The 55,985-nt window shown below is 37.1% G+C and carries 65 protein-coding genes and 1 tRNA gene (2 of these 66 running past the window's edge); 46 read left to right on the top strand and 20 right to left on the bottom strand.

Going from position 1 to position 55,985, the window contains the following annotated elements; all coding sequences use genetic code 11:
- On the top strand, positions 1–185 hold the 3' end of the coding sequence (locus tag ABFG93_RS03510; protein WP_347550690.1) for a hypothetical protein. The gene continues 583 nt to the left of window position 1, outside the view; 185 of the gene's 768 nt are visible here — the last part of the coding sequence; its start codon lies off the left edge, out of view; the stop codon is at positions 183–185.
- A gap of 52 nt (positions 186–237) precedes the next feature.
- A complete protein-coding gene (locus ABFG93_RS03505) occupies positions 238–426 on the top strand; it encodes a hypothetical protein (RefSeq protein ID WP_347550689.1) in 189 nt (62 codons plus the stop codon).
- Between the two features lie 36 nt (positions 427–462).
- Here ABFG93_RS03505 and ABFG93_RS03500 read toward each other — a convergent pair whose 3' ends face one another.
- The 3 genes from ABFG93_RS03500 to ABFG93_RS03490 are packed head-to-tail and all read right to left on the bottom strand — an operon-like array spanning position 463 to position 4,015.
- On the bottom strand, positions 463–1,785 hold the full coding sequence (locus ABFG93_RS03500; RefSeq protein WP_347550687.1) for a glycosyltransferase family 4 protein: 1,323 nt from the start codon (positions 1,783–1,785) through the stop codon (positions 463–465).
- Entirely contained in the window at positions 1,782–2,738 is a 957-nt protein-coding gene (locus tag ABFG93_RS03495) for an NAD-dependent epimerase/dehydratase family protein (protein WP_347550686.1), read from the bottom strand. Before ABFG93_RS03495 ends, ABFG93_RS03500 begins: the two co-directional genes overlap by 4 nt.
- Positions 2,735–4,015, bottom strand: coding sequence for a UDP-glucose dehydrogenase family protein (locus ABFG93_RS03490; protein WP_347550684.1), 1,281 nt, complete (start codon positions 4,013–4,015; stop codon positions 2,735–2,737). Before ABFG93_RS03490 ends, ABFG93_RS03495 begins: the two co-directional genes overlap by 4 nt.
- Before the next feature lie 234 nt (positions 4,016–4,249).
- Between ABFG93_RS03490 and ABFG93_RS03485 the strand changes: the two genes are divergently transcribed.
- From ABFG93_RS03485 to glf, 8 genes are all read left to right on the top strand, one after another.
- Complete coding sequence (locus ABFG93_RS03485; protein ID WP_347550683.1) at positions 4,250–5,035, top strand: UTP--glucose-1-phosphate uridylyltransferase; 786 nt, start codon at positions 4,250–4,252, stop codon at positions 5,033–5,035.
- A gap of 85 nt (positions 5,036–5,120) precedes the next feature.
- Complete coding sequence (locus tag ABFG93_RS03480; protein ID WP_347550681.1) at positions 5,121–5,819, top strand: FkbM family methyltransferase; 699 nt, start codon at positions 5,121–5,123, stop codon at positions 5,817–5,819.
- 52 nt (positions 5,820–5,871) lie between these two features.
- A complete protein-coding gene (locus ABFG93_RS03475; protein WP_347550679.1) occupies positions 5,872–6,558 on the top strand; it encodes a PIG-L deacetylase family protein in 687 nt (228 codons plus the stop codon).
- A 22-nt stretch (positions 6,559–6,580) separates the two neighbouring features.
- Positions 6,581–7,516, top strand: a complete 936-nt coding sequence (locus ABFG93_RS03470) for an NAD-dependent epimerase/dehydratase family protein (RefSeq protein ID WP_347550677.1) — start codon at positions 6,581–6,583, stop codon at positions 7,514–7,516.
- Positions 7,509–8,132 carry a methyltransferase domain-containing protein gene (locus ABFG93_RS03465; protein ID WP_347550676.1) on the top strand — a complete coding sequence of 208 codons (624 nt, stop codon included), beginning with the start codon at positions 7,509–7,511 and terminating at the stop codon, positions 8,130–8,132. Before ABFG93_RS03470 ends, ABFG93_RS03465 begins: the two co-directional genes overlap by 8 nt.
- Positions 8,133–8,143: 11 nt before the next feature.
- Entirely contained in the window at positions 8,144–8,938 is a 795-nt protein-coding gene (locus ABFG93_RS03460; RefSeq protein WP_347550675.1) for a glycosyltransferase family 2 protein, read from the top strand.
- Between the two features lie 82 nt (positions 8,939–9,020).
- Positions 9,021–9,812, top strand: coding sequence for a glycosyltransferase family 2 protein (locus tag ABFG93_RS03455; protein WP_347550674.1), 792 nt, complete (start codon positions 9,021–9,023; stop codon positions 9,810–9,812).
- Between the two features lie 74 nt (positions 9,813–9,886).
- Entirely contained in the window at positions 9,887–11,044 is a 1,158-nt protein-coding gene (gene glf / locus ABFG93_RS03450; RefSeq protein ID WP_347550672.1) for a UDP-galactopyranose mutase, read from the top strand.
- A gap of 5 nt (positions 11,045–11,049) precedes the next feature.
- On the opposite strand, the gene ABFG93_RS03445 is transcribed toward glf, so the two are convergent.
- Positions 11,050–12,012, bottom strand: a complete 963-nt coding sequence (locus tag ABFG93_RS03445; RefSeq protein ID WP_347550671.1) for an NAD-dependent epimerase/dehydratase family protein — start codon at positions 12,010–12,012, stop codon at positions 11,050–11,052.
- Between the two features lie 115 nt (positions 12,013–12,127).
- Between ABFG93_RS03445 and galE the strand changes: the two genes are divergently transcribed.
- The 4 genes from galE (at position 12,128) to ABFG93_RS03425 (ending at position 15,715) form a co-directional block, all read left to right on the top strand.
- A complete protein-coding gene (galE, locus tag ABFG93_RS03440; protein ID WP_347550669.1) occupies positions 12,128–13,117 on the top strand; it encodes a UDP-glucose 4-epimerase GalE in 990 nt (329 codons plus the stop codon).
- Positions 13,118–13,140: 23 nt separating this feature from the next.
- Complete coding sequence (locus ABFG93_RS03435) at positions 13,141–13,842, top strand: glycosyltransferase family 2 protein (RefSeq protein WP_347550667.1); 702 nt, start codon at positions 13,141–13,143, stop codon at positions 13,840–13,842.
- A gap of 51 nt (positions 13,843–13,893) precedes the next feature.
- Entirely contained in the window at positions 13,894–14,895 is a 1,002-nt protein-coding gene (locus tag ABFG93_RS03430) for a glycosyltransferase family 2 protein (RefSeq protein ID WP_347550665.1), read from the top strand.
- A 112-nt stretch (positions 14,896–15,007) separates the two neighbouring features.
- On the top strand, positions 15,008–15,715 hold the full coding sequence (locus ABFG93_RS03425) for a glycosyltransferase (protein WP_347550663.1): 708 nt from the start codon (positions 15,008–15,010) through the stop codon (positions 15,713–15,715).
- A 139-nt stretch (positions 15,716–15,854) separates the two neighbouring features.
- On the opposite strand, the gene ABFG93_RS03420 is transcribed toward ABFG93_RS03425, so the two are convergent.
- Complete coding sequence (locus tag ABFG93_RS03420; RefSeq protein ID WP_347550661.1) at positions 15,855–16,118, bottom strand: hypothetical protein; 264 nt, start codon at positions 16,116–16,118, stop codon at positions 15,855–15,857.
- A gap of 344 nt (positions 16,119–16,462) precedes the next feature.
- Between ABFG93_RS03420 and ABFG93_RS03415 the strand changes: the two genes are divergently transcribed.
- Together ABFG93_RS03415 and ABFG93_RS03410 are read left to right on the top strand one after the other, a co-directional pair.
- Positions 16,463–16,681 carry a hypothetical protein gene (locus ABFG93_RS03415; protein WP_347550659.1) on the top strand — a complete coding sequence of 73 codons (219 nt, stop codon included), beginning with the start codon at positions 16,463–16,465 and terminating at the stop codon, positions 16,679–16,681.
- A gap of 431 nt (positions 16,682–17,112) precedes the next feature.
- Positions 17,113–18,045 carry a glycosyltransferase gene (locus ABFG93_RS03410; RefSeq protein ID WP_347550657.1) on the top strand — a complete coding sequence of 311 codons (933 nt, stop codon included), beginning with the start codon at positions 17,113–17,115 and terminating at the stop codon, positions 18,043–18,045.
- A gap of 78 nt (positions 18,046–18,123) precedes the next feature.
- On the opposite strand, the gene istB is transcribed toward ABFG93_RS03410, so the two are convergent.
- The 3 genes from istB to ABFG93_RS03395 form a co-directional block, all read right to left on the bottom strand.
- Positions 18,124–18,897: an IS21-like element helper ATPase IstB gene (gene istB, locus ABFG93_RS03405; RefSeq protein ID WP_347548682.1), complete on the bottom strand. Its 774-nt coding sequence runs from the start codon at positions 18,895–18,897 to the stop codon at positions 18,124–18,126.
- Between the two features lie 2 nt (positions 18,898–18,899).
- Positions 18,900–20,438, bottom strand: a complete 1,539-nt coding sequence (gene istA, locus ABFG93_RS03400; RefSeq protein WP_347548681.1) for an IS21 family transposase — start codon at positions 20,436–20,438, stop codon at positions 18,900–18,902.
- A gap of 338 nt (positions 20,439–20,776) precedes the next feature.
- Complete coding sequence (locus tag ABFG93_RS03395; RefSeq protein ID WP_347550656.1) at positions 20,777–21,196, bottom strand: hypothetical protein; 420 nt, start codon at positions 21,194–21,196, stop codon at positions 20,777–20,779.
- A gap of 181 nt (positions 21,197–21,377) precedes the next feature.
- Between ABFG93_RS03395 and ABFG93_RS03390 the strand changes: the two genes are divergently transcribed.
- Both ABFG93_RS03390 and ABFG93_RS03385 read left to right on the top strand, forming a co-directional pair.
- On the top strand, positions 21,378–22,001 hold the full coding sequence (locus ABFG93_RS03390) for a sulfotransferase domain-containing protein (RefSeq protein WP_347550654.1): 624 nt from the start codon (positions 21,378–21,380) through the stop codon (positions 21,999–22,001).
- 17 nt (positions 22,002–22,018) lie between these two features.
- Positions 22,019–22,186: a hypothetical protein gene (locus tag ABFG93_RS03385; RefSeq protein WP_347550652.1), complete on the top strand. Its 168-nt coding sequence runs from the start codon at positions 22,019–22,021 to the stop codon at positions 22,184–22,186.
- Positions 22,187–22,209: 23 nt separating this feature from the next.
- Here ABFG93_RS03385 and ABFG93_RS03380 read toward each other — a convergent pair whose 3' ends face one another.
- Positions 22,210–23,283 carry a glycosyltransferase family 4 protein gene (locus ABFG93_RS03380; protein ID WP_347550651.1) on the bottom strand — a complete coding sequence of 358 codons (1,074 nt, stop codon included), beginning with the start codon at positions 23,281–23,283 and terminating at the stop codon, positions 22,210–22,212.
- A gap of 177 nt (positions 23,284–23,460) precedes the next feature.
- Here ABFG93_RS03380 and ABFG93_RS03375 point away from each other — a divergent pair, with 177 nt between their 5' ends.
- The 10 genes from ABFG93_RS03375 (at position 23,461) to cysC (ending at position 33,310) form a co-directional block, all read left to right on the top strand.
- Positions 23,461–24,240 (top strand): sulfotransferase domain-containing protein, encoded by a 780-nt coding sequence (locus tag ABFG93_RS03375; protein ID WP_347550649.1) that lies wholly within the window; start codon positions 23,461–23,463, stop codon positions 24,238–24,240.
- A gap of 329 nt (positions 24,241–24,569) precedes the next feature.
- The gene (gene wecB, locus ABFG93_RS03370; RefSeq protein ID WP_347550648.1) at positions 24,570–25,667 is read left to right on the top strand and encodes a non-hydrolyzing UDP-N-acetylglucosamine 2-epimerase; all 1,098 of its coding nucleotides are present in this window, start codon (positions 24,570–24,572) and stop codon (positions 25,665–25,667) included.
- Positions 25,654–26,643, top strand: a complete 990-nt coding sequence (locus ABFG93_RS03365; RefSeq protein WP_347552741.1) for a polysaccharide biosynthesis protein — start codon at positions 25,654–25,656, stop codon at positions 26,641–26,643. The genes wecB and ABFG93_RS03365 overlap by 14 nt, the downstream gene beginning before the upstream one ends.
- On the top strand, positions 26,640–27,467 hold the full coding sequence (locus ABFG93_RS03360) for a dTDP-4-dehydrorhamnose reductase family protein (protein ID WP_347550646.1): 828 nt from the start codon (positions 26,640–26,642) through the stop codon (positions 27,465–27,467). Before ABFG93_RS03365 ends, ABFG93_RS03360 begins: the two co-directional genes overlap by 4 nt.
- Entirely contained in the window at positions 27,464–28,366 is a 903-nt protein-coding gene (locus tag ABFG93_RS03355) for an NAD-dependent epimerase/dehydratase family protein (RefSeq protein ID WP_347550644.1), read from the top strand. Before ABFG93_RS03360 ends, ABFG93_RS03355 begins: the two co-directional genes overlap by 4 nt.
- 19 nt (positions 28,367–28,385) lie before the next feature.
- Positions 28,386–29,102, top strand: coding sequence for a glycosyltransferase (locus ABFG93_RS03350; RefSeq protein WP_347550642.1), 717 nt, complete (start codon positions 28,386–28,388; stop codon positions 29,100–29,102).
- 47 nt (positions 29,103–29,149) lie between these two features.
- Positions 29,150–30,130 (top strand): glycosyltransferase family 4 protein, encoded by a 981-nt coding sequence (locus tag ABFG93_RS03345; protein WP_347550641.1) that lies wholly within the window; start codon positions 29,150–29,152, stop codon positions 30,128–30,130.
- Between the two features lie 144 nt (positions 30,131–30,274).
- Positions 30,275–31,408 (top strand): sulfate adenylyltransferase, encoded by a 1,134-nt coding sequence (sat, locus tag ABFG93_RS03340; protein ID WP_431522038.1) that lies wholly within the window; start codon positions 30,275–30,277, stop codon positions 31,406–31,408.
- Between the two features lie 66 nt (positions 31,409–31,474).
- Positions 31,475–32,695, top strand: coding sequence for an SLC13 family permease (locus ABFG93_RS03335; protein ID WP_347550639.1), 1,221 nt, complete (start codon positions 31,475–31,477; stop codon positions 32,693–32,695).
- Positions 32,696–32,716: 21 nt separating this feature from the next.
- Entirely contained in the window at positions 32,717–33,310 is a 594-nt protein-coding gene (gene cysC, locus ABFG93_RS03330; RefSeq protein WP_347550637.1) for an adenylyl-sulfate kinase, read from the top strand.
- 57 nt (positions 33,311–33,367) lie between these two features.
- On the opposite strand, the gene ABFG93_RS03325 is transcribed toward cysC, so the two are convergent.
- The gene (locus ABFG93_RS03325) at positions 33,368–33,511 is read right to left on the bottom strand and encodes a hypothetical protein (RefSeq protein ID WP_347550635.1); all 144 of its coding nucleotides are present in this window, start codon (positions 33,509–33,511) and stop codon (positions 33,368–33,370) included.
- Positions 33,512–33,572: 61 nt separating this feature from the next.
- Complete coding sequence (locus tag ABFG93_RS03320; protein WP_347550633.1) at positions 33,573–34,385, bottom strand: hypothetical protein; 813 nt, start codon at positions 34,383–34,385, stop codon at positions 33,573–33,575.
- A gap of 165 nt (positions 34,386–34,550) precedes the next feature.
- Here ABFG93_RS03320 and ABFG93_RS03315 point away from each other — a divergent pair, with 165 nt between their 5' ends.
- From ABFG93_RS03315 to ABFG93_RS03305, 3 genes are all read left to right on the top strand, one after another.
- Positions 34,551–35,723 (top strand): hypothetical protein, encoded by a 1,173-nt coding sequence (locus tag ABFG93_RS03315; protein ID WP_347550631.1) that lies wholly within the window; start codon positions 34,551–34,553, stop codon positions 35,721–35,723.
- A 106-nt stretch (positions 35,724–35,829) separates the two neighbouring features.
- Entirely contained in the window at positions 35,830–36,741 is a 912-nt protein-coding gene (locus ABFG93_RS03310) for a hypothetical protein (RefSeq protein WP_347550629.1), read from the top strand.
- 86 nt (positions 36,742–36,827) lie between these two features.
- Entirely contained in the window at positions 36,828–37,265 is a 438-nt protein-coding gene (locus ABFG93_RS03305; RefSeq protein WP_347550628.1) for a hypothetical protein, read from the top strand.
- A 9-nt stretch (positions 37,266–37,274) separates the two neighbouring features.
- Here ABFG93_RS03305 and ABFG93_RS03300 read toward each other — a convergent pair whose 3' ends face one another.
- From ABFG93_RS03300 to ABFG93_RS03285, 4 genes are all read right to left on the bottom strand, one after another.
- On the bottom strand, positions 37,275–37,925 hold the full coding sequence (locus tag ABFG93_RS03300) for a DUF421 domain-containing protein (protein WP_347552739.1): 651 nt from the start codon (positions 37,923–37,925) through the stop codon (positions 37,275–37,277).
- Positions 37,926–38,077: 152 nt separating this feature from the next.
- The gene (locus ABFG93_RS03295) at positions 38,078–38,500 is read right to left on the bottom strand and encodes a GNAT family N-acetyltransferase (RefSeq protein WP_347550626.1); all 423 of its coding nucleotides are present in this window, start codon (positions 38,498–38,500) and stop codon (positions 38,078–38,080) included.
- A complete protein-coding gene (locus ABFG93_RS03290; protein ID WP_347550624.1) occupies positions 38,500–39,015 on the bottom strand; it encodes a YjcG family protein in 516 nt (171 codons plus the stop codon). Before ABFG93_RS03290 ends, ABFG93_RS03295 begins: the two co-directional genes overlap by 1 nt.
- Positions 39,016–39,124: 109 nt before the next feature.
- Positions 39,125–39,847, bottom strand: coding sequence for an alpha/beta hydrolase (locus tag ABFG93_RS03285; protein WP_347550622.1), 723 nt, complete (start codon positions 39,845–39,847; stop codon positions 39,125–39,127).
- A gap of 120 nt (positions 39,848–39,967) precedes the next feature.
- Between ABFG93_RS03285 and ABFG93_RS03280 the strand changes: the two genes are divergently transcribed.
- Positions 39,968–40,522, top strand: a complete 555-nt coding sequence (locus ABFG93_RS03280; protein WP_347550620.1) for a phosphatidylglycerophosphatase A family protein — start codon at positions 39,968–39,970, stop codon at positions 40,520–40,522.
- Positions 40,523–40,623: 101 nt separating this feature from the next.
- Positions 40,624–40,699 (top strand) — tRNA-Val (locus ABFG93_RS03275).
- Positions 40,700–40,820: 121 nt separating this feature from the next.
- Here ABFG93_RS03275 and ABFG93_RS03270 read toward each other — a convergent pair.
- Together ABFG93_RS03270 and ABFG93_RS03265 are read right to left on the bottom strand one after the other, a co-directional pair.
- Complete coding sequence (locus ABFG93_RS03270) at positions 40,821–41,117, bottom strand: DUF3892 domain-containing protein (protein WP_347550619.1); 297 nt, start codon at positions 41,115–41,117, stop codon at positions 40,821–40,823.
- Positions 41,118–41,132: 15 nt separating this feature from the next.
- The gene (locus ABFG93_RS03265; RefSeq protein ID WP_347550617.1) at positions 41,133–41,960 is read right to left on the bottom strand and encodes a hypothetical protein; all 828 of its coding nucleotides are present in this window, start codon (positions 41,958–41,960) and stop codon (positions 41,133–41,135) included.
- Between the two features lie 120 nt (positions 41,961–42,080).
- Between ABFG93_RS03265 and ABFG93_RS03260 the strand changes: the two genes are divergently transcribed.
- From ABFG93_RS03260 to ABFG93_RS03240, 5 genes are all read left to right on the top strand, one after another.
- Positions 42,081–42,926: a VanW family protein gene (locus ABFG93_RS03260; protein ID WP_347550615.1), complete on the top strand. Its 846-nt coding sequence runs from the start codon at positions 42,081–42,083 to the stop codon at positions 42,924–42,926.
- A 109-nt stretch (positions 42,927–43,035) separates the two neighbouring features.
- Positions 43,036–44,460, top strand: coding sequence for an MBOAT family O-acyltransferase (locus ABFG93_RS03255; RefSeq protein WP_347550613.1), 1,425 nt, complete (start codon positions 43,036–43,038; stop codon positions 44,458–44,460).
- Between the two features lie 21 nt (positions 44,461–44,481).
- Positions 44,482–45,681: a DHHW family protein gene (locus ABFG93_RS03250; RefSeq protein WP_347550611.1), complete on the top strand. Its 1,200-nt coding sequence runs from the start codon at positions 44,482–44,484 to the stop codon at positions 45,679–45,681.
- A 115-nt stretch (positions 45,682–45,796) separates the two neighbouring features.
- Positions 45,797–47,632 (top strand): PAS domain-containing protein, encoded by a 1,836-nt coding sequence (locus tag ABFG93_RS03245; RefSeq protein ID WP_347550609.1) that lies wholly within the window; start codon positions 45,797–45,799, stop codon positions 47,630–47,632.
- 77 nt (positions 47,633–47,709) lie between these two features.
- Positions 47,710–48,090, top strand: coding sequence for a VOC family protein (locus ABFG93_RS03240; protein ID WP_347550607.1), 381 nt, complete (start codon positions 47,710–47,712; stop codon positions 48,088–48,090).
- Positions 48,091–48,126: 36 nt separating this feature from the next.
- On the opposite strand, the gene ABFG93_RS03235 is transcribed toward ABFG93_RS03240, so the two are convergent.
- Entirely contained in the window at positions 48,127–48,276 is a 150-nt protein-coding gene (locus tag ABFG93_RS03235; RefSeq protein ID WP_347550606.1) for a hypothetical protein, read from the bottom strand.
- Between the two features lie 292 nt (positions 48,277–48,568).
- On the opposite strand from ABFG93_RS03235, the gene ABFG93_RS03230 reads away from it, so the two are divergent.
- The 5 genes from ABFG93_RS03230 (at position 48,569) to ABFG93_RS03210 (ending at position 52,832) form a co-directional block, all read left to right on the top strand.
- Positions 48,569–48,727, top strand: coding sequence for a hypothetical protein (locus ABFG93_RS03230; RefSeq protein ID WP_347550604.1), 159 nt, complete (start codon positions 48,569–48,571; stop codon positions 48,725–48,727).
- Between the two features lie 154 nt (positions 48,728–48,881).
- On the top strand, positions 48,882–49,955 hold the full coding sequence (gene corA, locus ABFG93_RS03225) for a magnesium/cobalt transporter CorA (RefSeq protein WP_347550603.1): 1,074 nt from the start codon (positions 48,882–48,884) through the stop codon (positions 49,953–49,955).
- 12 nt (positions 49,956–49,967) lie between these two features.
- Positions 49,968–50,699 (top strand): SDR family NAD(P)-dependent oxidoreductase, encoded by a 732-nt coding sequence (locus tag ABFG93_RS03220; RefSeq protein ID WP_347550601.1) that lies wholly within the window; start codon positions 49,968–49,970, stop codon positions 50,697–50,699.
- Positions 50,700–50,802: 103 nt separating this feature from the next.
- On the top strand, positions 50,803–51,258 hold the full coding sequence (cbpB, locus tag ABFG93_RS03215) for a cyclic-di-AMP-binding protein CbpB (protein ID WP_347550599.1): 456 nt from the start codon (positions 50,803–50,805) through the stop codon (positions 51,256–51,258).
- A gap of 53 nt (positions 51,259–51,311) precedes the next feature.
- Complete coding sequence (locus ABFG93_RS03210) at positions 51,312–52,832, top strand: MDR family MFS transporter (RefSeq protein WP_347550597.1); 1,521 nt, start codon at positions 51,312–51,314, stop codon at positions 52,830–52,832.
- A 3-nt stretch (positions 52,833–52,835) separates the two neighbouring features.
- Here the strand turns inward: ABFG93_RS03210 and ABFG93_RS03205 are convergent, their stop codons facing one another.
- The gene (locus ABFG93_RS03205; RefSeq protein ID WP_347550595.1) at positions 52,836–53,204 is read right to left on the bottom strand and encodes a VOC family protein; all 369 of its coding nucleotides are present in this window, start codon (positions 53,202–53,204) and stop codon (positions 52,836–52,838) included.
- Between the two features lie 17 nt (positions 53,205–53,221).
- Positions 53,222–53,962 (bottom strand): sulfite exporter TauE/SafE family protein, encoded by a 741-nt coding sequence (locus ABFG93_RS03200; RefSeq protein WP_347550593.1) that lies wholly within the window; start codon positions 53,960–53,962, stop codon positions 53,222–53,224.
- A 207-nt stretch (positions 53,963–54,169) separates the two neighbouring features.
- Between ABFG93_RS03200 and ABFG93_RS03195 the strand changes: the two genes are divergently transcribed.
- The 3 genes from ABFG93_RS03195 to ABFG93_RS03185 all read left to right on the top strand — a co-directional run.
- Complete coding sequence (locus ABFG93_RS03195) at positions 54,170–54,979, top strand: LysR family transcriptional regulator (RefSeq protein WP_431522075.1); 810 nt, start codon at positions 54,170–54,172, stop codon at positions 54,977–54,979.
- A gap of 99 nt (positions 54,980–55,078) precedes the next feature.
- Entirely contained in the window at positions 55,079–55,798 is a 720-nt protein-coding gene (gene dapD / locus ABFG93_RS03190) for a 2,3,4,5-tetrahydropyridine-2,6-dicarboxylate N-acetyltransferase (protein ID WP_347550589.1), read from the top strand.
- A 5-nt stretch (positions 55,799–55,803) separates the two neighbouring features.
- Positions 55,804–55,985, top strand: the 5' end (the start) of a protein-coding gene (locus ABFG93_RS03185) for an N-acetyldiaminopimelate deacetylase (RefSeq protein ID WP_347550587.1). 934 nt of this gene lie beyond the right edge of the window; 182 of the gene's 1,116 nt are visible here — the first part of the coding sequence; it begins with the start codon at positions 55,804–55,806; its stop codon lies beyond the right edge, outside the window.

Genomic DNA, 55,985 nt, shown 5'->3' with positions numbered 1-55,985 from the left:
CAAAAACTGAAGATGACGCTTTAGATGAAATAATTAAAGAGGATAAAGAATTAAAATTTAATGTTTATCACATGAAATCAGAAGGTTCTTCCTCTCCTCCGTGGCTGGCAATGGATGTTAGAAATAAAAATACAAGTAAAAAATTTGTATCAAGTGCCCTATACAATTTTCAATCTAAATCATAACCTATAGAGAATTCGTTTCAAAGATAACTAAATCAAATGGAGGAGAATTATCATGTCTGAAAATGCAAAACATCAAGAGGTAATGTCAAAGCTACAGGAACTACTCGCATCAAATGAGGTGGAAGAAGTTGGTCTTAAACTTGAAATGGCCAATGGTGAGACACATAAATTTGAGTTTGATCTAACTGAAGAAGAAGCGGAAGAAGAAGAAGAAGAGGAAGTGGAAGAAGAAGAGGAATAAAGCAAAAGAAAGAGATAGAACCTACTCTTAAAGGTTCTATCTCTTTCTTTTGCTATAGCCTCTGTCAAAAATCCATTGTTCATGATTGGTTGCTTTTATATTATAAGATTGATCTAAAGGTAGATCATTTGAAGATTGTAAAATTCTATTCTCTTCATTTGAAGTTATTTCATTGTCGTTCTCGTTTGTTTTCGTTTCATTATCTTGTTCAAAAGATTTCTCATTAAATGCTTTTACATAAATTGTTTCAAGTCGCTCTGCAACATGACAGAACTGATGATTGGATTCCACAAACGCTCTTCCGTTTAAACTGAATTCCATGGCTTTATCAGGATGATCAAACATATCGCAAATCGCAGCTGCGAAATTGGCAGGATTGGCATAATTCTTTAATACTATGCCATTATGCATGTGTGTGATAACCTCTGCGTTTCCACCACGTTTTGTTGTAATAAGCGGAATTCCAGCTGCCATAGCTTCGTAATGCACCCTGGCGAGCGGTTCCTGCCACTGCGAGCTACATACGAAGACATCTCCAAGTAAATAGGAATATGGAATTTTATCATGAGGAACATATTGTGTAAAACGCACATGTTCTCCTAAAGGTTTAGCCATATTGTGTAACTTCCTAACATAATCATTAGGGCGGTTATCACTAAACCATTTCCCACCACAAATGACAAGAACCGTGTTAGGAAACCGCTCTAACACGTTGGGTAACGCTTGAATTAATAGGTGTGGTCCTTTTGTTCGACTGAGTCTACCGATGAATAAAATGACTTTTTGACCAGAAAGGCCGTTCTTGTTCTTAAGCTGAGAATTAATTTCTTGCCCTCGTTCAGTCCACTTAGGTTCAAACTTCGCCAAATCCACCCCGGAATACACAACATGCGTTTTTGCTGCGGCATCTGGGAATCGCTGAATGACCGTACCTCTAATATACTCACTTACCGTCATGATCGAACAAACTGCCTGGACGGCAAGATGACCCTCTTCATCTGAGAGCTTCTTTTCAGCGAACATTTCATTATGAAGACTCAAAACGAACTGACTTTCTGGACTTGCATCTCTGTAAACTGGAATCGCTTTTGGCCGATTAAAAACATGAATGACATCAAATGGTGGGAGCTTCGCGAGTTTCGCTGCGACATTCTGAATATAATTCAATCTTGAAACTCTGATGTAAGTTACATTTTCTTGTTCTTCCACATTCTGCAGCAAGGGGTCGCTAACCGAAAAAATCGTTAGTTTATGATTTGTTTTTAGAAAGGGTACAACGCCATCGATCATCATTTGAATGGCTCCGCCTTTTATGGCGGGAGAAGGAAGCTTTTCTGTGCAAACCAACGCTAAATTCAATTACTTTCCCTCCCGGATTTAAAGAGTTGTGATAAGTCTTCAACCTCATATTTTAATCCTTCTTTTAAGAAGACCTCTGGTTGATAATTTAATAGTCTTTCAGCCTTCGTAATATCAGCCCAGGTATGACGTGGTTCTCCTTTTGCTTTTTCCGCAAAAGTAAGTGTTGCTTTAGTGTTTAATAAGTTCTCAAGAATGGAGATTACGTCTAATACCGTAGCACGTTCTTTTCCGCCAATATTGATCGTTTCCCCTATGACATTTTTAGCTTCTAAAACAGCCGCAGTGGCTTTCACACAGTCTTTCACATAAGTGAAATCCCGTGACTGCTGACCATCACCAAAGATTGTTAGAGGCTTACCGAGGATTAGTTGCTTGATAAACCTATGAAAAGCCATATCAGGTCTCTGGCGTGGCCCATACACAGTAAAATAACGAAGAATGACGACAGGGATGTCAAAATATTGATGGTAAACATTACAGAGCTGTTCTCCGGTTAGCTTTGTAATGCCATAGGGAGAGAGAGGGATGGGGATAAGGTTTTCCGTCACTCTTCCTTCCTTTTCACCATAAACAGAAGATGTTGAAATATAAACAAATTTATCAAGAGAAGTTCCTTTGCAAGCTTCAAGGAGCTTCTGCGTAACAAGTCCGTTATGGAGCAAATAGGTCTCGAATTCGCTTCCCCAGCTCGAACGTACACCGGGTATACCAGCGAGGTGATAGAGAACGTTAAGATCTTTTAGTAATGTGGAAATATCATCTGTAAGGAGATCTCGGTCAAACAATTTAAATCGTGGATGTTTTAATAGATAACGTATATTTCTTAACTTTAGTGGCTCTGATTCAATTCCCTGGTCAATCCCTAATACTTCAACGTTTGGATTAGTGAGAAGCTGTTCACTTAGATGAGACCCAATGAAACCTGCGACACCTGTGACAAGAATTCTCATGGTCTTCCAACTCCTAAATAGCTTAAGCCTGCGGCTCTAATTTCCTCGGGATCTAAGTAATTCCGTCCATCCAGGATTGTTCGTCCCTTCATATACTCTTTCACTTGAGACCAATCTGCAGAAAGAAACAAATCCCAATCAGTTGCCACTATCAGCGCATCGGAATGTTTCGCCGCTTGATACATGTTAGCAGCTACTTCAATAAAAAGAGGCTTCTTTTTGGCTTTTGGGTCAAAGGCGATGACTGTACAACCTTTTTGAATCAACTTCTCACAGAGTTTAATCGAGCGGGATTCTCGAACATCATCCGTATTAGGTTTAAAAGCCAGACCCCAGATTGTAATTTGTTTACCTTTAAGTCCATTGATTTCAAGTTCAAGTTTATTAACATAATAATCGACTTGATGATCATTCACTTTCTTGACTGCATCCAGTAAGTTCGTTTTGATTTTCTTTTTCCGAGCGGCATAGCTAAGAGCATCCAGGTCTTTTGGAAAGCAAGACCCTCCATATCCAAGACCTGATTGAAGAAAGTGGGGTCCAATTCTAGGGTCGAATCCAATAGAAGTAGCCACTTCAGTAATGTCTACATCGTATTGATCGCAAATTCTTGCAAATTCATTTATGAATGAAATTTTCGTGGCGAGAAAAGCATTTGATGCATACTTCATCATTTCTGCACCAGTCAAACTGGTTTCAACAAACGGAGCATTTAATTTCTCGTAAATCGCCTTTAGCACCTGTATAGCCTTGACTGATTTTGAACCTATTACGATCTTATCAGGGTGAAACGAGTCATGAACTGCGGAACCTTCACGCAAGAATTCTGGATTTGAAACAATATCGAACAATTTTTCATCTACACCACAGTCAAGCAAGTATTGGTGGAACCACTCATTAGAACCAGGTGGGACCGTACTTTTGGTAATAATTAATTTATAAGAAGTGATTTTACTGGCAATATGCTCAAAGACTTTTTTTATTGCGAATAGGTCAGCCTCACCACTAGTTCTGGATGGTGTACCGACCGCGATTAATAGAATAGGAGCGTTTAGAAAACAGGCTTCACGATCATCGGAAAAAATTAGTCGCCCATTTTGATGATTTTTATTTAATAGTTCTTCTAATCCAGGTTCATGGATCGGAGACTTTCCTTTATTTAAGTTTTCAATCTTTTTAACATCTTTGTCAATGCAGTGAATATTGTGACCAAGGTCCGCTAGCAAGCCCGCTGTGGTTAATCCTACATAGCCTGCGCCAACAATACATATGTCCATCTCTGTCTTTCCTCCAATGTCCACTAAATTAAATTTCAACATTCTTAACTCTATATTGTATTTGGCGATAGGTAGTTGGTGTGATTAAAACGAATGGCGGTCGTAAAATGGGTAATGGTCTAATATATTGTTAAAGGAAAAAATGAACTAAACTGCCTGATTTATGTTTGACAAGTTACTGTGTTATTTAAACCGAATAGGCTATAAGTAAATAAACGTGGAAGGTGAAGGCATATGATTAAGAAAGCGGTAATTCCCGCAGCAGGGTACGGTACCAGGAGCTTGCCAATTACAAAAGTGATACCAAAAGAGATGTTTCCAATTGGTGGGAAACCAGCTATCCATTATGTAGTCGAAGAAGCTGTCGCCTCTGGAATAGAAGAAATTCTTATCGTGATTTCAAGAACGAAAAATCTAATAATGGATTATTTTGACCATTCTCTTGAATTAGAAGCATTTCTGGAAAGGGTAAATAAGACGCATTTACTTGAGAAGACTACTGTTCCCGACGTTCATATACAATATGTGCGTCAATCGCATGCAAAAGGGCTTGGTGATGCGCTCAAAATTGCAGAACCATTTACTGGGTGTGATCCATTTGCTGTGTTGTTACCAGATGATATTTATGTTGGTAAACCAGCGTTAGCAGAGTTAATAGAGATATTTGAATCGTACAATGAAAATGTAATTTCTGTAAAACAATTGCAAAATGAAATGTTGAAAGATTATGGAATTATTAAGGGCGAGTTAGTTTCGGAAGGTCTTTATCGTTTAAAAGAGATTGTAGAAAAACCCAAGATTTTCCCTCCTTCAAACTATGCGGTAACTGGAAGATATGTATTTAACTCCGGGATTTATCAGTATTTGAGTGAGGTTTTGCCAGATTTTGGTGGAGAAATTCAATTAACAGATGCAATTCAGCTAATGTTGAAAGAAGAAGTATTTTTTGCTAAAGAATGTACTGGAGATCGGTATGACATTGGTAAGGAGCAGGATTATATAAGGTTACTAAACAGATAAATGATTTGTACTCATCAATGGTCATTCTTAGCAACTAATGACTTTCTATGTTTGACTAAAAATATTATCCGAATTGGAGTGCTGAATGGTGAAGTATTATAAGAAGGCATACAAAAAAGTAAGTGGTTTTAATGAGCCAATTTGTTACAGAAAGAACTCAACTGATTTAAGTTCTTTAAAGTATGTTTTTTATGATAAAGAGTATTTGCTAAAACCACTATCATTTGAACCTAAATGGATTATAGATGGAGGTGCTAACGCTGGTTATACTAGTATTTATTTTGCTAATAATTATCCTAATGCACAAATCGTTGCAATTGAACCTGATCAATCAAATTACGAAGTACTTGCAGAAAATACAAAAAATTATAAAAACATTGTTCCAATCCATTCGGGACTATGGAGTAAAAATACTTATTTAGAAGTAGTTGACGTGGGCCTTGGTGAATGGGGATTAGTTGTAAGGGAGTCAGAGCAATCAAAACCACAATCTATAAAGGCAGTGACAATTGAATCATTAATGGATAAATATAAAATGCAAAGAATAGATTTATTAAAGTTGAACGTTGAAGGTGCAGAAAAAGAATTATTTACTAATGAAGGACACAAAAACTGGTTAAACAAGATCAATATACTCATTATCGAATTACACGACCGAATAATACCGGGGTGCACGGAAGCTTTTAATAAAGCAGTGAAACCCTATAACTTTAACTCATTTAAAAGAGGCAGTAATCTCATCTTATATAAAGAAGGCAGTTTTAAAAGAGGTTCAAACATATAATAAATGTAAAAATTATCAGAATGAAATTTCTTTTTGAATGTGGGGGTTTATAGTGATTGAAACAGGAAAACAACGAATTCTTATTATCGCTCCTCATTCGGATGATGAAATTCTCGGGTGTGGAGGACTGATTGAAAAAGCATGTAGATTCAAGAATCAAGTAAAAGTCGTAATTGGTGCAATCGGTGATATTCGCTTTGAACATAAAATCAAAGAAATAGTCACCGCTAGAACGCGAGAAAATGAGTTGAAAAATGCACTAAGTTTATTAGGATGCACAGAATACGACATATTGTATCGATCGCATGAGAGCTTTCTAGATACTATACCCATGAATGAAATAGTGACAAAGCTAGATACCATAATAAATGGTTTTTTACCAACTATGGTGTTTATACCATATCCCAGCTTTCATCAGGATCATCAAGTGTTATTTAGAGCATGTATGTCTGCTTTAAGGCCAGCACCTAATAAATCATATCAACTAATCGCGATGTTTGAATATCCCTTGATGGTATGGCAATATCCAAAGATTAATGAAGCAGGGGAATTGTATTTAGATATATCAAAATCGATAGATATGAAAATTCATGCACTTAATAAGCATACTTCTCAGATTAGGGAACCAAGCCACTTGATTTCTCCAGAAAGTGTGAAAAAATGGGCAGAAAAACGAGGTATGGAGATGGGATGCAATTATGCTGAAAAATATTATATTTTAAAAATGTTTCTACTATAATGATTGGCTCAGGGGGTATGATGTGAATATTTTGGTTACAGGAGGAGCCGGGTTTATTGGGTCCCATGTCGTCGATCTTTTAATTGAAAGAGGTTATCGTGTTATTGTAGTTGATGATTTGTGTAGAGGTCAAAAAAATAATGTGAATAGTTCTGCAATATTTTATGAAATATCGCTTAATTCAACTAATTTAGGAAAGATATTTGAAAAAGAAAGACCGGAATACGTTATTCATTTGGCATCACAAGTTAGCGTATCTGATTCTGTCAAATCACCTTTAGAAGATGCATCGATAAATATATTAGGAACAATCCATCTCCTGGATTTATGTATTACACACAAAGTGAAAAAAATAATCTATACATCAACTGCAGCTGTATATAAGGAAAATCTTAGCGATATACCATTATTAGAAACGTCAGATCTCAAGCCGTCTTCTTTCTACGGAGTATCAAAGTTAGTCGCCGAAGAATATATCAGGTTTTATGAGAAGTTTTACGATCTTCCATATACGATACTTCGTTTATCAAATGTATACGGTCCACGTCAAAATCCCACAGGTGAAAGTGGGGTAGTTTCAGTATTTGTTGATAACCTGATTAACTCCAAAACACCTAATGTATATGGAGATGGAACTCAAAGAAGAGACTTCATTTTTGTTAAAGACGTGGCTGAAGCAATTTTTAAATCACTTAATCTAGGAAAAAACCAAGTATTTAACATTTCTACTAATACTGATACAAGTATAAACGAACTGTATTCTATTTTAAAAGCTAAATTCAACCATTTTTATGAACCAGATTATATGCCAGCAAAACAAGGAGATATACTATTTAGCAGATTAGACAATGGGAAAGCTCTGTCTAAATTAAAATGGAGTTTAATTCGTGATTTAGACAATGGATTAACAGATACAGTCTATTACTTTAAAAAAAGAAGGGGAAATGAATATGGATAGGAACTACTCATTAGCACCATTGAGCAAAGAATTTGGTTTTGATCTAGGTACACCAGTTGATCGGTATTATATAGAGAATTTTTTAGAATTAAATAAGAAATATATTTATGGATCAGTATTAGAAGTCGGTGATGCAGAATATACAAAGCGTTATGGAACAAATGTAAAAAAAAGTGAAGTACTGAATTTAATTGACTCGCCAGCTGCTACAATTGTAGGGAATTTAGAGACGGGAGAAAATATACCAGTTGGAGTATTCGATTGTATTATTTTAACCCAGGTACTTCATGTTATCTATGATATCAGATCTGCGCTTTCTAACACTTATAATGCTTTAAAGCCTGGTGGAACCTTACTGTTAACAACAACAGGATTAAGTCAAAGTTGTGAATCGAGTTTTCATGGGGATTATTGGAGGTTTACGAACTTATCTTTAAACAAATTATTAAAAGAAGTTATCCCTTCTACGCATATACTCTCCGTAAAAAATTATGGGAATTTAGCCCTGGCAAAAGCCTTATTAGATGGATGTCCTAAAGAACAACTTCCTCCGACGTTATTTAATTATGTAGACCCTAATTATCAACTTGTTTTAACAGCATTAGCTAAAAAGTAGGAGGGATAATTGTGAAGAATGATGAAAATATGGTCACTATCTTAACAGCTTCCTATAATCCTGGTGTTTTTTTGGAAAAAGCTGTTGAAAGTGTCTCTTCTCAATCTTTCAGAAATTGGAAGCATGTTATCGTAGATGACGCTTCTACTGACGACAGTTTATTAAATATTGAAGACTATTTAAATGATTCAAGAGTTACTTTACTAAAAAACGAAGAAAATATAGGACAGTCAAAATCCCAGAATAAAGGACTAGGGGTAATTGATACACCATATATACTAATGTTAGATAGTGATGATTGGTTGTATCCAAATACGATAGAACTTTTACTACGTATTGCAACAACCATGTCCGATGATGTTGCGTTAGTATGTGGAAATAAAACCGTTCATTACCAGACTAAAGAAGGTAAAACATTTGGAAAATATAATAGAACAGGTGGGAGGTTGTTCGATAACAAATATGATTTCCTACTTGAAAACTATGTACCATATCCTCGTTTTTACAAAACCTCAGCATTAAAAGAAATAGGAGGGTGGCCAACAGATGATCCTTATGAAGGAAGATATGTTGAAGATAGAAGGATTGACGTTCGATTAATTGAAAAATACAAAATACTTTGGATTGATGAACTTTTATATAATTATAGAAAACATGAGAGTAATTTAACTACAAACTTATATGTGATGAATGAAATGATCGAATGGAATATTAGAGATGCGCTAAAGAGATGGGGAGATAACTATGATCCAATCTTCACAGTTGTGAATGGATGGAAAACTTTAGCAGAGTTAAAACCTAAATAATTGTCGATGATCCTTAAGTAGTTTTTAACTTCTTATTATTAGTGTTTAATATTTTGCTTGAATTCGGAAGGTGGAGGATGATATGAAACAGGATGTAACAGTATTAATTCCATCTTTTAATCCAGGTTCCTACTTAGCGCAGGCTATAGAAAGTGTATTTCAACAAACATATCAATCCTGGAAGGTTGTTATTGTAGATGATGGTTCAAATGATAACAGCCTTTTTACAATAAAGCATTATTTAATGGATCCAAGAGTAATTTTAATAAAGATGAAGAAGAATTACGGTCAATCAAAAGCACAAAATGCTGGTTTGAAAATGATTAATACACCATATACTTTAAAGCTTGATGCTGATGATTGGCTATTTCCAAACTCCTTAGAGGTGCTTTTGCAAGAAGTCCAGAATGTTTCAAATAAAGTAGCGTTAATATGTGGAAATAAAACCGATGTGTATTGTGATGAAAATGGAAACAAATTAATTGAAGTTCCAAGGAGAGAGGGCATTACCTTTGAAAATCCTTACCAATTCTTACTATCGAATTTTGTCCCATTCCCTCGTCTTTATCGGACGAAAGTCCTAAAGGAGTTAGGGGGATGGCCAACAGATGATCCATGGCAAGGAAGGCATATGGAAGATAGAAGGATGGATTTTCTGATCGTAGAGAAATACGAAATAAAATGGATAGATAAAATGCTTTATAACTATAGACAACATCCAAACAATGCAACAAAGAACATTGAGTTGTACAATCAAGTTTTTGAATGGTTAATCTATTATACTTTGAAAAAGTGGGGAGATGAGTATGAGCCGCAATTTAAAACTCATTGTGGATGGAGACAGCTTTCTGAATTGAGATTAAAGAAGTCTTAGAACTGGTATATTAAACTAATATATCTGTATGTATAACTTAATGAGAAAAGGCATAGATGATAAATAAGGGGTTTATGAAGAAGATATGGGGTGCTTTCAAAATGAAGTGGGATTGGGTAATTGTAGGGGCAGGTTTAGCGGGCTGTACACTTGCTGAAAGAATCTCTAACGAATTAGATCAATCCGTGCTAATAGTGGAAAAAAGGGATCATATTGGAGGGAATTTATTTGATCATTATGATGAACATGGTTTGTTGATCCATAAATATGGTCCTCATATTTTTCACACTAATTCCAGGAAGGTTTGGGACTATTTATCTCAATTCACAACATGGTTACCTTACTTTCACAAAGTGCTTGGATGTATTGAAGGTACAAGAGTACCAATCCCTTTCAACTTTAATTCGATTCAAGCATTATTTCCACACGAATATGCTCGTAAATTAGAAAATTCACTTTTAAAAGAGTACTCATTAGGAGATAAAATACCTATTTTCCAACTCCTTGACTCTGATGTAAAGGAAATTCAAACTTTAGCTCAATACATTTACAATAAGGTTTATGAAGGGTATACAAAAAAACAATGGAATCTAAATCCAGAACAACTTGATAAATCGGTGACAGGAAGAGTACCTTTCTTTGTTAGTAGAAATAACTGTTATTTTCAAGATACTTATCAGGGAGTTCCACTAAACGGTTATACGAATATGATTAAGAAAATGGTTGAAAATCCCAAGGTGAAAATTTTATTGAAAGCAGATTATAAAGAAGTAATAAAATCAATTAAATATACTAGAATGGTTTATACAGGCACAATTGATTACTTTTTTGATTATAAATTTGGTCATCTTCCTTATCGAAGTTTGAACTTTGAGTATAAACATTATTCTAGTGAGAGTTATCAGGAAGCAGCTCAGGTAAATTTCCCAAACGAATATAATTTCACGAGAATTACAGAATACAAAAAGATAACTGGTCAACATTCAAAAGGCACTACTATTTCTTTAGAGTATCCGATTGAATATTTAAAGGAAATAAATGAACCTTATTATCCTATACCAAAAACGGAGAACAAAGATCTTTATAGAAAATATAATCTTGAAGCAGAGAAGCTAAAAGAAAAAGTGATTTTCTTGGGGAGATTAGCTGAGTATAAATACTTCAATATGGATCAAATAGTTGGAAGAGCACTCTCGGTTTTTGAAAGAGATATCTTTAATAAAAAACAATAACGGCACTACTTGACAATACCTATATTATTCCTACTGTAGTCTTGAATTGTCCTAATTAATCCATTTTCTAAGTCAATTACTGGTTCCCATCCTATTAAAGACCTTGCTTTTTGAATACAGGGAAGCCTTCTTATTGGATCATCAATAGGAAGTGGCTTAAATATAATTTCACTTGAACTTTTAGCTAGTTCTCTAACCAATTCAGCGACTTCTATTATAGTGTGCTCTTTGGGATGCCCTATATTTATTATCTCGCCATTTGTTTTGGGATCTTCCATAATCATTTTTAAACCTCGTATAGTATCATCTATATAACAAAAGGCACGGGTTTGTTTTCCGTCACCATAAACGGTAATATCCAAATTATTTATTGCCTGGTTAACAAAGTTTGAAATTACTCTTCCATCATCAGATGAAAGTCCAGCTGAATAAGTATTAAATAGTCGAACTACCTTTACCTCTAAGTTGTATAAACTATGGAATAAATAGCAATATACTTCGCCCAAACGTTTTGCTTCATCATAACATGCTCTTGGACCCCAGGTGTTTACATTCCCGGTATAATCCTCCTTTTGCGGGTGTGTTTCGGGATTTCCATAAACCTCGCTCGTGCTCGCAAACAAGAATTTTGCTTTGCATTTTCTGGCAAGATTCAATAAGTTCCGTGTGCCATTAGTGTTTACATTAATTGTATCTATGGGATGTAACTGATATTGCTTAGGAGATGCAGGGGAGGCTAAATGATAAATTTCATCTATTTTGTTCTCTATTATCTTTTCAATACCTTCAATGGTAATATCATAATTCAGAAAAGAGAAATTTTCGTACTGTTTAAGCTTAATTATGTTTTCTATATTTCCCGAAGATAGATTATCGATGCAAATTATCTTATGCTTTTTCTGTAACAAATCCAATGCTAAATGCGATCCAATAAATCCCGCCCCGCCACTAATAATAATTGTATTCACAATATCCCTCCTACACTCAGATCTTGAAATTTCATTTGTTGTTGCAATACCTATCAATATAGTATGTATAGCGTTGTTATCATGTTTAGGCAAATAACCAAGCAGGAGGCTCAAATTGATATTAATAATAGGTGGAGCTGGTTATATAGGGAGTCATGTTGTAAAGCAAGTGTCTGAGAAGGGGTTTGAAGTTATTGTATTTGATAACCTTTCTACAGGTCATATTGATGCCGTTAATTCAAGGGCTACATTTATCGATGGAGATCTATTAAATAAAGAGGATCTAACAAATGTTTTTATTAAATATCCAATCACAACTGTTATTCAATTAGCAGCTTGTTGTTATGTAGGTGAATCAGTTACCAATCCCTCACATTACTACTTGAACAATGTTGCAGGTATGGCAATTTTACTTGATACGATGAAGAAACATAATATCAAAACTTTAGTATTCTCATCATCCTGTGCAGTTTATGGTAAAGCGTCTGATGCACTCATTACAGAAATAGCAGAAAAAAAACCTATAAATCCATATGGATGGTCAAAATTAATGGGTGAACAAATGATTCGGGATTGTTCAAAAGCTTTTGATTTGGAATATATCATATTGCGCTTCTTTAATGTTGCAGGTGCAGATTCATCGGGAGACCTCGGCGAAGATCACATACCTGAAACACACTTAATCCCTAATGTAATTAAAAGTATAATTGACAACGATGAAAAGGGTGTAAATGTCCTGGGAGCTGATTATCAAACAAGGGATGGTACATGTATTAGAGATTTCATACATGTAGAGGATCTTGCTAATGCTCATTTTCTGGCGTTATTGTCTTTAATTAATAAGGAGAATCTAAATCAAATTTATAATGTTGGAATTGGAAAGGGATACACCGTTAAAGAAGTCATTCAATTTTGTGAAACAATATTAACTAAAAAAGCAAATGTTTCTTATAAAAAGAGAAGGGAAGGAGATCCACCTATTTTAATTGCTTCAAATGAAAAAATAAAAGCGGAGTTAGGTTGGTATCCTAAATATGGAATAAATGAAATGATCCAATCAGCTTCGAATTGGTTTCAAAAAAACCCTATCGGTTATCAGAAATAAGGCTTTAGAAGGAGGAATGGTAAATGGTAAGTGTAATTACATGTACAATAAGAGACCAATGCTTAGAAAACGTATTCAATAATTTCTTAAGTCAAACATTCCCAGAAAAGGAGTTGATTATTGTACTAAATGACGAATCTATGGATTTGACCTCGTGGAACGATAAAGCTAGTCAATACAGCAATGTTAAGGTTTATATGTTGTCTAAAAAATATACATTAGGGGAGTGCTTAAACTTTGCAGGAGAGAAAGCAAACTATGAGTTTATTGCTAACTTTGAAGATGATGACTATTACTCACCAGATTATATAAAAGAGTCATATTCAAAATTAACAAAACTTAAATTAGATGTTCTAGGTAAAACAACGGTCTATATCTATTTTAAATCCAGGCAGACATTATCCTTATTTAATCCGGGAAACGAAAATCAATACATCAAACATAATACTAGCTTCGGCAAACAATATCTTCAAGGAAGTACACTCTTTTTCAAAAAGACTGTTCTCAATGAAGTTAAATTTCCTACTCAGATAAGAGAGGTTGATCGAATATTTACGGTAAATTGTATAAAGAAAAACCTAAATGTTTATTCAGGAAGCAGAGATCACTTTGTGTATGTAAGAGAGAGTGATCATAATAAACACACATGGAGAATACCGGAAGAACTGTTATTGAAAGTTAGTAAATTTATTGCGCAGACAACTGACTATACAAAACATATTTAAATTTTGCCTAATTAGTCTTGAGGAATAAGGAAAAGAAATGGAGGGGCATTTATGCTCGTCTCTGTAGTAATGGCGGTGTATAATGAAGAATCATATTTAATAGATGCCATTAACAGCATCCTTCATCAGACATATACCAATTTTGAATTTATTATAGTGAACGACGGCTCCACAGATAACACAAAACGAGTTTTAGATCAGATAATAGACGAAAGAGTACGTGTCATTCATCTTGATAAAAATCAAGGAGCTGCTAATGCTTTAAATAAAGGGATTAATGAAGCTAACGGTAATTGGATTGCCATACAAGACGCGGATGACCTTAGCCTCCCAACAAGATTAGAAGAACAAACAAGATATATCCACCAACAACAAGAAATCGTTGCTGTTGGTGCACTGAAGGAATGTATTAGTGGATCTGAGTCTTTGTGGAATGATCGGTTGAAAACTGAAGAACATGGAAATTTCTTAGTAGATAGTGAACATCTAAGAATGTACCGCTTTTACATTAACCCTCTATGCCATGGTTCTGTTTTGTTTTCTAAAGATGTGTTCAATCAAGTTGGCGGTTATAATACGTCTTATAAAATTTGCTATGATTACGACTTGTGGATGAGGATGTTTGAAATAGGTCAGATACATAAACTTCCAAAAGTTTTGTATCAATACAGAGTACACTCGGGCTCCTTAAGTAAAGGAAATAATGAATTCATTAATGAAGATTGGGTTGTTGCTGCCAAGTACATTAAAAAAATAATTATGAACAAGGCGAGAGCATGTGAACCAACTTGTGTTGTACTTGGGAATAAGCAGGCTTGCAAAGAATTCAAGCAAATTTCCAATATTTGCAATTTAACCATAGCTCGTTATGTTAATACTGTTGAATCTAGAACTACAAAAGATATTTTCCAGCAATTTATAAATAAAAAAATTGATGGCGTTATCATACTTGAAGGAATTCAATTTTTAAGTACATTTCAAAGGCTGCAAGATATGGGCATGGAAATGAATAAAAGTCTTTATAAAATTTGGGCTGGCTACTTGAATGATTGAACATTTTCCCTATCTTTCACTTGTCAGCGAAGTTCATCAAATAAATATTGTAGACGACTAAATAACAGTTTGAATTGCTTAAGTATTAAATGTTATGCAAGGAGGGAATGTGGTGATTTCGGTTATTACTTGTACAAATAGAGAAAAGAGTTTAACAAATATTTTATCGAATTACGATAAACAACACTACAAGCATAAAGAATTAGTAATCATAATAAATAATAATTCAATCGATTTAAATGAATGGAAAAGCAAAAGCCAAAAGTATAAAAACGTAACAATTTTAAGGGAGGATGAAAATCAATCTCTCGGTAAATGTTTAAATAAAGGGATTCAGCATGCAAGCGGATATTTTATTGCAAAGTTTGATGATGACGATTATTATAGCTCTCACTATTTATCTGAATCACTTAAAGCTTTACAAAATGCAAAGGTTAATGTAGTTGGGAAAACAAGCATATATATGTTTTTTGAAAGTGAAAAGTTATTGACGATTTTTAATCCTTATAAGTTTGCTGGCTCTATGTCAAATAGTGAAGAAGTTTATAATAACGCAATTTTAATGGGAGGGACGTTATTTGTTAAGAAAAGTGTTTTTCATAACATAGGTTTTCGTGACACTTCTGTTGGAGAGGATGCCGCCTTCTGTGAAGATTGTAAGCTAAATGGAATTAAAATTTTTTCTTCTACAATCAAGGGATATGTTTATATTCGAAAAGAAGAAAATAGCCATTCATGGAAAATGAAAAACGATAAACTTAAAAAGTTTTGTACTGTTGTTGAATATACGGAAGATTATAAATCAAAAATCGATTACTGATATTGAGCAGGGGCAAAGTAGACTGCTCTTTTGTTATGGAAAGAGAAAAAAAGGCTCAAATATTAGATTTCTTGGTCCGAGAAATAGTTCCAAGAAATAATATAAGTGCCTAATTACTAAGGAATATGAACAGGTTTTTTTATAGCAGTCTAATAGCTTGGATTTTTCTACAATCCACAATAAATGGATAATCTTCATCGAGAAAAGTAACACAGCAAGATTTAGGATCGAAGCAAGCAAAAGTTAGATCTGTAAACTCGTCTTCTCCATTGAGTACTAGGTCAACTAATTGTCCTGGCCTTAGTTTTCTAAGTTCATCGCAGACGCAGCCATCACATTTACTAGTAGGAGAGGTTTTTCTTTTACCACAGCCGCAATCATTATCATCAAATAAACTCATCATTTTTCCTCCTTTGATTTGTTTAACCCCTTTTAATTTTCAGGATTAATACACTATATTTTAACAATGCGGGTTATGCATGGTTCAAAGCCTATCAATATATAAAATGGTTGTTTGTCTCATACTTATTAAAATCTTATATGTGCTGGAAAAGGAAGGTGATTTAGAGGTACACATAGATATTCTTTATCTAAAAAATCGATTCTTATTATGTATGATATAAGTTTATATTTATCATTAATTTTTAAAATTTGGTTTTATTGTCCATGCAATCGATTGTTAATTACATATGAATGTAAAGAGTAGGAATGACTTACTCACATTAACAGATTGAAAGGAGAAGCTTTATGGCGAGTAAACTGTTTGTTAAGCTACGTGCGTATATTGGTGTACCTTTAGCTGAAATTTATTTAAGAGATTCCGGTAATTCAGGAGACCCAATATTAATGAACGTAACAATCATTGAAGTAGGTAGTGACTATGTGGTTGTGAATCAACCAGGTTCAGGCGGTCTTGGCGAAGTAATTATTCCTTTGCAAAGCATAGTTGCATGTATAGAGTTTTAGAGTATTTAATTCAGAAAGACTCCAATTATAAATTTATTGGAGTCTTTTTTTATGGCCACAGTCACCATATGGCTGGTTAATATTACACAGTCTGGCCACTTCCCAAGAAGCTTTTGAAACTATTTTGGATTCGGGAATATTATATAGAAATTCAGTGGCTAATTAAGGGGATTGTGGAAGAGATTCATTGTAGGCATACCTATTCAAGACTCATAAAGTTTGATAATATAAAATCCGAAATTTTTTCACAATTTGTTGTTTCCTTCTCAACAAATATTCATTATTTCTTAGTGAAACACACAAGACCCTATTCCAGAAATAGAAATTAACAAAAAGTAAGGCAGGTTTAGGAAATCTGCGCTCGGTTTGATTAGATAGCAAGTAACGAATGCTCAGAACTTACTCTCACAAACAAATAGAAGGGGTTTTATATGTCGAAACTAAAGTTGTTGTTTATTACAAAAGACCATACCCGGCATATCGAAAAAAGCAGCCTTTATCTAACTAAGGAATTGACTAAACATTGCAACTTAAATCTTTGGTCAATTGACGGAGACATTCAGGATATTATTAATCATATTGGAGTAACACCCGATTTCATCCTACTTAATGATTATAAACCTGATTACTGCCCAGAAATTTCTGGGATGCGATCGATTAATATCCCTTTTGGGATAATAATGCATGACTTACAATACAAAATGTACAAGAGAAGGCAATTTATTGAACGGGAAAACGTTCGTTATATTTTCGCGAACTATCGCGAAGCCTTTAAAAAATGGTATCCGGAATATGTAGACAGAATGATTTGGTTCCCTCATCATGTTCCAACGTTAATATTTAAAGATTATAAATTAAATAGAGAAAATGATTATTTAATGATGGGGGCAATTTATAAAGAACTATATCCTTTAAGACAGGTTATAAAAGATAGATTTCAAAGGGATGCTAATTTCACTTACCATTCTCATCCAGGTTATAAAGAATTGCCTCAAGACGTTCAGGGATATAAAGTAGGTAAGGATTATGCACTGGAATTAAATAAGGCAAAAATCTTTTTCACTTGCGATTCAAATTATCACTTTCCTATATTGAAATACTTTGAAACTCTTGCCTGTGAAACACTTCTTCTTGCTTCGGGTTCCAATGAATTAAGAGATCTTGGATTTATAGATGGTAAAACATTTGTTGAGATTGATGATACAAATTTTTATGAAAAGGCGGAATATTATTTGGAAAATGTGGAGGAGAGAATGAAAATCGTTCAGCTAGGAGCAGAATTAATTCGAAATAGACACTCTACAGAAATAAGGGTTAAAGAGTTACTTGACCATATTAAAAGAATAATTAATAACCGGGTATGAAGTTTATTGTTGTTATTGTGTAACCGTCAAGTAGAAACAAACAATTTTCCACAAATAATATTAAACAGTTTTCCACAATTAAGATTCAACAGGTGATGCATCAAAAATTGCTTTCCGATATTTCATCCTTATACTATCTGCCTCCTTATCAAATGTAAGAATCTCACTCCGGTGTAATAACCTATCTAGAATGGCCGTGGTGAGAGTGGGATCACCAAGGAATTTCCCCCACTCTCCAGGACCTTTATTAGAAGTCAGTATAAAAGCTGCTTTATCATATAAGTCGTATATAAACTGAAAAAATAGATGAGCTTCCTGAGCTTCATATGTCATATACATCACATCATCTATAATAATGAGATCCGAAGATACAATGCGTTTATATCTAGTTTTGGATTTGCTGATATAGTCTCTTGTCTTCAGAATGTACATCAGCTGGCTCATTGAAGTGAAGGATACTTGATATCCATTCTCCACGGCATGTATTCCTAATGCGACAGATAAGTGTGTCTTACCAGCTCCAGTTGGACCCATCATAATTAAAGTGAAGTGTTCATCTATCCAATGAAGTTCCTGTAACACATGGAGTTGCTTTTCTCCGATGGCATTCTGTTCCTTCAGGTCATATGTTTCGAAGGATAAATTCTCCGGGAAATCCGCCCACTTCATCATCTTTTCCATGTTTTTTTGTTCCCTGCAACGAATTTCATAACTTAATACTTCATGAATGAGTTCGTGGTACGTCCAATTTTTAGCTTCTGCTTTTCTCAGAATTTCCGGTAGCTTCTTTCCCGTCTCTGCGAGACGGAGGGTTCGACACTTTTCCTGTAGATGGTCATATACCTGGTTCATTTTCACTTACCTCCTGACAACACTTCGAGATAGATATCCGCTGATCGTTCTGGTGCAACGATCGCTTGATACTTTTCATTTGTCTGCACATCTTGTGGGGAGGTCAGAACCAATCTCTCTTTTTCTATCGCTAACGATTTGACTACATCACGAAAGTCATTTGCGCTTGTCATATTCATTTGTTTTATCTTTACAAGAGCCTCTTCCACCTCATTTGGATAGTTCTTGATGGAAGATTGGATCACTTTCAGTTGATCAACTAGGTGACGAGGATAACGTTCTTTTAATACTCCCATAAACCACTTGATAGAAGTCTTGTCCGTAAAGAAATCCTCGATTTCATATATAAGTAAATCTCTTTTTGAAGTATTCTTATTTCGATGTTCAGGGGCGGTTATGGTTTCTCCTTTTTTGTCTGTTATTTCATGCTTCGCGATAACTTTTCCAGCTTCTTTTAATCGAATATATAGGAATCCTTCTTTTTCCATGACGTAAGCCGTGTTTGCTGCTCCGTACCGATAGGTACCTTTCGGTACACTATAACGGTTACCGCCATATCGAATGATATTGTCCTTTTGAATGCTTCTTGTTATACTTGGGCTATGAACATTATCGAAAAGATAATAGGTATTTGAGACTTGGCGTAAGTGCGGCTTTTCCAGGGCGTGCACCTCGACTGGTCTCTTTTTTATATTGTGATGAATTTTATAGTTCCCGGTGCGTTTCAGCCAGGCTAGGCAGGAAGCATTCCAATCCTCAATATTGTTATAAGTTCGATGGTTGCTGAAATTGTTCTTCACGAATTTCACAACTTGTTCGACTTTCCCTTTTGATTCTGGATCACTCTTTCTGCACAAATAAATTCTGAATTGTCTTGCCTGGTAGTACTTCGTGAATTCTGCAGTCATAATTAAGTCACCGGCATTTTCGTTAATTGCCAAAAGGGCATCCTGGTCATAAACCATCTCCTGGGGCATCCCACCGAAATACTGGAACGCTTTCTCGTGTGTGTGGATGACATCGGTGGTTCGGAACGGCCGATCTAGCCATTCTACATATTTGTATCTCGAATGCGATAAAATGAATGCGATGAAGTATAAGCGATGCTTTTTCCTTTCAGCATCTTCCACAATTGTTTGACCGAAATCAACCTGAGCTTGTAGACCCCTCGGCACTTCTGGTATCGCACTGTAAGTGCGATGAGCCTTTACTTTTGGAATGTAATACTTGTCACGCAATTCATTTACATAATTTCTTACTGTATTCTCACTCACATCCTTTACTTTTAGTTTTTCCTCCAGCCAGTCATAAATCTGAGCTGATGTTAAATCAGGATGCTCTTTCAACCATTCCATGATATGTATTTGATATGGATCTAATTTCTTCCCCCTCATCTTTAACGAAGTTATAAACTCCTCAAAATCATCTGGACTCATTTTCAAATAATCAATCACCCTATTTCTAGATATTCCTAACTTCCTAGCTATTTTACTTTTTGAAAAACCTTGCGAGTATAATTGGTGAATTTCAACATAAGACATATAACGTTCCACTCCTGGATCCTCACTTTCAATAAACTAACTCTAGTATATTGAAGGGAGGGGCTAATTTGGAATAACTGTTTAATCTTATTTGTGAAATTCTGTTTAGTTTTAATTGTGAAAAACTGTTGAATCTAGTTTATCGTTTACATATTGTCTCTTCATTTAATAAATGTCCCAACTTAGTTTGTGTTATTCAAAGTGCATATAAAAAGAATAGTAATGTTGAATTTAATTAGAGAAAGAAGGTTAGGAGATACATTTTCGGTTTGAAAATACCTTAGAGATAATAAGGAACCGAGTGAGTCAATCCACTCGGTTCCTCATTATAAGAATATCTAGGTTTGACCAATTGAAAATCCACTAAATGTTACAGGACCCACTACTTGTGCTGAATCTAGAAAAATGGAGGGAACGAGCTCAGCAGTTACTGAATAAGAATGGAATCCAGTTGGAGCATTTGTGTCAATTGCTTGAAATGAAACGGTCTGGAAGTCCCCAGTATCTGCGTCTACAGTGATACGAGTAGAGAAGATAACTCCTGTGTTTCTGAACACTTTAAATAAAATGGTTGGAGTTAAGGCGGTTGCCTCTAGACCAACTGTAGCATCGAGTTTTACGTTATTTGATTGATCTGGTACAAATAGACCAAAAGCTGCTAATTTAATTGTTGAAGGAGAAGTAGGAATCGAGCGGTTTAATGATTGACTTCCAGACGATGGAACACTTGAGCTGAAGTCAAAAATCTGTTGTGTCAATTTGATCATCCTTTCATTTGGGGATAAATTAGTATATGGATATTAAATTTAGTTGCATAGACAAGCTACCTGATCAATTTGCTCATTTTTTTATTTTGGGAGAGGATTAGTCAGATAAATAGTCCACAGTGATCGGGTTTTTCATACAATAACATATTTTATTTCTTATGGAGGTTAATAAATGATAGATCAAAACCATGCCATACGTTTACCTGCTTTTTTTATGTCATCCGTCCCTAAAAGCGGAACACATTTACTTCATCAACTTTTAAATGGGATACCGGGGGTGAAAATGGATATTAATGATTCGTCGAAAAAATTCTTTTTGGATGCAGTAGTCGCTCGTGCTTCCTATTTTGAAGAAGTCTTTCATGATCATTCTTCAAGATTGAAGATGTTGTCTGATGATGAGTTTGGACTTGCTCATGTTCGATATTCAGTGAGGTATGCTGACATGTTTGACCAGTTGAATTTAAAACATATTTTTCTTTACCGCGACTCGAGAGATGTTCTGGTATCAATGGCTTACTTTATCCGGGAAAAATGGATTAGGCATCCTCTCCATGAGGATTTTCAATCAAAATATGTGACCTTGAAGGATCAATTAGTCGTTCTCATTCAAGGTGTTCCTGAGAAATGGCCAGATTTCCATACGTATATTTCGGGCTTCTACAGGTGGATTCAAGAGGATAATGTTCTTAAAGTCACTTTCGAACAACTCACAGAATCAGAAAGTTCAAGGGAAGCAGAATTAGTGAAGATAGTCGGTTTTCTTTACGATGCAGACTATCAACATGTTCAATAAAAATTATTGTTGAGAACATGCTTGCAAACATTGACACTGGCAAATCGTTCACATTCCGTTCAGGACAAATTGGCAGTTGGAAGAAGGAATTTGATGAAGAAGTTATACAGCTTTTCAAGAAAAACGCGAATGAATTTCTTATTGAAATGGGATATGAATCAGATGAGTGCTGGTCAAACAAATAAACACCCTCCAATTTGGAGGGTGTTTATTTGTTAACTCCAAGAACATTCATCATTTGAAGGAAGTTCTGACAATAGATATTTGGACTCAAATGAGTTTGTATATGATGCAATCCATTGGATCTTATTTTCTCTCGTAATTCAACGTTTGTTATAAGTTCAAGTGCTTCAATGACTGCATTGTTGTGTTGACTATTATCAAAAAATTTCCCTGTTTGATTATGGATAATAAAACTACGGACCCCGTCTGAATCGGTTGTCAAAACCGGACACCGACAACTCATCGCTTCAACAATTGCATAACCAAACCCCTCAACTTTTGAGGTTGAACACAAAAACCCCCCTGAATCTCCGATTTTAGAATAATAATCTGCCATTTGTCGATTTGGTATATTTGAACGAATGGTTAAATGATTAGCTAAACCGTAACGGCCAATAAGAAGCTGGAATTCCGCACGTTCTTCAGGGGAAGCAAGCGTTGCATCCTCAAACATCCATAGTTGAATTGAAGGAATTTGAAGAATGAGTTTTCGAGCGAGGTTAACAAAACCACGCCAGTTTTTATTTTCTTCCAAACGGCCGACCCAACCTACTATAGGCTTTGCTTCTTTTGGTAAGACGTGATAAGAAAATGTTTCTGTATCAAAGCTATTATGAAAGCTGAATTTGGGTTTATGAGGAAAGTAGGTTGTGCAGAGCTCCTTAATATGAGCTGTTTTCGGAAATAAAATTGCATCAGCGCTGGAATTAATTATTTTCTGGGCACCTCTTAGCCAAGCATTCGCATCACTTTTGCTGCCAAGTCCTTGGACCTCATAGATTATTTTTCCTTTATAGCCCAATTTTTTTAGACGAAGAAGAAAGTGGTGGTCTGAACAAACGATGATGGCATCGTAGTTTCCTTTCAATAATAGGTTTTGGATTTCAGAATCATTATTTGTTACATGGACTGGGATCGAAATAATATTTTTTATTCCTTCACCGTTCTGAAGGTAGAGTAATTCACTATGAACTCCAATTTTTTGAAGTGCTGAACACCGTTGCCGATTTAATGTTTCAACTCCACCGCTAGGAAGATAATAGACAAACAATAGTTTCATTTTAGGTCTCCTTTATATTCGATAGTTATAGTTTATGTAGTCCTATATTCAAGCGGATAGGTTTTTTACACTACAATTTTATATTTGAAAAACTACATGAAATTGGTGTTTTCAACCAGACATGAACTTGGTAATTGCATACACTATTTTTATATGGAATAGAAAGGAGATTTTGAGTTGGTTCTCTATAATAATAAGGCTGGTAAGTTGCCAGGATTCTTATTAAATTCTGTTCCGAAGAGTGGAACACACCTATTGAAGCAAATACTTCTAGGAATACCTGAGACTTTTCATATTCCTGGTAAGGTTATTTACGAAGGGCTAGCGAAAGATCACCTAAAACATGTCGAAATAATGAGTAACCTACAAGAAAATGAATTCATTATGGGGCATATCTACTATTCAAAAAGATGGGCAGACATGCTTGATGAACGGAACATCAAGCAAGTGTTTATTACTCGAGATTTAAGGGATGTTATTGTGTCGATGACGTATTTTATACACGAAAAGCTTCCAAATCATCCTCTTTATGAAACATTCACACAGAAAGATAAAACTCAAAAAGACCGTTATTTGCACCTTATAAGAGGAGTAGATACTGACGATGTGCGTTACGGCAATATCGCTAGCTGGTTTAATGATTTTAGCGACTGGCTTACAGATTCCAATACGTTATCACTTACGTACGAAGAGCTTATGCAATCTGAAAACTCACGACGGGATGCGATTAAACGGACGGCGGAGTATTTATTTGAAGATCTCAAACCTTCCGTTTCCTTAAATGAACTGGTAAATCAAATGGAAGGTAATATTCGTCCAGCTCAATCACCTACGTTCCGAAAAGGGAATATAGGTAGTTGGAAGAACGAATTCGATGATGAAGTAATTGAGGCATTTAAAGAAGTAGCTGGGAATCTTATCATTCAGCTTGGCTATGAAAATGATAGTAATTGGTGATAAATGAAAATTCACTCTCGAGTAATAAGGACAAAGATATACTTTTCAGGATATTATGCTAACGAGATGTATCCATTTACTGCAGCAAGAGAGTGAATGGCTGATACAAAAAGAAGGAAGCTTCGGACCCTATGACCGTAGTTGAGAGATCCAACTCTTTTAGTTGTTCGCGTTACTAAATAAAGTTTACTTATTTTAAAAAGTGGCATTCCTACCGGGTGGATGACACTTTTTTACATATTTGGGGAGTTAACCATATCCTAATGGAGATCTTATCATAATCTATCAGTACAGTGTCCAAGATGTCGGGTGAAGGGAGAGAAAGTTATATGAAAATTATTACGGTATTAGGTACTAGACCAGAAATTATCCGACTGAGCTTAATTATTAAAAAGCTTGACTGCCTTGCAGATAAACACGTGCTAGTTCATACTGGTCAAAACTTTACGAAAGAGCTTAGCAATGTATTCTTTGAAGAACTTGGAGTTAGAAGCCCTGATTATATTCTACACAATAAACAGCAATCACTCGGGGAACAATTGGCTACGATGTATATTGAACTTGAAAAAATATTCATTAAAGAAATGCCGGATAAAGTTCTTATTCTTGGTGATACCAATAGTGCTCTGAGTGCGATTTTAGCTGAGAGGATGGGAATACCTGTTATTCACATGGAAGCTGGTAATCGTTGTTATGACTGGTCAGTACCAGAAGAAAAAAATCGTCGGGTTATTGATGCCATTTCAACATTTAATCTTCCATACACACCTCAAAGTAAAGAAAATTTATTGCGAGAAGGAATCTCAAGTAACCGAGTTTATGTTTCTGGGAATCCGATATATGAAGTAATTAAACATTATCAAAAGAAAATTTCATCAAGTAATATTTTGGAGAAGTTAAAAGTAACAGAGAAGAGGTACTTTCTTGTTACCGCCCATCGTGCAGAAAATGTTGATAATGACCGACATCTAACTGAAATACTCAAAGGTCTAAAACTTGTTGCAGAAACGTTTTCAATGCGGGTAATTTGTAGTGTTCATCCGCGAACAAGATCGAAGATAGATCAAAAAGGTATTACGTCCATACATCCTCTCGTTGAACTTCATGAACCTTTTAGTTTTTTTGATTTCGTTAAGCTAGAACAAAATGCGCGATGTGTGGTAACTGATAGTGGAACCGTACAAGAAGAGTGCTGCTTGTTCCATGTTCCTACTGTAACGATTCGAAGAACGACAGAGAGACCCGAAACGGTCGCATGTGGAAGCAATATCGTGTCTGGACTAGATTCAAACAACATTCTCCAATCGGTAAAGGTTATGGTTAAACAACCAACACAATGGAAGTTTCCAGAAGGATATACCGATGTGGACGTTTCAGAAAAAGTCGTTAAATTTCTAATGGGAGGGTTAAATGTTGTTCCACAATAAAACAATACTAGTTACTGGAGGAACAGGTTCATGGGGTCATGAACTGGTAAAGCAACTTCTGGATAAACAACCCAATGAAATTCGGGTGTTTTCGAGAAATGAATCAAGCCAGGTGGCAATGAAAAGAGAATTTGATCAAAACGATAAGCTTAAATTTATTATTGGCGACATAAAGGAAAAAGATGGGTTGATTGAGGCAACAAGAGATGTTGATTTTGTATTTCACCTTGCTGCATTAAAGCATGTTCCTGTTTGTGAAGATCAGCCACTTGAAGCAATGAAAACAAATGTGATTGGTACCCAGAACGTTATCGAGGCTTCTATGATCAACAACGTTGAAAAAGTAGTCTACATTTCGACTGACAAAGCTGCTAATCCGTCTAATTTTTATGGATTTACGAAGGCGATGGGCGAGCGACTTATTATTCATGCTAATGTTTTAAAGTCAAATACAAAGTTCGTATGTGTCCGAGGTGGAAATGTTCTTGGAACAAATGGAAGTGTTATACATGTGTTTAAGAATCATATTCAAGAAAGAGGGAAAATAGGCATAACTGATATGCGAATGACTCGTTTCTTTTTAACAATAGAAGATGCGATCAAATTATTGTTTAAAGCCACCTATGAAAGCAAAGGAGGCGAGATATTCGTTATGAAAATGCCAACCTGTAAAATTGTTGACCTGGCAGAAGTTCTAATCGAAGCTTCTGATAAGAAAAAAGTTGATCTCGAGGTCCTTGGTATTCGTCCAGGAGAAAAATTACATGAGCTTCTCTTTTCAGAATACGAGAGTCAAAGCACCGTTTACTATGATCGCGAATATTTCGTCATTCTACCTTCTATTACTGTTGATGGTCTTCAGGAACATTATGCTGACTTTCAACCTGTCGAGCTAGAAAACTATAATTCTAGTGAAAATTTAATGACCCGTGAGGAACTGAAAATATTACTTCAAAAAGGCGGGTTTATTTCATGAAAATACTTGTCCTCGGAGGAAAGGGAATGGCCGGTCATGCGATTGTAAAGTATTTTAAGGAGGAAACCTCTTGGGATATCTTCTATACAACTAGAGATGCTCAAGATAAGAATGGATTTTATTTAAACGTCTTCATGCAAAGTCGTTTAGAGGAGGTAATCGACAGTCTTCAGCCTGATGTCGTCATTAATGCCATTGGGCTATTAAATGAAAGAGCGAGCGAAAATAAATCCGCTGCCTTTCAGGTGAACAGTCTCCTTCCGCATCAAATTGCAAAATTAACAGAGCGATACGGGGGGAAGTTGATTCATATAAGCACGGATTGTGTTTTTTCTGGAGAAAAGGGTGATTACATTGAAACTGATACGAGAGATGGCAATTCAGTGTACGCGAAAACAAAAGCTTTAGGTGAAGTTATTAGCGAGCGTCATCTAACAATTCGAACCTCGATCATTGGACCCGAAGTAAAAGAAACCGGGATAGGATTGTTTCAATGGTTCATGAACCAAACTGGTGAAATCAAAGGTTATAAAAATATGATGTGGAATGGGGTAACCACACTTGAGCTTGCAAAAGCCATTGAAAACTTGCTGCAACAAAATGTAACAGGTCTTTATCACCTGGGATCTGATGAAAAAATTTCAAAGTATGATTTGCTAACACTGATTCAGGAAGTATTCAATAAACACGATGTGGTCATCAAACCAGATGAAAAAATTGTATTGGATCGAACGGTTAAGAGTACGAGAGCAGATTTCCACTATTCTGTTCCAACATATAAGGAAATGCTTATTGAATTACGAAATTGGATCAACCAATCATGAAAGAAAAACCTTCTGTTCTCATAACAGGTGCTGGGGGTTTTACTGGGCACCACGCCTGTCGATACTTCCTTGAAAAAGGATGGGATGTTAGAGCTGTTGTCCGAAAAAATAGACCTCAACTGAGCGAGTTGGGGATCAGTATATGTGATTTAACAGATAAACACCAAGTAAAGGTGATGATCGAAGAAGAACAACCTGATTTTGTTCTACATTTGGCAGGACTGAATTCTGTAGCCTCTTCTTGGAAAAACCCGATCACATCGATTGAAGCAAATATCCTTTCAACTCTTTACCTGCTTGAAGCGATTCGGATAGAATCTCATCAAACAAGGATTGTTGTTATAGGTTCAGCCCTTCAATATGATCCAGCACTGTCACAACTACCCGAGCATCCATACAGCTTCAGTAAAACAATGCAAATGCAAATTGCTGAAATCTGGGCTCACTTATTTGGTATGAATATTATTATGGCTAAACCGAGCAATTTAATTGGACCTGGTCCTTCAAATGGTGTGTGTTCGATTATTGCAAGTAAGATTGTTCAGATGGAGAGGAAAAGTGTCGATCGTACGCTCTACCTTAATGACTTATCAATTCAACGAGATTTTCTAGATGTGAGAGATGTAGTGAAAGCCTATGAAATCCTATTGACTTGTGGAGAAGTGGGGAAAACGTATGAAGTTGGTTCAGGGAAAAGCTGTTCATTGCAAGATGTCGTTCAGCAAGTAAAGACGTTAACAGACGTCCAATTTACAGTGGAAACGAAAAAGGCTAAAGGTTCGCATGCTGAAGTTGCTATTAAAGGGCAGGACATGATCGCATTGGGATGGACTCCCACCATATCACTTCGCTCATCTCTAAATGATACACTTGAGCATTTTAGAAAACATATCTCTTAAAGTCAAGGGGGGGAGAAAATTGGAAAAAGTATCGATTATCATACCGTTTTACAATTGTGCTTATGTTGACCAAGCAATCAAAAGTGCAATGAGTCAGACCTATAAAAATATTGAAGTCATCGTTGTTAACGACGGATCGACCATTCATCAAGAAAAAATAGTCCCATTCTTAAGTGAAATAAGGTATATCGAAAAAGAAAATGGGGGAACGGCAAGTGCTCTTAATGCCGGTATTCAGGCAGCGACGGGAGAGTATTTTAGTTGGTTAAGCTCCGATGACCTGTATGAACCTGAGAAAATCGAAAAGCAACTCAACTTCATGAACCAATATCAAGCTTCTGTTAGTTACTCGTCGTACATCTTAATTGATGAAAAGAGTAAGATCAAAAGTGATGCCATAGAGGTTTTCTTTCAAAACCGCAACCTTTTTTACAGGACATTAAAACGTGGCTGTCCGATTAATGGCTGTACAGTAATGTTAAAGATGAACATCTTTAACGAGGTTGGATTGTTTGACGAGTCTCTTCCCTATACGCAGGATTACGATTTATGGCTTCGAGTGGTTCAACTCTATGACTTTCATTATCTAAATGAGCCATTAGTTCGCTACAGGGTTCATGATGAAATGGGTACAAAAAAGAATGCTTTGGCGATACGTAAAGAAATTGGACTTGTTAAAAACAGGTATAGAAATGCTATGATCCAACTGATCTTAAGGGAGGTAGATAAAACATGAAGTTTACATTCCCGATTTTAACCCTTTGTAAAGGAGGGGCACAGAGGATGCTGGCTGAATTGACGAACGGCCTTGTGGAAAGAGGACATGAAGTTGCGATTCTCATGCCACCACAGGGGGATATAGAATTTAACATTAAAGCTAACATAATAAGAACCTTAGAACCGACCATTCAAGAAGGAGATTATCCCTACAGTGACTATATCATATCGAACTATTATACGACAGTTCAAGCGGCAGAACTGGCTAGTATCAATGGAAAAGGAATGCATATACGCTTAAGCCTTTGTTATGAACCTGTTTTTTTGCCTGAAAATGACGTTACGTTCCCCACGTATCACGTAACTTCAAAGATTATTGTTCTCTCAAAATGGCATCAAGAATTGATTAATTTAAATCATGGGATAAAAGGAAAGATTGTTCCAGTTGGAGTAAGTTCAGAATTTAGAAATCTCCAGATTCGACAACCCAAGGATAAGATTGAAGTATCAGCTGTAATACGAAAACCTGAAGGAGGATTTTCATGGCACAGGGAGCAAAACTATTTACTAAATCACTTAGACATTGTTAAGCAGAGATATCCAAACATTCAATTGAATTTATTTTGTCCTCCAGATGAGTTAGCAAGTTCTCCAATCCTCCAGAAAATAAAAGGTATGGGTAACTATCGTTTTTATACGCCTGCAAATGATGTTGAGCTTTGTTACCACTACAATCAGGCAGATATATTTGTTAATTCTTCAACTTATGACACGGCATCACTTCCAGGACTTGAAGCCATGAAATGTGGAGCTGCTCTTGTAACAACATATGCTGGAGGAAATCTTGATTATTGTAATCCAGATGAAAATTGTCTTCTATCATACCGGTATGAGAATAATCTTTCAGACAATATAATCCGATTGATCCATAATCCAAATCTTCGTCAAACTCTTGCTAGTAGAGGTGAGGTAGAAGCATCTAATTGGACCTGGGAAAGAAGTATAGATAGATTCTTAAGTGCCATTAACAGTTTTGCTTTAGGTTAAAAATAGAAGTGGTGTATGAATTTTTCAACTAATAGTGTCTTGTACCTATCAAACTAAAATCATTAATATAGATTTTAAAGTAATGTGAAGATAAATGTAACGTATTTGAGCTTTAAAAAAATTAAATCTAAGGAGGGATTTTCTTTGTCAATTGATCCCCATGGTGGGGTGCTTATTGATCGTTACAATTCAGATTGTCATTATTTAAATAATATTTCTACTGAAATAGAGCTAGATAATTTCGCCTTAACAGATCTCGAATGTATTGCAACGGGGGTATTCAGTCCCCTAACAGGATTTATGGTTCAGTCTGATTATAAGAAAGTTTTAACACACATGAGACTTAAGAACGGACTGATTTGGAGCTTGCCAGTAACTCTACCTATAGAAGAAACAGAAGCGAATCATCTTCAATTAGGGAAAAAAGTAAAATTAGTGCAGGATAAACAAGTATATGGAGTTTTAGAAGTAAAAGAAATTTATTCGGTAGATAAATTGGAAGAGTCTAGACTTATTTATGGAACAACCGACATGAATCATCCCGGTGTAAAACGGATACTCTCAAGTTCATCTATTTATGTTGGTGGACCAATATGGATGATCAAGAGAACTCATAAATTGTTTGAAGACTACCAGTTAAAGCCTTGTGAAACAAGACAGATCTTTAAAGACAAAGGGTATAACTCTGTAGTTGGGTTTCAAACTCGAAATCCAATTCATCGTGCTCATGAGTATATACAAAAGTCAGCAATGGAAACCATTGACGGGCTTTTCTTACATCCTTTAGTAGGTGAAACAAAAAAAGATGATATTCCTGCTGATATTCGGATGAAGTCTTATGAAGTCCTTCTTCAGAATTACTATCCAAAAGAAAGAACTGTACTTGCGTGTTTTCCAGCAGCGATGCGTTATGCCGGACCAAGGGAAGCTGTCTTTCATGCCATTGTTCGAAAAAACTATGGCTGCACGCACTTTATCGTAGGGCGTGATCATGCAGGGGTAGGCGATTATTATGGGACTTATGATGCTCAACTGATTTTTAAGCAATTTAACTCGGATGAGCTCGGAATCGTTCCCCTCTTTTATGAACATGCTTTTTTCTGCCAGAAATGTGGAAGTATCGCTACATCAAAAACCTGTCCACATGACCAGGAGAAGAGACTTCATCTCTCTGGAACGAAAGTAAGAGACATGCTTCGAAGAGGAGAAGCGCCTCCAATTGAATTTAGCAGATCAGAAGTCGTGGAAGTATTAATAGAAGGGTTGAAAGAGTTATAACAAAGGAGCGGCAATAATGACATCATGACTGTTTATGGAATAATCACTATCGGGGTTATCTGCCTAATGTTTTTTGTTCTTATATTTGATTTGGTGAAAGTTCATATTGCATTATTAGGAGCACTGGGGATTTTATTATTAATAGGAGTATTAACACCTCTTGAAGTAGTATCTGGATTTGCGAATCAAAGCGTTCTTACGGTCGCTGCCCTATTCATTGTAATAGGAGCCATTCAAGAAACGAACTTTATCAAGTATCTGGCAAAAGCTATTCTAAAAGAAGGAAAAGGAAACTCATGGTTAACAATAAAACTTATGACAATTATCGCAGGACTATCCGCTTTTTTAAATAATATCCCGCTCGTTCTCCTTTTCACGCCGATAGTGAAGAAATGGGGGATTATAAACCACTTCTCACCTTCGAAGCTTCTTATCCCTCTCTCATATGCAGCCATCCTTGGTGGAATGTGCACGTTAATCGGTACATCCACCAACTTGATCGTTCATGCCTTGTTAAAGCAAAATGGATATGATGGGTTTGGAATGTTTGAATTGGCAGTGGTAGGGGTGCCAAGTGTGGTTGGAGGAATTCTGTATATGGGATTGTATGGTCACAAGCATTTACCAGAACTCACCATTCGTCAATCTAAAGGAATAGATCTCAAGAACATAGATCAGGATCATAAAAGGTCCAAGGCTTGGGATGGTATCGCATATGTTCTTTTTATCATAATGATTATAGTTGTTAGTTTTCAGCTCATTAGCATGCTAACAGGAGCTATGATCGTAAGCATAATCTTTCTTTTCGCTAGAATTATCTCACTTAAAGAGGCGATTCGTTCGATTCCCTGGCAGTTGCTTATTGTCATCGGTTCAGCATTAGGTTTGGCAGAAGGGCTGGAAAAGTCAGGTGCAGCCTTTTTCATAACGGAAAAAATGATTGCTCCTATTAGCCATTTTGGTCCTTATGCCCTTCTGATCGCCATTTATTTTGTCACTTCCATTGCAACAGAAATGATTACTAACAATGCAGCAGCCGTATTTGTCTTTCCGATTGCTTTATTTATGACAGAACAAATGTCTTTGAATCTAGAGCCATTTGCTGTTGCGATTGCGATCGCTGCCTCAGCAAGCTTTGCGACGCCTATTGGATATCAGACGAACTTAATTGTTTATGAAGCAGGTTATTACAAATTTAAACATTTTATCATTACTGGCATTCCAATGAAAATAATTGTTATGAGTATATCAATTCTGTTAATTCCAGTTTTTTGGCCATTAACCTAAAGGAAGGAGATGAACAATAAGTTGGAATCAAATTTACATTGGCACAGTAGTTTTGTTTCTAAGACAGAGAGGCAGGTACTCAAAGGTCATAAAAGTTTTGTGATCTGGTTCACTGGCCTTTCAGGGTCAGGGAAATCAACTATTGCAAATAATCTTGAGAGAAGGCTTTATCAAAAAGGAATAACCACGTATTTATTAGACGGAGACAATGTTCGTCATGGTCTTAATCAGGATCTTGGATTTAATGAACAGGATCGAAAAGAAAATATTCGTCGAATTGGAGAAGTGGCAAAGCTTTTCGTGGATAGTGGGACCATTGTGCTGAGTGCATTTATCTCTCCGTATAGACTTGATCGAGATAGCGTTAGAAAACTTCTAGAAGATAACGAATTTATTGAAGTTTTTGTAAATTGTCCAATTGAGGAATGTGAGCGAAGAGATCCTAAAGATCTTTATAAAAAAGTCCGTGAAGGGGAAATAAAGGAGTTTACAGGAATTTCTGCCCCTTATGAAGCACCTGTTAACCCTGAATTAGTTATTAAAACTGATAAGGACACCATTGAAGAGTGTGTAGATAAAATCACTAATTATTTGTTAGATAACGGTTATATATAATGATATTAGTCCATATGTAATTAACGTAAAAAAATGAGTCAAGCTCATTTTTTTACGTTAATTGGTTTTATTTGGCTTCCAGGTCACTCTCCCACATGATTTACAACCTTTTTTAGGCTTTGTTAAATCAGTACGTTTATTATTTTTGCGATTACGTTTCACTTCTTTATATAAAGCTTGCACATCCTTTTTGTTCATCATGATGAACCTCCCAAATCCAGTGTTGCAATAGTCTATTCAAGTGGAAGGAACAGAGTATAGGCTATTCACCGCCTTTTTGAAAGGGATTAATGATCGACGTTTTTTGGGATTTATCTTGAAACTTAAACGGATTAAATGGGCTTTCTTCTTTATTAATCTTCTTTTTATGAAAGGGTTGAATGGAGTGCTTTTTTTGATTACTTGTTGTTGATTGGAGAGAATGATGTTGCAAATAAGCAGGGACATTAGGAGTTTCTGGCCAATCACTAGCACTGTTCTTTTTTATATTCTGAAATTGAGAGAAATCCTGATTAATTGATGATAGTACAGTTGTTACTATTTTTCGATAAACTGATAAAGAAATACCGCCTAGTGGTTCAAATGATTTTCTAAGGAAAGCCTGTATAATTAAATAGCTAAGCCACTTCACAGTATTCTGTTCTTCTTTAGGATGAATTCGAACAACAATTGGTGAGCCTTTTCTTGGGAACCATATGCCCTGATGGATTATTTTATTGAGATCTACGTACTCTTTTGTTACTGTTCTCAAGTTATAAGTCATGTTCATTAGAGTTAGAGAGATCGGGTAAGTGAGTGTTTCCTCTACACATACTGAAATATCTATATTTGCTGATTTCTTTTCCTGATTTGACGAAATATTTACTCCTGTATGTTGTAAAGAGGTCTGCAGTTTCCTGTAAACATGCGATTCAATTCCATTAATTGAGACGCTGCAGTTGGTTAAACCGTTAATAATTTCACGTTTATTTGTATCTAACAACATTCCCCAATAAGGCAATAGGGTTTGCAGGTCATTTATCTCATCCTCTGAGATGGTAGTTATCTTCGTATGTCCCCAGTAAATTGTTCTCACTTCAAAACACCACCTTCAATAAAGTAGAAGAAGCCTTTAATTACAATATATTCTGCAATTCAGTGGCCTATTAGAAATTTGGGCAGCCTCTATAGTTGCAATTCTGTGCTCATTCCATAGTATGTAGGGAATCAACCTATCATGTGAAAGAAAGGAAGGAACGATATGGGTCACAAACCACATAAGAAACGCACAGTTCCTACTGCTGCCAATAGCTTGCAGGACGAGTGCATTCGCGTTCAAAAAGTATACGACTGGGTGACCGATCAGCTCGCTGTTAAGAAGAAGATACATTTCACAGATGAGCAGTTATGTAAGATCGAAGAAGCAATGGAAGATCCTGGTCGCCGTCCATTACGCATCGTATGTAATACTCCAGAGGCGCCACCATTGTTTCCGCTCTCTGGTAGTGAGCATGGAAATGGAGATTTTCTCTGTGAGCAAATTGGTGAAAAGAGAAATGTCAGTGTAGCGATTCCTGGAGGAGGATTTGCAGACGCTCAGTTAGTTGATCTTCTCTTCACTGCAGACTTAAAGGTCCTAGTTGTCGATCGCAATGGTGAGCTTGTAACCGAAATTGATTGCAACTCATCAATACTAGAATCGTTTGTTCTTTGTTTTCCGAATGGAACAGACTTATTCTGCAGAATCACTAAGGTTATTTGCCGAATTCCAACTGGGACTGTCCTTCTAAACTGTCCTTCTCCAAGAGCATTCGATCTAGAGGTTATCTTTTGCGTTGATATTCAGGTAGAGGCAGAAGTGAAGCTTGAAGTTCTAGCTAAATTCTGTGCACCACGTGACAATGATTTGATGGCTGATAGTGATGTAATCGATGAATGTCCGCCAGTTGAATTCCCAGCACAATGCCCGGATATTTTCCCTCGTCCAAACTGTGACTGCTCTTTAACTGGAGAAGCGAGCGGAATGACGACTGAAGATGAAGGCCGTGCTACTCTCTTAGTAGACATATGCGGAGATTGTAGTTTAAATGGAAGCACATTAAGATTTAGTTTTAATGATACTGATTCGAGCGATGGTAAGAGAGACTTTTCATTTAATGCAACAAGCTTTGATCAAGATACACTTAAGTGTAAAGAATGTGGAGACGGATTAAAGTTTGTTATCGAAGGTACTGGTGTAACGGATAAAGGTAGGTTGCATGATTTTAAGCTTGCTGTTGTGGATGGTGAAGAAGGCCAATGGTTTGAATTCCATCTATTAAATCGTCATGGTCACACAGTATTTAATACTGGAACAGTCGAAGTTGACGAAGGTGAATTAGAGGTTGATGATTGTATAACTTTTGAAGATATAAAGTTCAAGAAGCAGCCATAATCTCGAAGTGCAGGATTTCATTTCCTGCACTTTTTTGTTATGAAAAGGTCCTTTTCACTCATACATATAGAATAGTTGGAGTTTCGGTTAGGGAGGAGGAGTCTTAATGCAGGGAGAAAAGCTAAGTTATTCTCGACTCATTACACGAACAAAATATTTCCAGGAGAAGTCGTTAGAGCTTGAGAAAGAACTAATCTTTGCAAAAGATCAAATTACTTCACTTGAAAAGGAACTATCTTCCAAAAAAGCTAGTGATGAACAAATCACTCAACTTAAAGGAGAGTTAGAGAATCTCCAACATGAGATTGAAAATAAAACAAAAGAAAACGTGGCAAAAATCCTTGAAATAGAAAAAAGGAATGTAGCTCAGAGTACAGTGAAGGTTTATGAGAAAAAAGTAAAAGGATATGAAGCATTGCTTGCTGACATGCAAATTGACATTAATGAAAAAGATAAATTACTAAATCACTTGCAAGGTAAAATTAAGAATTTAGAAAAAAGAACTAAGTATATGACTTCTTCTGCGGTGGAGCCAGAAGAATCAACTGGTACAAAGTTAGATGAAGTATACGCTATTGCTTATTTTAATACCTCAATCATTATGAGTGGGGACCAATCTGTTATCATTCGAGGGGATTTGCAGATTGAAAATCGAGGCGCAAGGAATTTACAAAATCCAATTGTTTGTTTCCGATTTAATCCAATTGAAACAGCTGTTTTGAAAGGAAGAATATTTCCAATCGAAGAGGCTGAAACACGAGCCAATTCTTCCAGCGACCAAACCCATTGGGTATTCACGGAGCATGATTGGCTTGAAAAATCAAGAGAAAAAGGTGAGATATGGGTAGCACCTCTTCATCCGGTTACGCTTAAGCCAGGGGATCAAATCGGGATTGATAGCTTTCAAATTCCGGTTAGGTCTGAATTCAAAGAACCTGTAAGCGTAGAAGGGTTTGTATTTTTTCAAAAAGAAAATTACCGGATTAGAGTCTCCAATCAAATAGCTATTAGCTATTAAGAAAGACGCAAGTAACGCCCATACCCAATGACCATACGATGCATAAGATAAAGGGTGTTAGGAGTATAAAGCGGGGAGGGTAAAGTATGTCTGAAAAGAAACGTAAGCCACAAGTTATTCATGTAGAAAAACCTATTGTTAAAGCTAATGAAGATATTATTCAAGATGAAAGAGAGCATCACGATCACAAAGTAGAGGAAAAACATGAAGAAAAAAAAGAACATCGCCGTGATCCTTGGGGTTTTTTTGGCGGTAATGATGTAGGTGGAGAAGAAGAATCCAAAAGAGAGGAAGCTGAAGAAGATAGAAAAGAACATCGCCGTGATCCTTGGGGTTTTTTTGGTGGTAATGATGTAGGTGGAGAAGAAGAATCCAAAAGAGAGGAAGCTGAAGAAGATAGAAAAGAACATCGCCGTGATCCTTGGGGTTTTTTTGGCGGTAATGATGTAGGTGGAGAAGAAGAATCCAAAAGAGAGGAAGCTGAAGAAGATAGAAAAGATAAAGATGGATTTTCCTGGTTCTAAGAGCAGAAATCATCTGCTCTTTTTTTTGTTCATTTTCTGTAAAAAGACCCCTTCATCTTCTTTCCATTCCAGTAAAAGAACTTCGTCTGGATGATCAATACGGTTCTCCTTCAGTACCTTTTGTAACCACTCATCGCTTAAACCGGCCAGTTTTAAGTTATCAATGTCGACTTTTCCATCTGAGATGATGGAAACAGATAAATAACCTGTTTCAGGTTTTAAATTGAAATCTTGCTTGGTCGGTTCCATATAGTCTGACTTCTTTAAAACACTAATGCTTCCATTTGTTTCAAGTATCGCAAACTCAACTTCGCGCATTGAAAAAACATCTTTTTGCCTAAGTAGATTTTGAAGCTGATTGATATCTAATTTATTTTTCTTTAGCTGATCACGATCAATCTTTCCATGATGAATCACGATAGAGGGCTTTCCTTCAAGGAAACTTCTTGTACCTCGAAACTTCTGCGTAATTAGCTCTACAACGTAAATCAGTAACCCCCAGAGCAAAACAGCGTAAAGAATGGAAAAGATACTTACGTGCTTATCAAATATGGCATTACCTACTAGCTCACCTAGTACAAGTGACGAAATGAAATCAAATGGGGTAATTTGCGTGATTTGTGTTTTGCCAAGCGCTTTTGTTAGAACAAGTAATGCCATAAACCCAACGATCAATTCCACTGTAATCGATCCGATATCCAAAGGCTCACCTTCTAATCATCATTTTGCTTCGTTACTAGTATGTACGGAAGGAGGTGGAAAATAATCGTCGATTCGACAGGACATCAAAAAGACACTGGCAATCGCCAGTGTCATAAAGTTTTAACCATTGTTACATGCGGAATACCAGCATCCATAAATTCTTCAGATGAAATCTGATATCCAAGTTTTTGATAAAAACCAATTGCGGTTGTTTGAGCATTTAGCTTTAGCTTATGAAGCTCCATTTTCAAAGCCTGTTCTTCAATCGCATCCATAAGCTGTTTACCTAGACCAGTTTTTCGATAATCGCTTAGTACACAAATTCGCTCCACTTTCGCATAGCCATCGATCACCCTGAATCGGCCAGCGGCTGCTGGTTTTTGCTGATCATAGGCTACAAAATGAATCGCTTCTTTTTCATATTCATCAATTTCTAGATCGGCAGGGACCTGTTGCTCTTCAACAAAAACAGTATGTCTAACTTGAAAAGCGTCGTCCATTTCTTTCTTCGAATCCGCAATCGTGACAAGCATTAGCGTACTTTGCCAAGGTGGAATGTTTCGAAGACGGTCCACATTCCATTTTCGAGTTGATAAAGTAATTGAAAGCGATCAATGAGCTCCTCATGGTTAACATCCTTCATCTGCATGCTACCATATACATCAGAATGCTCGTCATCAGAAAGGTTTTGCGCAATCGTAATGTGTGGGACGAAGTTGTAGTCCCGTTCAGATAGTGCTTCTTCAGGATTTAACTGACGGTGCAAATCATCAAGTATTTCATTTTCCTTCACCTTGAGATAAATGACATTGTTGACTGGATTAAATGATCCAACTTTATACACATGCATCGAGAATGGTTTTGATGCATCAGAAATTTTGTGCAGGACTGGCGTTAATTTCTGAATTTCATCTTCTGTTGCATCAAAGCTCTCCCTGAGCGTCAAGTGTGGCGGGATAAGCGCATAGTGCGGATCGTAACGTTTTCGGTAGGAGTTAGCAACGTCTTGTAGTTTTTTCGATGGGAAAATTGCAATGCCGTATTTCATATTCCATTCCCTCCTGATTGATGTACTCGATTGTCAATGATGGACGAGTCATATAATGTTCCACTTATAATTATACCAAAAATTCAAAAATAAGAAATGGTAGAGTCTCTTAGAGTTTAAACATATGCAAAAGCGCTCGCTTCATATCTGGTTGCCAGTTCTTCCAGATGTGCCCACCTTCAAATTCATCATAAAAATAATCAAAGTCTTTTTCCTTGATGATTTTACTCAGCTCACGATTTGGTTCAATAAAATTCTTCGTCTTACCATCGGTCGTTGGTACGTCAGTTTCTTCCGTGCCAATGACGTGATAGAGAGCTAGAAGCTCTGGCTCAGCAAATGCTTTTACTTTCTCCATAACCTCATCATTTACGAATGGTGAATGGAGAATCGCTTTTCCAAATGTACGCGGGTAATCAAGTGATGCGCGCAGTGCTACAGTAGCGGCAAGCGAATCTCCAATTAATCCTCTACCGTACCCAAGGTGAAAGGTTGCGTATTCTTGATCTAAATATGGAACGAGTTCATTGCTGAGAAAGCGTAAGTAATCATCACTCTGCTCACCATCCGGATGATATTTTCTCCATCGGTCTTCAACACTTTTATATGGAATGCCAACAATGATAAGTTCTTCTATCTCATCATTCTCAATAAGTTCATCAGCTGTTCGACCAAGCCTGCCTAATTTAAAGTAATCGCTGCCATCATTGGCAATGAGAAAAGAGTATTTATAAAGCGGAGAGTAGTTGTATGGTAAATAAACCTGGAACGAAATTTCTTCTTTAAGATAATTACTATAGATGGTTTCTTCTTTGTATGTACCTCTATTCATTGATGCGCCTCCTGTATCATTGTTGAAATAGTTTGCTTATTTGACAATGTAAATTTCATTAGTGATATAATGATTTTAACATAGAAGTATTTATGGTTTACAGAAGAGAGGGGTCTAATCATGAAGAAGCGCGTGCATAGTAGAGAGACAGAAGCAGCTACAAAAGCCCTATTAAAAGAACGAGGCGTTACCATTGAAGATATTGCTTATATTGTATATGAAATGCAATCCCCTTATGTAGAAGAGTTATCAATGAATGATTGCACGGAAAGTGTGGAAGCAGTGCTTGGGAAGCGCGAAATCCAGCACGCCGTACTCGTCGGAATTGAACTTGATAAACTAGCAGAGCTGGGGAAGCTCTCTGAACCTCTTCAATCAATTGTCGAGACTGATGAAGGGTTATTTGGCGTCGACGAAACGATTGCGCTTGGAGCTGTATTTGGCTACGGTAGCATAGCTGTTACCACTTTTGGTCATCTTGATAAGCAGAAGATCGGTATTATCGAAAAGTTAGATACTAAAGAAGGCGAAAGTGTCCATACATTCCTTGATGATCTTGTCGCAAGTATAGCTGCTAATGCTTCTAGTAGGCTTGCTCATAGATTACGAGATCGAGAAGAAGCTCTGGATAAAGAAGAACGTGAAAAGCGAGATAAGGAAGAACGAATCGGTTAGTGTAGCGGAGCCCGTCACAGGCTCCTTGTTCCACTATTATTTTACCGATAAAGTATTGACAGATATTAATCGACTCAGGTATATTAATAAATGTCCTTACTGATCCGTTAGCTCAGTTGGGAGAGCGCTACCTTGACAGGGTAGAGGTCGTTGGTTCGAGCCCAATACGGATCACCATACATATTAAATTCAAACGGTTTCTCGAAATTTCGAGGTGCCGTTTTTTTATTTCAAGGCTCTGCTAGTTGCTATTGTTTTTAGTATTTGTCTCAGTACTGTAATCGGTAATAAGTTCCACTTAAAATTCAGGCAAATAATCTAAATTGTTTTCCTTCGTGCCATCCGGTTCGCTACGAATAATATCCCGACCATATTTATGAAAAACATCAACGCCTGAGAGTTTTCCGCTTTTCGCCGCATCTAATGCCTGCAAGTAATCAAGTTCTTCTCCAGTGTTTGTTTGAAAGGCAATTAAATCGCCGTCATCATTTTTACGCACTGCCGTTATTTTCACTGCATTTGGATCATGTGCTTTTTCAACTGACGATTCTCCGTTAGTTAGATACTCTTCATATGCTTTGTCAAAACGGTCCATGTCATCATCTCCTTATTAGTGATTAGCGATTTCTAGCAAATCCGTTATGTCAAACCGCCATCTACTTGAAATTGGATCCCTTCTCGCAGTTAGGTTGATCGTCGTTGAAATAGTACCATTTTCCTCAATGTAAATTTCAACCTTAGTAGGTGCCTTATAAGTAAAGTACCTGGTCTGTTTGTTTGCTGTCACTTTCCAATTTGTCACGAACAAACGAGAGAGAAGAAGTAATTCTTTATCTGATTGATCATGAGGTACTAATTTACGCAACAGAGTAGTGTCGGTGTTGTTAATCGCTAACATGAGAACATTAACTAATTCAGCTGGGGACTGTTTGCTTAGGTAATCATCTAGTTTCCCAGCGGATTTTAATACCATTAAGTGATGAGCCGGATCGGGAGCAGATGAACCATGCGTGGTACTTTTTAGAAAGTGAAGACAGAAGTGACCATTAAATCCATTATCCAAAGCACCGGCACCGTGGGGCATTCCATTCATTGAAGCTGCAATCATTTTTCCATCATCGACGACAATAGCTGCTCTTCGTTTCCAACTCCATTCTCTGTAAATGGTTTTAAGAACTTCAGTATCTTTATTTGTAAGCGGCTGGATATCTGCATGCTGACTCCCGGCCCTTCTTTGCACCTGGAATGATTTGCCACTTTCCACATCCACAATGGTGAAAATTGATTTCCGTGGAATGAGTTCATCAACTTCGTCCCATGGAAGAAGCTTAATCTCACCATTAATAGGAAGCAGTTGGTTAAAAGTGTTCTCAGCTAGTACAACAGCTGGAAAGAGAGTCACGACGAGCACAAATAGCGCCGGAAGAACTAGCTTCATTTTCCTCATCCTTACCTAGTGGGGTCACCCTTATATTGCGCAAGCGATCTTTCTCTATTCCATTTTTAAAATAATAAGAATGACGCATACTATGATCGAGATAAGAAAGGGGATCGGTATATGATAAACGTTTTTCTGACGTTATTACTTGCTTATTCTGGACAACCAGCTGATTTGTTATATATTCAACATGAAGGAAAGTCAATCGTGCAAATGACGAAAGAAGACTATTTTATAGAAGAAATCGGAACACCGCACTTGCATCAAGATCGATTGCATGGATTAATCAATGATGTAGATAACGCGGTCTCTAAAACACCGAGGGATGCATTTATTGATGAACGTGGATTAATCGTAGACGGGAAAAGTGGCTACAAATTGAACCGAGTCGTTTTTCAGGAGAATTTGCTTCAATCGTTATACAATAATGGCACAACACGTATTGAAGCGAGCGTCATCCAACTTCATCCAAAAGTAGATGCTGAACTTCTTTCAGCAATTCGTACAAAGGAAATTGGATCATTTGTTACCTATTTTAAAATAGCTAATAATGAACGAACAACTAACATTACTCTTGCGACTGAAGCGATTAATAATAAAGTGGTTTTTCCGGGAGAGACATTTTCCTTTAACAAAGCCGTAGGTAAAAGAACTAAGGAGAAGGGGTATCTTCCTGCCCCAATTATTGTCAAAGGGGAGCTGTCTGAGGGGATCGGGGGAGGTATCTGTCAGGTTTCTTCAACCCTTTTTAATGCAGTCGATAAGGCTGGAGTCCATATCCTTGAGCGGTATTCGCACAGCCGCAAGGTTCCTTATGTGAAACCAGGTAGAGATGCCACCGTCAGTTGGTACGGGCCTGATTTTACGTTTCGAAATGAGTACAATCAACCACTATTAATTCGAGCGAAAGTGAGCGATGGAGCGGTGGCCATTAAAATCTTTACTTCGGATACGAATAATATATAATAAATGATCTTCATAACATTCTTGTTAAAGTTTTGAGAGATGGAGGATTATTGATATAAGTTAATGGTATAGTATTTTAGATAAAGAGAAGCGATCCTGGAGGAGATTTATGGTTTTCAGTAATCTAGTATTTTTATTTGCATTTCTACCTATTGTTTTATTTGCTTATTTTTTTGCGAGGAAAAACTTTAGAAACATCGTGCTTCTAATTGCCAGTCTCGTTTTCTATGCGTGGGGCGAACCACAATATGTGTTCCTCATGCTATTTTCTATTGTGATGAACTATGGTTTTGGAAGAGGAATCCATCATTATCAAAACCGCATTGTACCCAAAAAACTACTACTAACGTTATCGATTATTGGGAACATAGCGATTCTTGGCTACTTTAAATATGCAGGATTTGTATTGAATGGTGTAAATAGCTCATTTGGAACAAACATTGAACTTGGAGAAGTTCCGCTACCAATTGGTATTTCCTTCTTTACATTTCAGGCAATGAGCTACGTCATCGATGTGTATCGAAAAGATGCACCGGTACAGAAGAATATCTTTTCACTGGCGCTGTATATCTCTCTTTTTCCTCAACTTGTTGCTGGACCGATTGTTCGCTATAACACAGTTGATCAACAAATCAATTCACGGACGATAACGACTGATAAAGTGTATGAGGGAATCAAACGTTTCATTATAGGCTTGTCTAAAAAGGTTCTACTGGCTAATAGTTTTGCTGTTATAGCCGATCAGGCGTTCAGCACACCAGCTGGAGAGATGAGTGTCATGATGGCGTGGGTTGGAATCATCGCTTACACTCTTCAAATCTATTTTGATTTTTCGGGTTATAGCGATATGGCAATTGGACTTGGTAAAATGTTTGGATTTGATTTTCTTGAGAACTTTCGATATCCATATATATCGAAGAGCATTTCAGAGTTTTGGAGAAGATGGCACATTTCGCTTGGAACGTGGTTTAAAGATTATGTGTATATTCCACTCGGAGGCAATCGTCACGGGAAGATCGTACAAGTGCGTAATTTATTAATTGTATGGACGATTACTGGTTTCTGGCATGGAGCAAGTTGGACATTTATGGCATGGGGTTTCTATTATGGCGCGATTATCGTAATTGAAAGCCTCGGATTTGGAAAGTGGTTAAGTCAACTTTGGTCGCCACTTCAGCATATTTACGTGCTATTCCTTGTTATGGTTGGATGGGTATTTTTCCGTGCAGATAACTTTACGTATTCATTTGATTATTTACAAACCATGTTTGGCTTAAATCAGACCGCATTTATAGACTCGATGTTCCTTTTACAATGGAATGATAATTGGATGTTGTTTCTGGCTGGAATCATTTTTAGCACGCCATTCATAGCGAATGTAAGCAGAGTTTACGAGCGACTTGCTGTTAGAGCGAAAGGCTTACAGGTTGTCACACTTTTCTCTGAACCAGCTATTTATATGACGTTGATGGTTTTTGCAATGGTCAGGCTGGTGAATTCCAGTTACAACCCATTTATTTATTTCAGGTTTTAATGCCAGTAAAGGAGATTTGCTATGATTCAGCGATTTGAAAAAGCAAGAAAGTGGTTACTTATAATCCTTTTCTTTGCATTCTTATTTACTATGTTATTCTACCTTACCGTTTCTGCAGATATTGAAGTCTCTAAAGTAGAAAAAAGAGACCTTGCTCAAAACCCGGATCTCTCAATAGAAAATGTATCAAGTGGTGAATATATGGATCAATTTGAAGAATATTTTCTTGATCAGTTTCCGGGTAGAAATGTCTGGTTGAAATCTTATCTTCAGTATCAGCAGATGACCAACAAGACGTATATCTTTGATTTCTATGTATCGGATTCTAATTGGATTATTCCAAAACCCAGTTATAGTAGACCTTCCGATAAAATTAAATCAGCCGTTCACGATTTGAATAAATTTGCAAGCGATATGAGAGAAGAAGGGAAGGAAGTGTATTATGCTTCACTGCCCCATAAAGTTAATACGGTTGATATCCTACCGTCTTATATTAAAGAAGGAACTGGTATACAAAATAAGGAATATTTTCTTTCAGAGTTTGATCATGAAAAAATTCCTCTGGTCGATGTTGGTAAAGAATTCAAAGAAGAGTACACAAACGATGAGTTAAAAGATTTCTATTTCAAAACCGATCATCACTGGAACATTATCGGAGCTTATAAAGGATACAAAAAAGTAACAGAACTATTAGCAGCAAAATCGGATTACTATACAGAAGCAAATGAGAATGAAAGTGATTACGAATTAAATTGTGAGAATGATAAGCAGTTTATAGGGAGTTATAATAATCAACTCTATTTAACAGTAGACGCATCTGATGAGGAAACCTGCCATATGCTTCCAACTGATCAAACGTTTGATAACTACAAAATTACTTGGAACGGTAAAGACCGTACATTCAAACAAGTGTATGGAACAGGTATTTTTAGAGATAAGAATCCGATTGAGTTTGGTGATCTTTACATGAACAATACGGCTGAAGTCACGATCGAGAATCCGGCTGTTGAAAAGGAAAGTCGTGTACTGATCCTTAAAGACTCCTATGCAAACCCAATTGCTTTCCATGTTGCTCAGCATTTCTCGAATACGACGGTTTATGACATTCGCTACAATGATGACCAGACCTTAACCGAATATATGAAAGATAAGGATTTTGATGTTGTGTTGTTTCTCTATAATGACACAATGCTTCAGGGAGAACCTTTCCGTTTTTCTTAATCCCGAAAACCAAAAACACGCTTAATGGCGTGTTTTTCTTGTTCTCCCAGTTTATTGTTAGGTTTCTGAGATGGAGATGATATAATTATTTTAAAGACATTAAAGGAGACCGCTTATGGAAAATAAAAGGGAAGAGAAAAAAATGTTTTCCATGAATGGGAACAGCTCTGACCAGGAAACACGCGAACTCCGAAGGGAGCATTCAGAAATAACTGATAAGCAGGATATTTTTAATCACTCAAGAGACGGGATGACATTAGCGAATCAATTAGGACAAGTTGTAGAAGTGAACCAGGCTTGCTGTGAGATTTTTGAGATGGACAGAATTCAATTGAAAAATAAAGTGGTTGGACATCATGTGGCACCTGAGGGTAGGGATGCTTTTAAACAAATGATGATGGAGTTAGAGGAGAAGGGATACGTTGTTGCGCAACTCCCGGTTATACTTGAAAAAGGGAAAAGGAAAGTGATTGAGTTATCGATTACGCTCAGGGCTTATAATAATTTGAATTTATCGATTATTCGGGATGTTACGCTTGAGCGCATGTTGTTGGATGAATTAATGGAAAACAAAGAGAAGTTCAGGAACATTTTAGAATATGCGCTTGATGGGATTTTGATCTGGAACGCTGAGAGAATGATTGTTGATGCGAACCCAGCTGCTTGTGAGCTTTTTAATCTTAATAGAAAGGATATCCGTTCTCATAATTTGTTTGATTTTCTTGAAGGTCAAAACATTTCAATCGGAATGTCTTTTCAAAGTGAGCTTGAGAAAAATGGGGAACTTCGCAGGGATATACAGTTTACAATGCCGGGGGGAGTTAACAAGCACCTTGAGTTTACATCAAAGAAAAGTATCCATGCGGATTTGTATTTAACAATATACCGAGATATTACTCATACAAAAAAGATGATTTTAGAATTAAAAGAGAGCGAAGAGCAATTTCGCAATCTTTTTGAACGGGCGCTTGATGGGATGGCCATTCTGAGTGAAAGTGGCCACGTTGTTAATGTGAATTGTGCTTTTTGTCGGATGTTCGACCAGAACTATCAATCGATTGTTCAAACCCACTATTCAGAAGTAGAAAGTGACTGTGAAATTATTTGGGACAATCCAGCCAAAAACGGCAGAAGCGGAGAGGGAAAGCGATTTAACCCAAAAACGAAGCAGACTGAAACATTTAGTTTTACGTTAAGCTATAATATTTATCCGGGTCATCACCTTGTTATTGTACGAGATATGACCGATATTAAAGAGGCCGAGGAAAATCTTCATAAAACGGAAACGAGCAATGTATTAGGTGAACTTGCTGCAGGGGTGGCCCATGAGATAAGGAATCCACTCTCAACAATAAAAGGATTTCTACAATTGCTTGACGGAAACAAGTCAGTCAATGATGAGCTTTTGAAGGTCGTTTTAGATGAGATGGGGCAAGTAGAGGAAATCGTGAATGAATTTCTGCTTCTTTCAAAGCGAGAATTCACATCCTATGAGTCGATTTATCTAAACGAACTGTTAAAACAGGTCGTAGAGCGCTTCTCACCGCTTGCTGCTGAAACGGGCATCAATATCATTGAAGTGTATGGCAGGACAGGAATTGAATGTGTAGGGATTCGATCTCATATCAAGCAGGTCCTCTCTAACATTATTGAAAATGGGATCAAGGCTATGCCTGGGGGCGGAAAACTTCGAATTACCTTGAGTAAAGAGCACGAAAAGTCCATTTTGATTGTAGTGGAAGATGAAGGGAATGGAATACCAGATCATCTTATTCATCGACTTGGCGAGCCGTATTATCAAACTTCAGAACAGGGCACCGGACTCGGTCTTATGGTTAGCTATAAAGTCGTTAAAGAACATGGTGGTCAGATTAACGTTTCAAGCGTAAGAGGATCAGGAACAACATTTAAAATCACGTTACCTGTTGATCCGACCCTTAAGGGGCAGTAAAACCCGACCTCTGGTGGACGTTTCAATAAATGGACAAGTTGGTAAAAAGCGTTAGGAACAAGTTAGGAGTGAAGTAAATGATTGAAATTGAAGGAATTCATCATGTGAGTTTAGCGGTAACTGATTTAGAAAGAGCAAGAACTTTTTATTCTGAAGTGCTTTGCCTGAAAGAGATGAAGCGTCCAGATTTCGATTTCCCTGGTGCGTGGTATGAGGTAGGAAGTCAGCAACTTCATCTTATTGTACATCCTTCTGCAAAAACACTTAGAGGCACCAGGGAGCTTAATTCTAAAGAAGGACACTTCGCGTTTCGTGTCAAAAGTTATGATGCAACTTTGCAATGGTTGAAGAAAATAGGAGCGGACGTGTATGAAAATCCAACCAGTCGAAGTGGGTTTGCGCAAATTTTTGTTTCCGATCCTGATGGGAATTTAATTGAATTAAATACCGAGCAGTAAATCAGAAAAGACCCTCACTCCGAGGGCCTTTTCTGATCAGTCGTTTGTTTTAAATTCGCTATTTTCTCGTTGTGGATTAGCGCTTTTCTGAGCATCTTTGACAACTGCTTTCGCTTTCTCGGCTTTTCTCTGATCTTCTTTAGCTTTTTCCTCGATCTGTCTAATATCTTGTTTAGAATGGTTCATTATATCCTTCCTCCTCAAATCTTTCTTTTATCGTACTTTACCTTAATTCAGAAAAACTTTCAAGTTAAAATATATTTACCCCAATCTTAAGTCGCAGTAAAATCTTCTTCCTAAAAACATAGGTCAAACAAGACGGTTAAGTGGTGAGTTCAACTGCTCTAAAGGTCCTGTTGGTTCATTTACCATTAGAGGGGGAGGAAGCAACACCCTCTGTGATGAAAATTTTACTTTATTCTGACATCATTCCATCGCATCCTCATAAATTGATAGAAAGTAGTGAAGGAGGATGGCGATGGTTCTTGTATGGATTGCCCTATTTGCAATGTTCTTGATGCTTGGCCTTTTTATGTTGGTGATCTGGAGTGGTATTAAAACAGATTCTATGAAATCTGATTGTGAGGATCTGTGGGCAAACTATGAGGAAGTAATGGACAAAGAGAAGATTTTCTAGCCCGCTCTGCGGGTTTTTATTTTGCAATTCTTAATTAACTTATTTCGAAGACGATGGAATCATAAACAGCTGGCTTAAAGATATTGATCCGCATCATTGTGTTTTCAAATCTATGATTTAGGGTATTTTACTAAAAGAATTGAGGTGAGATCATATGGGAATACGAACAAAATTGAGAAGGAATCGAACACAAAAAAAAGGTATGCCACCTGGATCACTCGTTTACATAGGTGAGGAAAAAACGGAAGAAGTCACGGTGTCAGCTATTGAGTTTGATGACCAAGACATAAATGAATACAACAATATTTCATTAGATAAACTGAAGTCAGTGATCGATTCATATAAGATTACATGGGTGAACGTAAATGGAGTACATAACGTACAAATTGTAGATGAAATCAGTAAGATGATCGGCCTGCATCCGTTAACGACAGAAGATATCCTGAACACAGAACATCGACCCAAAATCGATTTCTTCGAAGATCATTTACTTGCTATTGTCAAAATGCTTGATTTATCAGCCACTGACACGGAGCTAGATATTGAACAGGTCAGCTTTATCATGATGGAAAAAACCGTAATTACATTCCAGGAAAAGCATGGTGATTTATTTGATCCCGTTCGTTTACAGCTTCAAGAAAGTAAGGGGAGAATAAGAAAAGCGGGATCTGATTTTCTATTTTACTCTTTGTTAGATGTGATTTTTGATCAGTATTTGATCATCATGGATGAGATGGACGATCGTATTGCAGATCTTGAAGGTATGATTATGAAGGAACCAGATAATCACTCCCTTCAGGATATTAATGAATACAAAAATACGATTCTTCAGTTAAAGAAAACAGTTTGGCCTGTAAGAGAAGTTGTTAATAAATTGATTAATCGTAAGGTGCCATACATTAAAGAAGATATTTCATTTTACTTACAGGATATTCATGATCATATTGTTCAGGCGAATGATATGGTTGAAACGTCTCGTGGACAGCTTTATGGGCTTCTTGATGTGTATTACTCGAGTTTGAGCATGAAGATGAATGAGATTATGAAAGTACTTACCATTGTTTCAACCATATTTATTCCTTTAACATTTATCGCAGGTATTTATGGCATGAATTTTGCCTACATGCCAGAATTGGATTGGCCATGGAGTTATCCAGCCGTTTGGATTGTCATGATCATTATCACAGCAATTATGCTTGTCTACTTCAAACGAAAAAATTGGTTTTAGGAGGATACATTAATGAAAGAGGTTGTGATTATAACAGGTGCAGGCCATGGTATTGGAAGAGGAGTCGCCATTGCATATGCTGCAAAGGGAAGCCGTGTCATTCTTGCAGATGTGAACGAAGAGGGCTGTCAAGAAACGTTGGAATTATTGCCTGAGAATACAGGAGAGATCATCCTCACAGACGTTAGTAAACCAGAACAGATCGCTCATTTAATGGCTGAGGTAGAAGAGAGATACGGGCGTTTGGACGTTCTGGTTAACAATGCAGGGGTGTCCGCATTTAAACCAATGGACGAGCTTCATGTGGATGAATGGGATACGATTATGAATACGAATTTAAGAAGTGTCTTCCTGGGATCACGTGCTGGTGCAAGACTAATGAGAATAAACGGTGGTGGGTCTATTATTAATATTGCTTCAACGAGAGCGAGTATGTCAGAACCTGATAGCGAAGCGTACGCAGCTACAAAAGGGGGAATTGTTGCCCTGACGCACGCACTTGCTATCTCTCTTTCAAAAGACAGCATCACAGTTAATGCCATTAGTCCTGGTTGGATCGAAGTAGAAAACTATGATTCTTTAAGGGAAGTTGACCATCAACAGCATCCATCAGGAAGAGTTGGTAAACCATCTGATATCGGAAGAGCCTGTCTATTTCTTTCAAGTCCTGACAATAACTTTGTGACTGGAGAAAATTTGGTAGTCGATGGAGGCATGACCAGAAAAATGATTTATGAACATTAAGTAAGTAGAAGTTAACGGACAAACGTGATTCGTGGTACTATAATAACAGACCTTCATTAGAAAAGATAAAACAGGGTGAATCATGCTTGAGGGGACGTTTTAAATGGCTAAACATATTGAATTACCTAATTTGTACGAAACTGGAATAGAAGACCTTGTTATTTCAGCTGAAAAAGTTGCGCATGTTCAATTGTCTAACCCACTGGAGCATGCCATGCTAATTTTGATTAAGTCTGGCTATTCCTCAATTCCGGTATTGGATACAAAGTACCGCTTAAAAGGATTAATCAGTCAGCCGCTTATTCTAGATTCGATTTTAGGAATTGAGCGTATTGAATTTGAGAAATTAAGTGAGTTTGTGGTTGAAGATGTAATGAATACTGACATACCCTGTATTAATGAGAAAGATGGCTTTTTCAAAGGTTTGAAACTTTCTATTGATCATCCTTTTCTTTGTGTGGTCGACGATGAGAATATCTTCAAAGGGATCTTGACGAGAAGAGCGCTTCTAAAATTTGTTAATCGTTATTTACATGAGTCTTCCGTAAGGCAGTCTTAATTGATTTAACCCGGTAGTTGCTACCGGGTTTTTTACATATGGAGTTGAAGAGGATGAAATCGCTAACAAATGTAATGATAAGTAGTATAAGAAAAAAAGAAACGAGTCGCCCTCTTGTTTTGGGTGCCATCATTATTGGTATGTTTATGGCAGCGATCGAGGGGACGATTGTATCAACGGCAATGCCAGGGATTGTTGGAGACCTTGGCGGATTTTCACAATTCAGCTGGGTGTTTTCTGCCTATCTTCTCATGTCCGCTATTACTGTCTTAATATTCGGAAAGCTTTCCGACTTGTTTGGAAGGAAACCGATCTACACAATCGGGATTATCGTTTTTTTGGTTGGCTCTTTTCTTTGTGGATTTGCAGGTTCGATGGAAGCACTGATTGTATTTCGGTTGATTCAGGGAATCGGTGCTGGAGCAGTTCAACCAATAGCGCTTACAATCGTTGGCGACATGTATTCAATGGAAGAACGAGCAAAGATTCAAGGGTATTTAGCGAGCGTGTGGGGGATTTCAGCAATTGCGGGCCCGGCCCTTGGCGGCATTTTCGTTCAATATATTGACTGGGCATGGGTATTCTGGATGAACATTCCGCTTGGCATACTGTCCCTTATTGGCATGCTTCTTTTTCTTCATGAAACGATTGATAAAGAGAGGAAGTCGATTGATTATTCCGGAGCTGGTCTGTTACTTGTTTCTGTTACCTCGCTAATGGTCGTGCTGATTGAGGGAGGTGTACACTGGGAGTGGAGCTCAACGCAAATCATAGTCCTGCTGTTCGTAGCTGCTTTAGGCATAGGGTTATTTATTAAGGTCGAAAAAAGGGCGATAGAACCCTTGATGCCTCTAGGAATATGGCGAAATCCTGTCATTGCGTTATCAAATTCAGTAACGTTTACAACGGGTATGATCTTAATTGGAGTATCAAGTTTTCTTCCTACATTTGTGCAGGGTGTTATGGAACGCTCGCCAATTGTAGCAGGGTTTACCTTAACAACAATGTCGATTGGCTGGCCGATTGCTTCAACAATTGCAGGGAACCTAGTTATAAAAATAGGGTTCAGAACAACTTCTCTCCTTGGAGGGCTCTCTCTTATTGCCGGTGCGACTGTTTACCTGTTTATGACGCCTGCACTCGGTCCAGTTTTTGCTGGAGCAGGTTCCTTTTTCATTGGAGTTGGAATGGGGTTAACATCTACAACGTTTATCGTTGCCATTCAGAGCTCTGTATCTTGGGAGCAACGAGGCATAGCAACAGCGTCTAATATGTTTATGAGAACGCTTGGAAGCGCTGTGGGTGCAGCGCTTCTCGGAGGAATCCTTAACAGTCGATTACAAAACTACCTCTCTGGAAAAGAGGGAAGTGAAAACGTGACCATTAATAGCGCGAACCTATTATTAAGTGAATCGAAAAGAATGAATCTTGAGCCGTCTTCACTCGAGCTTCTGCAGACTGGACTTACCATATCTTTGAAATGGGTTTATGGTGGAGTTAGCGTACTGGCACTGCTTAGCTTGGTTCTCGTTCTTTTTCTTCCTAAACCTGCTAAAAAAGAAGTACGTATGTGATGTCTATTTCGTTGGTTCAATGAATTCGATACGATTTTTAAAAGGGTCATAGAATGAAAAGCGCTTGTAACCATCGATCTCTATTTGAGGTTGAATGGTAACGTTATGCTTTTTCAGATGTTCTCTAGCATTTTCGATATCATTTACTTCAAATGCAGGATGTCTCTTACCTGGTATGACCTGTTTTTCGACTCCAATGTGTATTTCAATGTTTGCGATTTCTGCCCAGAAGCCACCATTTTTCTTAAGCTGTTTCGGTTTTTCAATTTCTTGAAAACCAAGTTTGCTTAAATAAAAATCTCTTGCCCTCTCTTCTTCACCAGAAGGGATGCAAATTTGAAGGTGATGGAGTCGCTTATAGTTAATAGACATAGACTAACACTCCCATTTTAAAATTGATTTTTAAAAATACTAAAACAAACCTGGAAAATAAGAAGGATCGTCATGGAACGAAGCAGCCAATTAACTTGATTAAGAGAGAGTCTGTTCGCAATACGCACCGAGATTTGTGCTCCTGTTATTGATCCTGCTGCTAACGGGAGGGCCACGGCCATATTTAAGTGGTCACTTAAGAAATATACAAAGACAGCCCCTGTACAGCTCAAAAAAGTATTAAACCTCGTAAGTCCAATGGAAGCAAGGTAGGAAATACCACTTTGACGAAATAAGTGCATTTGTAGCGTTGCCTGCCCCGGGCCAAAGGTGCCATCATACCAGCCGATGATACCAACAAAAGGGAGCGATTTTAGCGGGACTCTTCTTGATAATTGAGTCGCTTGCGTCTTTTTCACAAACGATAATCCAAGTGCAACAATGAGAAGGATTCCAGCGAAAAGCTGAAGTGCCTGTTGAGAAAGGGAGGACGCGAATAGCCCTCCAAGGATTCCTCCAATTAAGGCAATGGGACCGGTTTTGATCGCTTCTCTCATCGATAATTCTTTGCGCTTTAATAGGACAAAAAAACTTGAAAATGAACTGAGCATATTTGAGAATTTATTAGCAGAGATGATGGAGTGAATCGGGAGACCTAACAAGATCATCGCTGGTACATTGATTAACCCGCCACTTCCAGATAAAGTTCCTATAAAAGTTGCTAAAAGGCCGATGCCAAACAACCAGAGCCATTCCATTACACATCTTCCTTTTCCATCACATTCTTCTCTTCTTTCACAGTATATTCCACTTCAAACCATAAAGAAATTAGATTATAATGATGAATTATTATAAGTTTTTCTTATGATATAAGAAGAAGTCAGCAAAGGTTATATTAAGAAGAAGGGGTGGTCTGATTGAGCTCTGAATACCAGGTTCTTTCCATACTAGCAGAAGAAAAAAATATGAGACGCGCTGCAGAGCGCCTGTATGTTTCCCAGCCTGCATTAAGTCAAAGGCTTCAGTCCATTGAAAAAGCATGGGGAGTGCCAATTTTTCTCCGCTCTCAAAAAGGGTTAACCATTACCCCAGCAGGGGAACGAATTATTTCGTTCGCAAACGAGACACTTCGCCAAGAGGAGAAGGTGTACGAAGCGCTAACTGCACTAAGTTCTGAAGTGCACGGAACATTGAAACTTGCAGTCGCTTCGATTATAGGACAATACTGGCTTCCTTCAGTATTGAAGAAATTCGTTGAACACTACCCAAGTGTTAAAATTTCACTTGTTACCGGTTGGAGCAGTGACATATTAAAGTACCTGTACGAAGATGATATACACGTCGGTATTATACGGGGAAAGCCTGATTGGAGAGGGAGAAGTCACTACTTGCTTTCAGATGAACTTTTTTTGGTAGATACGACAATTCGGTCGATTGATGAATTGCAGGAAACAGAGAAGCCGTTCATTCAGTTTAAAAGTGATTCAACTTATTTTCAAGAGATCCAGGATTGGTGGCAAACCCAGTCGTTCGCACCGCCAAAGAAAACAATCGTCGTAGATCAGATTGAAACGTGCAAACAAATGGCGCTGAATGGAATCGGGTATGCTATTCTTCCTTCAATCAGTATTACAGAGGATAATAAGGAGTTCTTCCGGATTCCGCTTTCAGACCGAGATGGGGCTCCGCTTAAGCGTGATACGTGGCTATTGACAAATGATACGGCTATGCAGCTTAAACAGGTTCAAAAATTTATGGAATTACTAAATGTCTAGCCTGTAAGATTAGACTTCACGCTGTCGATCATGTACGATAAAATGAGACACATGCTGAAGCAATAAGCTCAGCAGGATGAACTAAGGAGGAATTAAACCATGAAAATGATGGATGCAAACGAAATTATTAGCTTTATTCAAAACAGTGAGAAATCAACTCCTGTGAAAGTACATATAAAAGGGAACCTCGAAGGGATTGACTTTGGAAGCAACACGAAGTCGTTCATTACTGGTAACACAGGTGTTCTTTTTGGTGAGTGGAAAGATATCAAAAAAGCACTTGAAGCAGAAGCAGCTAATATTGAAGATTATGTAGTTGAAAACGACCGTCGTAACTCAGCCATTCCTATGCTTGACCTTAAAGGCATTCAAGCTCGCATTGAGCCTGGCGCTGTTATCCGTGATCAAGTTGAGATCGGAAACAATGCTGTAATCATGATGGGCGCGATGATCAACATCGGATCAGTAGTAGGTGAAGGTACAATGATCGACATGAACGTTGTTCTTGGCGGACGAGCAACTGTCGGTAAAAACTGTCACATTGGTGCTGGATCTGTTCTTGCTGGCGTTATCGAGCCACCATCGGCAAGCCCGGTTATCATTGAAGATGATGTAGTTATCGGTGCGAATGCCGTTGTACTTGAAGGCGTAAAAGTCGGTAAGGGTGCTGTTGTTGCAGCTGGTGCGATTGTAACAGAAGATGTACCTGAATATACACTTGTTGCTGGTACACCTGCACGCGTATTGAAAAAAATCGATGATCAAACACGTTCAAAAACTGAAATTAAAAAAGAGCTTCGTCAGCTTCAAAACGATTAATTTCAATGGATACAAGGTCTGTACGAAGAGAGTTGCATCGCATTCCTGAGATTGGATTTAAGGAATTTAAAACGCAGCGCTACCTTCTTCACTTTATTGAACAGCTTCCACAGGAGCGCCTAGAGATTAAAACATGGCGAACCGGTATCCTTGTGCGCGTGAGCGGAGAGAATCCTTCTAAAACGAT

This window comes from Pseudalkalibacillus hwajinpoensis (assembly GCF_039851965.1).
Lineage (GTDB): Bacteria > Bacillota > Bacilli > Bacillales > Guptibacillaceae > Guptibacillus > Guptibacillus hwajinpoensis_E.
The sequence above is the reverse complement of the archived record's forward strand: the minus strand, read 5'-3'. Positions and strand labels throughout refer to the sequence as shown.

What these genes read in the sequence shown, in the direction of transcription:
- ABFG93_RS03505 (WP_347550689.1), top strand. Translation starts at nt 238, where the DNA reads ATGTCTGAAAATGCAAAACATCAAGAGGTAATGTCAAAGCTACAGGAA.
- ABFG93_RS03495 (WP_347550686.1), bottom strand. Translation starts at nt 2,738, where the DNA reads ATGAGAATTCTTGTCACAGGTGTCGCAGGTTTCATTGGGTCTCATCTA.
- ABFG93_RS03490 (WP_347550684.1), bottom strand. Translation starts at nt 4,015, where the DNA reads ATGGACATATGTATTGTTGGCGCAGGCTATGTAGGATTAACCACAGCG.
- ABFG93_RS03485 (WP_347550683.1), top strand. Translation starts at nt 4,250, where the DNA reads ATGATTAAGAAAGCGGTAATTCCCGCAGCAGGGTACGGTACCAGGAGC.
- ABFG93_RS03480 (WP_347550681.1), top strand. Translation starts at nt 5,121, where the DNA reads ATGGTGAAGTATTATAAGAAGGCATACAAAAAAGTAAGTGGTTTTAAT.
- ABFG93_RS03465 (WP_347550676.1), top strand. Translation starts at nt 7,509, where the DNA reads ATGGATAGGAACTACTCATTAGCACCATTGAGCAAAGAATTTGGTTTT.
- ABFG93_RS03455 (WP_347550674.1), top strand. Translation starts at nt 9,021, where the DNA reads ATGAAACAGGATGTAACAGTATTAATTCCATCTTTTAATCCAGGTTCC.
- glf (WP_347550672.1), top strand. Translation starts at nt 9,887, where the DNA reads ATGAAGAAGATATGGGGTGCTTTCAAAATGAAGTGGGATTGGGTAATT.
- ABFG93_RS03435 (WP_347550667.1), top strand. Translation starts at nt 13,141, where the DNA reads ATGGTAAGTGTAATTACATGTACAATAAGAGACCAATGCTTAGAAAAC.
- ABFG93_RS03430 (WP_347550665.1), top strand. Translation starts at nt 13,894, where the DNA reads ATGCTCGTCTCTGTAGTAATGGCGGTGTATAATGAAGAATCATATTTA.
- ABFG93_RS03420 (WP_347550661.1), bottom strand. Translation starts at nt 16,118, where the DNA reads ATGATGAGTTTATTTGATGATAATGATTGCGGCTGTGGTAAAAGAAAA.
- ABFG93_RS03415 (WP_347550659.1), top strand. Translation starts at nt 16,463, where the DNA reads ATGGCGAGTAAACTGTTTGTTAAGCTACGTGCGTATATTGGTGTACCT.
- ABFG93_RS03410 (WP_347550657.1), top strand. Translation starts at nt 17,113, where the DNA reads ATGTCGAAACTAAAGTTGTTGTTTATTACAAAAGACCATACCCGGCAT.
- istB (WP_347548682.1), bottom strand. Translation starts at nt 18,897, where the DNA reads ATGAACCAGGTATATGACCATCTACAGGAAAAGTGTCGAACCCTCCGT.
- istA (WP_347548681.1), bottom strand. Translation starts at nt 20,438, where the DNA reads ATGTCTTATGTTGAAATTCACCAATTATACTCGCAAGGTTTTTCAAAA.
- ABFG93_RS03390 (WP_347550654.1), top strand. Translation starts at nt 21,378, where the DNA reads ATGATAGATCAAAACCATGCCATACGTTTACCTGCTTTTTTTATGTCA.
- ABFG93_RS03385 (WP_347550652.1), top strand. Translation starts at nt 22,019, where the DNA reads ATGCTTGCAAACATTGACACTGGCAAATCGTTCACATTCCGTTCAGGA.
- ABFG93_RS03380 (WP_347550651.1), bottom strand. Translation starts at nt 23,283, where the DNA reads ATGAAACTATTGTTTGTCTATTATCTTCCTAGCGGTGGAGTTGAAACA.
- wecB (WP_347550648.1), top strand. Translation starts at nt 24,570, where the DNA reads ATGAAAATTATTACGGTATTAGGTACTAGACCAGAAATTATCCGACTG.
- ABFG93_RS03360 (WP_347550646.1), top strand. Translation starts at nt 26,640, where the DNA reads ATGAAAATACTTGTCCTCGGAGGAAAGGGAATGGCCGGTCATGCGATT.
- ABFG93_RS03355 (WP_347550644.1), top strand. Translation starts at nt 27,464, where the DNA reads ATGAAAGAAAAACCTTCTGTTCTCATAACAGGTGCTGGGGGTTTTACT.
- ABFG93_RS03345 (WP_347550641.1), top strand. Translation starts at nt 29,150, where the DNA reads ATGCTGGCTGAATTGACGAACGGCCTTGTGGAAAGAGGACATGAAGTT.
- ABFG93_RS03335 (WP_347550639.1), top strand. Translation starts at nt 31,475, where the DNA reads ATGTTTTTTGTTCTTATATTTGATTTGGTGAAAGTTCATATTGCATTA.
- ABFG93_RS03325 (WP_347550635.1), bottom strand. Translation starts at nt 33,511, where the DNA reads ATGATGAACAAAAAGGATGTGCAAGCTTTATATAAAGAAGTGAAACGT.
- ABFG93_RS03315 (WP_347550631.1), top strand. Translation starts at nt 34,551, where the DNA reads ATGGGTCACAAACCACATAAGAAACGCACAGTTCCTACTGCTGCCAAT.
- ABFG93_RS03310 (WP_347550629.1), top strand. Translation starts at nt 35,830, where the DNA reads ATGCAGGGAGAAAAGCTAAGTTATTCTCGACTCATTACACGAACAAAA.
- ABFG93_RS03305 (WP_347550628.1), top strand. Translation starts at nt 36,828, where the DNA reads ATGTCTGAAAAGAAACGTAAGCCACAAGTTATTCATGTAGAAAAACCT.
- ABFG93_RS03300 (WP_347552739.1), bottom strand. Translation starts at nt 37,925, where the DNA reads ATGGCATTACTTGTTCTAACAAAAGCGCTTGGCAAAACACAAATCACG.
- ABFG93_RS03295 (WP_347550626.1), bottom strand. Translation starts at nt 38,500, where the DNA reads ATGCTTGTCACGATTGCGGATTCGAAGAAAGAAATGGACGACGCTTTT.
- ABFG93_RS03290 (WP_347550624.1), bottom strand. Translation starts at nt 39,015, where the DNA reads ATGAAATACGGCATTGCAATTTTCCCATCGAAAAAACTACAAGACGTT.
- ABFG93_RS03285 (WP_347550622.1), bottom strand. Translation starts at nt 39,847, where the DNA reads ATGAATAGAGGTACATACAAAGAAGAAACCATCTATAGTAATTATCTT.
- ABFG93_RS03280 (WP_347550620.1), top strand. Translation starts at nt 39,968, where the DNA reads ATGAAGAAGCGCGTGCATAGTAGAGAGACAGAAGCAGCTACAAAAGCC.
- ABFG93_RS03270 (WP_347550619.1), bottom strand. Translation starts at nt 41,117, where the DNA reads ATGGACCGTTTTGACAAAGCATATGAAGAGTATCTAACTAACGGAGAA.
- ABFG93_RS03265 (WP_347550617.1), bottom strand. Translation starts at nt 41,960, where the DNA reads ATGAAGCTAGTTCTTCCGGCGCTATTTGTGCTCGTCGTGACTCTCTTT.
- ABFG93_RS03260 (WP_347550615.1), top strand. Translation starts at nt 42,081, where the DNA reads ATGATAAACGTTTTTCTGACGTTATTACTTGCTTATTCTGGACAACCA.
- ABFG93_RS03255 (WP_347550613.1), top strand. Translation starts at nt 43,036, where the DNA reads ATGGTTTTCAGTAATCTAGTATTTTTATTTGCATTTCTACCTATTGTT.
- ABFG93_RS03250 (WP_347550611.1), top strand. Translation starts at nt 44,482, where the DNA reads ATGATTCAGCGATTTGAAAAAGCAAGAAAGTGGTTACTTATAATCCTT.
- ABFG93_RS03245 (WP_347550609.1), top strand. Translation starts at nt 45,797, where the DNA reads ATGGAAAATAAAAGGGAAGAGAAAAAAATGTTTTCCATGAATGGGAAC.
- ABFG93_RS03240 (WP_347550607.1), top strand. Translation starts at nt 47,710, where the DNA reads ATGATTGAAATTGAAGGAATTCATCATGTGAGTTTAGCGGTAACTGAT.
- ABFG93_RS03235 (WP_347550606.1), bottom strand. Translation starts at nt 48,276, where the DNA reads ATGAACCATTCTAAACAAGATATTAGACAGATCGAGGAAAAAGCTAAA.
- ABFG93_RS03230 (WP_347550604.1), top strand. Translation starts at nt 48,569, where the DNA reads ATGGTTCTTGTATGGATTGCCCTATTTGCAATGTTCTTGATGCTTGGC.
- corA (WP_347550603.1), top strand. Translation starts at nt 48,882, where the DNA reads ATGGGAATACGAACAAAATTGAGAAGGAATCGAACACAAAAAAAAGGT.
- ABFG93_RS03220 (WP_347550601.1), top strand. Translation starts at nt 49,968, where the DNA reads ATGAAAGAGGTTGTGATTATAACAGGTGCAGGCCATGGTATTGGAAGA.
- cbpB (WP_347550599.1), top strand. Translation starts at nt 50,803, where the DNA reads ATGGCTAAACATATTGAATTACCTAATTTGTACGAAACTGGAATAGAA.
- ABFG93_RS03210 (WP_347550597.1), top strand. Translation starts at nt 51,312, where the DNA reads ATGAAATCGCTAACAAATGTAATGATAAGTAGTATAAGAAAAAAAGAA.
- ABFG93_RS03205 (WP_347550595.1), bottom strand. Translation starts at nt 53,204, where the DNA reads ATGTCTATTAACTATAAGCGACTCCATCACCTTCAAATTTGCATCCCT.
- ABFG93_RS03200 (WP_347550593.1), bottom strand. Translation starts at nt 53,962, where the DNA reads ATGGAATGGCTCTGGTTGTTTGGCATCGGCCTTTTAGCAACTTTTATA.
- ABFG93_RS03195 (WP_431522075.1), top strand. Translation starts at nt 54,170, where the DNA reads ATGAGACGCGCTGCAGAGCGCCTGTATGTTTCCCAGCCTGCATTAAGT.
- dapD (WP_347550589.1), top strand. Translation starts at nt 55,079, where the DNA reads ATGAAAATGATGGATGCAAACGAAATTATTAGCTTTATTCAAAACAGT.